54 protein-coding genes (2 of these 54 cut by a window edge) are annotated in these 54,900 nt (G+C 65.0%); 28 read left to right on the forward strand and 26 right to left on the reverse strand.

Annotated features, from left to right (window positions below; genetic code table 11):
• Nucleotides 1-170, forward strand: partial view of a DNA alkylation repair protein gene (locus AC1C2M_RS12555; RefSeq protein WP_495436805.1) — the end only. Its footprint begins 433 nt before the window's first position; 170 of the gene's 603 nt are visible here — the last part of the coding sequence; the start codon falls outside the window, past its left edge; the stop codon is at nt 168-170.
• Between the two features lie 162 nt (nt 171-332).
• Nucleotides 333-884: a type 1 glutamine amidotransferase domain-containing protein gene (locus AC1C2M_RS12560; RefSeq protein WP_495436807.1), complete on the forward strand. Its 552-nt coding sequence runs from the start codon at nt 333-335 to the stop codon at nt 882-884.
• A gap of 33 nt (nt 885-917) precedes the next feature.
• On the opposite strand, the gene AC1C2M_RS12565 is transcribed toward AC1C2M_RS12560, so the two are convergent.
• A complete protein-coding gene (locus AC1C2M_RS12565) occupies nt 918-1,310 on the reverse strand; it encodes a PPOX class F420-dependent oxidoreductase (protein ID WP_495433242.1) in 393 nt (130 codons plus the stop codon).
• 98 nt (nt 1,311-1,408) lie between these two features.
• Here AC1C2M_RS12565 and AC1C2M_RS12570 point away from each other — a divergent pair, with 98 nt between their 5' ends.
• Nucleotides 1,409-1,831 carry a hypothetical protein gene (locus AC1C2M_RS12570; protein WP_495436809.1) on the forward strand — a complete coding sequence of 141 codons (423 nt, stop codon included), beginning with the start codon at nt 1,409-1,411 and terminating at the stop codon, nt 1,829-1,831.
• Nucleotides 1,832-1,839: 8 nt separating this feature from the next.
• Here AC1C2M_RS12570 and AC1C2M_RS12575 read toward each other — a convergent pair whose 3' ends face one another.
• Nucleotides 1,840-2,616: a pyridoxamine 5'-phosphate oxidase family protein gene (locus AC1C2M_RS12575; protein WP_495436811.1), complete on the reverse strand. Its 777-nt coding sequence runs from the start codon at nt 2,614-2,616 to the stop codon at nt 1,840-1,842.
• A 138-nt stretch (nt 2,617-2,754) separates the two neighbouring features.
• On the opposite strand from AC1C2M_RS12575, the gene AC1C2M_RS12580 reads away from it, so the two are divergent.
• Nucleotides 2,755-4,194, forward strand: coding sequence for a lipase maturation factor family protein (locus AC1C2M_RS12580; protein ID WP_495436813.1), 1,440 nt, complete (start codon nt 2,755-2,757; stop codon nt 4,192-4,194).
• On the opposite strand, the gene AC1C2M_RS12585 is transcribed toward AC1C2M_RS12580, so the two are convergent.
• Nucleotides 4,191-4,643: a DNA glycosylase family protein gene (locus AC1C2M_RS12585; RefSeq protein ID WP_483406496.1), complete on the reverse strand. Its 453-nt coding sequence runs from the start codon at nt 4,641-4,643 to the stop codon at nt 4,191-4,193. The two genes, AC1C2M_RS12580 and AC1C2M_RS12585, sit on opposite strands and share 4 nt — an antisense overlap.
• Nucleotides 4,640-4,828: a hypothetical protein gene (locus AC1C2M_RS12590; RefSeq protein ID WP_495436815.1), complete on the reverse strand. Its 189-nt coding sequence runs from the start codon at nt 4,826-4,828 to the stop codon at nt 4,640-4,642. Before AC1C2M_RS12590 ends, AC1C2M_RS12585 begins: the two co-directional genes overlap by 4 nt.
• A gap of 206 nt (nt 4,829-5,034) precedes the next feature.
• Between AC1C2M_RS12590 and AC1C2M_RS12595 the strand changes: the two genes are divergently transcribed.
• A complete protein-coding gene (locus AC1C2M_RS12595; RefSeq protein WP_495436817.1) occupies nt 5,035-6,615 on the forward strand; it encodes a CYTH and CHAD domain-containing protein in 1,581 nt (526 codons plus the stop codon).
• Between the two features lie 74 nt (nt 6,616-6,689).
• On the opposite strand, the gene AC1C2M_RS12600 is transcribed toward AC1C2M_RS12595, so the two are convergent.
• Together AC1C2M_RS12600 and AC1C2M_RS12605 are read right to left on the reverse strand one after the other, a co-directional pair.
• The gene (locus AC1C2M_RS12600; RefSeq protein ID WP_495436819.1) at nt 6,690-7,001 is read right to left on the reverse strand and encodes a hypothetical protein; all 312 of its coding nucleotides are present in this window, start codon (nt 6,999-7,001) and stop codon (nt 6,690-6,692) included.
• Between the two features lie 255 nt (nt 7,002-7,256).
• Nucleotides 7,257-7,853 carry a PepSY domain-containing protein gene (locus tag AC1C2M_RS12605; RefSeq protein WP_495436821.1) on the reverse strand — a complete coding sequence of 199 codons (597 nt, stop codon included), beginning with the start codon at nt 7,851-7,853 and terminating at the stop codon, nt 7,257-7,259.
• A gap of 347 nt (nt 7,854-8,200) precedes the next feature.
• Here AC1C2M_RS12605 and AC1C2M_RS12610 point away from each other — a divergent pair, with 347 nt between their 5' ends.
• The gene (locus AC1C2M_RS12610; protein WP_495436823.1) at nt 8,201-10,000 is read left to right on the forward strand and encodes a thioester domain-containing protein; all 1,800 of its coding nucleotides are present in this window, start codon (nt 8,201-8,203) and stop codon (nt 9,998-10,000) included.
• 285 nt (nt 10,001-10,285) lie between these two features.
• The gene (locus AC1C2M_RS12615) at nt 10,286-14,524 is read left to right on the forward strand and encodes a DUF5979 domain-containing protein (protein WP_495436825.1); all 4,239 of its coding nucleotides are present in this window, start codon (nt 10,286-10,288) and stop codon (nt 14,522-14,524) included.
• Between the two features lie 95 nt (nt 14,525-14,619).
• Here AC1C2M_RS12615 and AC1C2M_RS12620 read toward each other — a convergent pair whose 3' ends face one another.
• Nucleotides 14,620-16,080 carry a sensor histidine kinase gene (locus tag AC1C2M_RS12620; protein WP_495436827.1) on the reverse strand — a complete coding sequence of 487 codons (1,461 nt, stop codon included), beginning with the start codon at nt 16,078-16,080 and terminating at the stop codon, nt 14,620-14,622.
• Complete coding sequence (locus tag AC1C2M_RS12625; RefSeq protein WP_495436829.1) at nt 16,073-16,750, reverse strand: response regulator transcription factor; 678 nt, start codon at nt 16,748-16,750, stop codon at nt 16,073-16,075. Before AC1C2M_RS12625 ends, AC1C2M_RS12620 begins: the two co-directional genes overlap by 8 nt.
• A gap of 596 nt (nt 16,751-17,346) precedes the next feature.
• On the opposite strand from AC1C2M_RS12625, the gene AC1C2M_RS12630 reads away from it, so the two are divergent.
• The 3 genes from AC1C2M_RS12630 to AC1C2M_RS12640 all read left to right on the forward strand — a co-directional run bounded on the left by AC1C2M_RS12630 (nt 17,347) and on the right by AC1C2M_RS12640 (nt 20,461).
• Nucleotides 17,347-18,270: a J domain-containing protein gene (locus AC1C2M_RS12630; RefSeq protein WP_483406487.1), complete on the forward strand. Its 924-nt coding sequence runs from the start codon at nt 17,347-17,349 to the stop codon at nt 18,268-18,270.
• A gap of 294 nt (nt 18,271-18,564) precedes the next feature.
• The gene (locus tag AC1C2M_RS12635; protein WP_495436832.1) at nt 18,565-18,888 is read left to right on the forward strand and encodes a nuclear transport factor 2 family protein; all 324 of its coding nucleotides are present in this window, start codon (nt 18,565-18,567) and stop codon (nt 18,886-18,888) included.
• A gap of 124 nt (nt 18,889-19,012) precedes the next feature.
• Nucleotides 19,013-20,461, forward strand: coding sequence for a flotillin family protein (locus tag AC1C2M_RS12640; protein WP_495436834.1), 1,449 nt, complete (start codon nt 19,013-19,015; stop codon nt 20,459-20,461).
• A gap of 188 nt (nt 20,462-20,649) precedes the next feature.
• On the opposite strand, the gene AC1C2M_RS12645 is transcribed toward AC1C2M_RS12640, so the two are convergent.
• Nucleotides 20,650-21,774, reverse strand: coding sequence for a hypothetical protein (locus AC1C2M_RS12645; RefSeq protein WP_495436836.1), 1,125 nt, complete (start codon nt 21,772-21,774; stop codon nt 20,650-20,652).
• A gap of 154 nt (nt 21,775-21,928) precedes the next feature.
• Between AC1C2M_RS12645 and AC1C2M_RS12650 the strand changes: the two genes are divergently transcribed.
• Entirely contained in the window at nt 21,929-22,882 is a 954-nt protein-coding gene (locus AC1C2M_RS12650) for an L-lactate dehydrogenase (RefSeq protein ID WP_483406483.1), read from the forward strand.
• A 362-nt stretch (nt 22,883-23,244) separates the two neighbouring features.
• On the opposite strand, the gene AC1C2M_RS12655 is transcribed toward AC1C2M_RS12650, so the two are convergent.
• Complete coding sequence (locus tag AC1C2M_RS12655; RefSeq protein ID WP_495436837.1) at nt 23,245-24,162, reverse strand: NADP-dependent oxidoreductase; 918 nt, start codon at nt 24,160-24,162, stop codon at nt 23,245-23,247.
• A 124-nt stretch (nt 24,163-24,286) separates the two neighbouring features.
• Here AC1C2M_RS12655 and AC1C2M_RS12660 point away from each other — a divergent pair, with 124 nt between their 5' ends.
• From AC1C2M_RS12660 to AC1C2M_RS12680, 5 genes are all read left to right on the forward strand, one after another.
• Complete coding sequence (locus AC1C2M_RS12660; RefSeq protein WP_495436839.1) at nt 24,287-25,576, forward strand: MFS transporter; 1,290 nt, start codon at nt 24,287-24,289, stop codon at nt 25,574-25,576.
• A 76-nt stretch (nt 25,577-25,652) separates the two neighbouring features.
• A complete protein-coding gene (locus tag AC1C2M_RS12665; protein WP_495433254.1) occupies nt 25,653-26,081 on the forward strand; it encodes a hypothetical protein in 429 nt (142 codons plus the stop codon).
• Entirely contained in the window at nt 26,075-26,317 is a 243-nt protein-coding gene (locus AC1C2M_RS12670) for a helix-turn-helix transcriptional regulator (protein ID WP_483406479.1), read from the forward strand. The genes AC1C2M_RS12665 and AC1C2M_RS12670 overlap by 7 nt, the downstream gene beginning before the upstream one ends.
• 2 nt (nt 26,318-26,319) lie before the next feature.
• On the forward strand, nt 26,320-27,294 hold the full coding sequence (locus AC1C2M_RS12675; protein WP_495436841.1) for an NAD(P)-dependent alcohol dehydrogenase: 975 nt from the start codon (nt 26,320-26,322) through the stop codon (nt 27,292-27,294).
• Between the two features lie 412 nt (nt 27,295-27,706).
• Complete coding sequence (locus tag AC1C2M_RS12680) at nt 27,707-28,183, forward strand: VOC family protein (RefSeq protein WP_495436843.1); 477 nt, start codon at nt 27,707-27,709, stop codon at nt 28,181-28,183.
• A gap of 84 nt (nt 28,184-28,267) precedes the next feature.
• Here the strand turns inward: AC1C2M_RS12680 and AC1C2M_RS12685 are convergent, their stop codons facing one another.
• The 5 genes from AC1C2M_RS12685 to AC1C2M_RS12705 form a co-directional block, all read right to left on the reverse strand.
• Nucleotides 28,268-29,101, reverse strand: coding sequence for an aldo/keto reductase (locus tag AC1C2M_RS12685; protein ID WP_495436845.1), 834 nt, complete (start codon nt 29,099-29,101; stop codon nt 28,268-28,270).
• A gap of 210 nt (nt 29,102-29,311) precedes the next feature.
• The gene (locus tag AC1C2M_RS12690) at nt 29,312-31,123 is read right to left on the reverse strand and encodes a YhgE/Pip family protein (protein ID WP_495436847.1); all 1,812 of its coding nucleotides are present in this window, start codon (nt 31,121-31,123) and stop codon (nt 29,312-29,314) included.
• Nucleotides 31,120-31,866, reverse strand: coding sequence for a P-loop NTPase family protein (locus tag AC1C2M_RS12695; protein ID WP_495436848.1), 747 nt, complete (start codon nt 31,864-31,866; stop codon nt 31,120-31,122). The genes AC1C2M_RS12690 and AC1C2M_RS12695 overlap by 4 nt, the downstream gene beginning before the upstream one ends.
• A 180-nt stretch (nt 31,867-32,046) precedes the next feature.
• Complete coding sequence (locus tag AC1C2M_RS12700; RefSeq protein ID WP_495436850.1) at nt 32,047-32,814, reverse strand: SDR family NAD(P)-dependent oxidoreductase; 768 nt, start codon at nt 32,812-32,814, stop codon at nt 32,047-32,049.
• Nucleotides 32,811-33,239, reverse strand: coding sequence for a nitroreductase/quinone reductase family protein (locus AC1C2M_RS12705; protein WP_495436852.1), 429 nt, complete (start codon nt 33,237-33,239; stop codon nt 32,811-32,813). The genes AC1C2M_RS12700 and AC1C2M_RS12705 overlap by 4 nt, the downstream gene beginning before the upstream one ends.
• Before the next feature lie 85 nt (nt 33,240-33,324).
• Between AC1C2M_RS12705 and AC1C2M_RS12710 the strand changes: the two genes are divergently transcribed.
• Nucleotides 33,325-33,867: a TetR/AcrR family transcriptional regulator gene (locus tag AC1C2M_RS12710; protein ID WP_495436854.1), complete on the forward strand. Its 543-nt coding sequence runs from the start codon at nt 33,325-33,327 to the stop codon at nt 33,865-33,867.
• Nucleotides 33,868-33,884: 17 nt separating this feature from the next.
• On the opposite strand, the gene AC1C2M_RS12715 is transcribed toward AC1C2M_RS12710, so the two are convergent.
• The gene (locus AC1C2M_RS12715; RefSeq protein ID WP_495433262.1) at nt 33,885-34,184 is read right to left on the reverse strand and encodes a hypothetical protein; all 300 of its coding nucleotides are present in this window, start codon (nt 34,182-34,184) and stop codon (nt 33,885-33,887) included.
• 222 nt (nt 34,185-34,406) lie between these two features.
• Nucleotides 34,407-35,444, reverse strand: a complete 1,038-nt coding sequence (locus tag AC1C2M_RS12720; protein WP_495436856.1) for an NAD(P)-dependent alcohol dehydrogenase — start codon at nt 35,442-35,444, stop codon at nt 34,407-34,409.
• Between the two features lie 94 nt (nt 35,445-35,538).
• On the opposite strand from AC1C2M_RS12720, the gene AC1C2M_RS12725 reads away from it, so the two are divergent.
• Nucleotides 35,539-36,144, forward strand: a complete 606-nt coding sequence (locus tag AC1C2M_RS12725) for a TetR/AcrR family transcriptional regulator (protein WP_495436857.1) — start codon at nt 35,539-35,541, stop codon at nt 36,142-36,144.
• A gap of 22 nt (nt 36,145-36,166) precedes the next feature.
• Here AC1C2M_RS12725 and AC1C2M_RS12730 read toward each other — a convergent pair whose 3' ends face one another.
• From AC1C2M_RS12730 to AC1C2M_RS12740, 3 genes are all read right to left on the reverse strand, one after another.
• Entirely contained in the window at nt 36,167-37,048 is an 882-nt protein-coding gene (locus AC1C2M_RS12730) for an HNH endonuclease (protein ID WP_495436859.1), read from the reverse strand.
• A 119-nt stretch (nt 37,049-37,167) separates the two neighbouring features.
• Nucleotides 37,168-39,312 (reverse strand): nuclease-related domain-containing DEAD/DEAH box helicase, encoded by a 2,145-nt coding sequence (locus AC1C2M_RS12735; protein ID WP_495436860.1) that lies wholly within the window; start codon nt 39,310-39,312, stop codon nt 37,168-37,170.
• Nucleotides 39,313-39,417: 105 nt separating this feature from the next.
• Nucleotides 39,418-40,359 carry a prenyltransferase/squalene oxidase repeat-containing protein gene (locus AC1C2M_RS12740; protein ID WP_495436862.1) on the reverse strand — a complete coding sequence of 314 codons (942 nt, stop codon included), beginning with the start codon at nt 40,357-40,359 and terminating at the stop codon, nt 39,418-39,420.
• 112 nt (nt 40,360-40,471) lie between these two features.
• Here AC1C2M_RS12740 and AC1C2M_RS12745 point away from each other — a divergent pair, with 112 nt between their 5' ends.
• Both AC1C2M_RS12745 and AC1C2M_RS12750 read left to right on the forward strand, forming a co-directional pair.
• Nucleotides 40,472-40,834, forward strand: coding sequence for a DUF805 domain-containing protein (locus AC1C2M_RS12745; RefSeq protein WP_495436863.1), 363 nt, complete (start codon nt 40,472-40,474; stop codon nt 40,832-40,834).
• Nucleotides 40,835-40,896: 62 nt separating this feature from the next.
• Entirely contained in the window at nt 40,897-41,514 is a 618-nt protein-coding gene (locus tag AC1C2M_RS12750; RefSeq protein WP_495436865.1) for a GyrI-like domain-containing protein, read from the forward strand.
• 1 nt (nt 41,515) lies between these two features.
• On the opposite strand, the gene AC1C2M_RS12755 is transcribed toward AC1C2M_RS12750, so the two are convergent.
• Together AC1C2M_RS12755 and AC1C2M_RS12760 are read right to left on the reverse strand one after the other, a co-directional pair.
• Complete coding sequence (locus AC1C2M_RS12755; RefSeq protein WP_495436867.1) at nt 41,516-41,935, reverse strand: type II toxin-antitoxin system VapC family toxin; 420 nt, start codon at nt 41,933-41,935, stop codon at nt 41,516-41,518.
• Entirely contained in the window at nt 41,932-42,189 is a 258-nt protein-coding gene (locus AC1C2M_RS12760) for a type II toxin-antitoxin system Phd/YefM family antitoxin (protein WP_495437555.1), read from the reverse strand. Before AC1C2M_RS12760 ends, AC1C2M_RS12755 begins: the two co-directional genes overlap by 4 nt.
• Before the next feature lie 300 nt (nt 42,190-42,489).
• On the opposite strand from AC1C2M_RS12760, the gene murQ reads away from it, so the two are divergent.
• Nucleotides 42,490-43,398, forward strand: coding sequence for an N-acetylmuramic acid 6-phosphate etherase (gene murQ / locus AC1C2M_RS12765; RefSeq protein ID WP_495436869.1), 909 nt, complete (start codon nt 42,490-42,492; stop codon nt 43,396-43,398).
• 57 nt (nt 43,399-43,455) lie between these two features.
• Here murQ and AC1C2M_RS12770 read toward each other — a convergent pair whose 3' ends face one another.
• Nucleotides 43,456-44,067 carry a bifunctional 4-hydroxy-2-oxoglutarate aldolase/2-dehydro-3-deoxy-phosphogluconate aldolase gene (locus AC1C2M_RS12770; protein WP_495436871.1) on the reverse strand — a complete coding sequence of 204 codons (612 nt, stop codon included), beginning with the start codon at nt 44,065-44,067 and terminating at the stop codon, nt 43,456-43,458.
• A 10-nt stretch (nt 44,068-44,077) separates the two neighbouring features.
• Nucleotides 44,078-44,989, reverse strand: coding sequence for a sugar kinase (locus AC1C2M_RS12775; protein ID WP_495436873.1), 912 nt, complete (start codon nt 44,987-44,989; stop codon nt 44,078-44,080).
• 312 nt (nt 44,990-45,301) lie between these two features.
• On the opposite strand from AC1C2M_RS12775, the gene AC1C2M_RS12780 reads away from it, so the two are divergent.
• The 3 genes from AC1C2M_RS12780 (at nt 45,302) to AC1C2M_RS12790 (ending at nt 47,731) form a co-directional block, all read left to right on the forward strand.
• A complete protein-coding gene (locus AC1C2M_RS12780; protein ID WP_495436874.1) occupies nt 45,302-45,733 on the forward strand; it encodes a YciI family protein in 432 nt (143 codons plus the stop codon).
• 11 nt (nt 45,734-45,744) lie between these two features.
• Nucleotides 45,745-46,989, forward strand: coding sequence for an RNA polymerase sigma factor (locus tag AC1C2M_RS12785; RefSeq protein ID WP_495436876.1), 1,245 nt, complete (start codon nt 45,745-45,747; stop codon nt 46,987-46,989).
• Between the two features lie 112 nt (nt 46,990-47,101).
• Nucleotides 47,102-47,731, forward strand: coding sequence for a TMEM175 family protein (locus AC1C2M_RS12790; protein WP_495436878.1), 630 nt, complete (start codon nt 47,102-47,104; stop codon nt 47,729-47,731).
• Between the two features lie 117 nt (nt 47,732-47,848).
• Here AC1C2M_RS12790 and AC1C2M_RS12795 read toward each other — a convergent pair whose 3' ends face one another.
• Nucleotides 47,849-48,280, reverse strand: coding sequence for a bleomycin resistance protein (locus AC1C2M_RS12795; protein WP_495436879.1), 432 nt, complete (start codon nt 48,278-48,280; stop codon nt 47,849-47,851).
• A gap of 69 nt (nt 48,281-48,349) precedes the next feature.
• Nucleotides 48,350-49,840, reverse strand: coding sequence for an HNH endonuclease signature motif containing protein (locus tag AC1C2M_RS12800; RefSeq protein WP_495436881.1), 1,491 nt, complete (start codon nt 49,838-49,840; stop codon nt 48,350-48,352).
• 142 nt (nt 49,841-49,982) lie between these two features.
• Here AC1C2M_RS12800 and AC1C2M_RS12805 point away from each other — a divergent pair, with 142 nt between their 5' ends.
• The 4 genes from AC1C2M_RS12805 to AC1C2M_RS12820 form a co-directional block, all read left to right on the forward strand.
• On the forward strand, nt 49,983-50,828 hold the full coding sequence (locus AC1C2M_RS12805; RefSeq protein ID WP_495436883.1) for a hypothetical protein: 846 nt from the start codon (nt 49,983-49,985) through the stop codon (nt 50,826-50,828).
• Nucleotides 50,829-51,024: 196 nt separating this feature from the next.
• On the forward strand, nt 51,025-52,572 hold the full coding sequence (locus AC1C2M_RS12810) for a deoxyguanosinetriphosphate triphosphohydrolase family protein (protein WP_495436884.1): 1,548 nt from the start codon (nt 51,025-51,027) through the stop codon (nt 52,570-52,572).
• A gap of 326 nt (nt 52,573-52,898) precedes the next feature.
• The gene (locus AC1C2M_RS12815) at nt 52,899-54,014 is read left to right on the forward strand and encodes an alkene reductase (RefSeq protein WP_495436886.1); all 1,116 of its coding nucleotides are present in this window, start codon (nt 52,899-52,901) and stop codon (nt 54,012-54,014) included.
• A gap of 358 nt (nt 54,015-54,372) precedes the next feature.
• On the forward strand, nt 54,373-54,900 hold the 5' portion of the coding sequence (locus AC1C2M_RS12820; protein WP_495436887.1) for a DarT ssDNA thymidine ADP-ribosyltransferase family protein. The gene runs 288 nt beyond the window's last position; the window shows 528 of its 816 coding nt (coding positions 1-528); the start codon lies at nt 54,373-54,375; its stop codon lies off the right edge, out of view.

Here is a 54,900-nt window from a genome sequence, read left to right on the forward strand (position 1 = left end):
ACGTGTGGCTCCGTCGCGCCGCGATCCTCGCCCCGCTCCGCGCGTTGCGCGCCGGGACGGGCGACCCGGACCGGTTTGCGCGCCAGGCCAGGGCAATTCTCGCCGAACCGTACGCCAGTGAGATCGTCAGCGAGGCAATCGACCTCGTGCTGGATGCCCTGGCGACATGAGGCCAGGCCCAGAGATACCGCGCGGGAGATCCCACCGGCGACGTGTCCGGTATCCGACGTGTCCGGCATCCGCCCCGCGGATAGTGGCTCGCGGAGCACCCGTCAAGGCCTGTGCCCACGCATGGCCCAGGGCGTAACGTGGCAGGCCCCGAAAGGAGCACGATGACTGAGAATATCTCTGGCAAGAAGGTCGCATTTCTGCTGACCGATGGTTTTGAAGACTCCGAGCTGACGAGCCCATGGCAGGCGGTGACGGATGCCGGTGGCGAGGCAGTTCTCGTCTCACCGAAGATCGGCACGATCGAGGGTAAGAACGGACACGAGCAGGACGTCGACGTGCGTTCGGCCGACGCGTCAGCCTCGAAGTTCGACGCGCTCATGCTGCCCGGCGGTGTCGTCAACGCCGATCACCTGCGCATGGACGAGGACTCGGTCGCCTTCGCCAAGAGCTTCTTCGAGGAGCACAAGCCGGTTGGCGTCATCTGCCACGGCGCGTGGATCCTGATCGAGGCCGGCGTCGTCCGCGGCCGCGAACTCACGAGCTACCCGAGCCTCAAGACCGACCTGATCAACGCCGGAGCGAACTGGGTCGACGAAGAAGTCGTCGTCGACAGCGGCTTCGTTTCGAGCAGAACACCCGATGACCTGCCGGCGTTCAACGCTAAGTTCGTCGAAGAGATCGCCGAGGGCGAGCACTCCGGGCAGACCGCGTAGTCTCTCCGGTCACCAGCAGAGGTGCCGCCGGATTCAGCGGCCGATCACCCGCGTGATTGTCATCACGAGGATCACCCGATCGGCGCTGTCTGGCGGCGCTTCTTGCGTGGCATTGCCGTAACGCTTGCCGAGCCGCACGTAGAACGCCCCGGTCGGGTCCGGGCGCACCTCGGCGAGCTCCCCGCGAAGCTCGATGTAGCTCAGCGGGTTCTCCGGATCGAAGATCGAGAACGCCATCGACGGGTTCTTCTGCAGGTTGCGGAACTTGGCCCGCTTGGTCGTGTGCGTGAACAGCAGGTTCTCACCGTCGAACTCGAACCACATCGGGTTGACCTGCGCTGTGCCGTCGGGTCGCACTGTGGCGAGGCTGCCGAAGTTTGCATCGGTCAGCAGGTGCCGGAGATGCTGCGGGATCTCAACTGTCATGTTCCCAAGTTACGCGTCGCGTTATCCACAGGCATCCGTTTGTCCACAGATTCCGGATGCCGTCGGCCGGGCGCAGCGCGCAGGTCGAGTATCGAGCCATGACAGACATCAGCGCCTCGACGGCGAATCAGCAACCGCTCGACACAGACGAGCTCATTGAACAACGGGTGAGCGCCCTCATCGGCCGCGCCTCCCGACGGCAGCTCTGGCTGCTCTTTCTCGACGACGACGATGTGCAGCTGCCCATGCTCGTCCCGATCGACGACTTTCCGGTGCAGCCCCGCCCCGCAGAGGCCCATGCGCTGGCGACCGGCGTGGCGACCATCATGGAGTCCGCGGGGGCGGTCCGGGTAATCCTTGTCTGGGAGCGATACGCGGGCGCTGACCTCACCCAGCTCGACCGGGCGTGGGCGCGGCAGTTGAATGCCGAATGCGCCGCGGCTGGCGTGCCGGTTCGAGCTCAATTGCTGAGCCACAAGCGCGGGGTGCGGTGGATCGCTCCTGACGACTACCTGGCTTGAGGGGCAGCCTAGAGGTCGACCGACTTGTTGTCGCCGATGTCGGGCTGGTTCCCGGTCACCACGGCTTTTGCGATCTTGAACATGGTCACAACGCCTGGTTCGTTCAACGCCCAGTACTCGGCCGACTGCGCGCTGACCTTGATCAGGGCGACCGTCGGGTCGTCCTTGCCGTCGGGGAACCAGGCCTCGAGAGCGGGGCTCCACAGTTCGTTGATCTTGTCGCGGTCGTGCACGAGCGTCGCCGAACCCGAGATCGAGAGGTAGCCCTTACCCGACTCGAAAGCGGCGTTGACTTGGTCGTTCGAGCGGATGTCTTCCACCTTCGAACTCGGATCCTGGGTGAAGAACCAGAGGTCACCGTCGAAGTCGGACTCCTGGGTCGCAAGCGGACGGCTGTGCAGCTGGCCGCTCGGCGTGACCGTGGTGAGCAGTGCAATCTTCGACGCCTTGACCAGCCTGGCGATCGTGACCATGTCGTCGTCTTCGGCGGCGTGGAATTCCGGCGAAGACGGATCGGTGGTTTCCTCGGCGGTGCTCGGCGCTGTCACCGCGTCACTGATGCCGGCGTCGATGAGCCCGTCGTCAGTGGTGGTTGTCACCTCAGCCGTGTCGTTGGGGTCCGGGATCGTGTCGGCGCCGTGCGCAGCATCGGTGCGGCCGTATGCCGTGTTGACGGTGTCTGCGCTGGTGCCAATGGGTTCACCGGCGGGGCCTGTCGTGCCCGGGGAGCCCGGCGTCCCTGAGTGTCCGGCACGGGTTGAATCGAATGGGTTGTTCAACGTCATCGCTCTGTCTCCCTCGTTGTGCGTGACGGCGCGCAGAATGCACGCGCCGGTCGATCCCTTGCGACGCTACGCTGGCGCGACAGCTGTTCTCAAGCGGTTGACAGCACCCCGGAGGCCGGGACTACCGTCGGCAGCATCATGGAGTGGTTTGCAGCGGGGGACTACGAGCTGGCGCGCCAGGTGCTTCAGCGCGGCATCGCTGCGCTCTACCTGATCGCCTTCATTTCTGCGGCCAACCAGGTTCCTGCCCTGCTCGGCGAACGTGGCCTGGCGCCGGCGCCGTGGTTTCTGAATCGGGTCACTTTTCGGCAGTCCCCGAGCCTGTTCCACTGGAAGTACAGCGATTCGTTTTTGCTCGGCATCGCCTCGGCCGGCGCGGGGTTATCGGCGACCCTGGTGGTCGGTTTGCCGCAGCAGGGGCCACCGTGGTTGCCCATGGTGGCCTTTCTGCTGCTCTGGGTCGGGTACCTGTCGATCGTCAACATCGGGCAGACGTTCTACGGCTTCGGCTGGGAGAGCCTGCTGTGCGAGGCCGGGTTCATCGTTGCGTTCCTCGGTTCTGACGAGGTCGCTCCGCCGCTCGTGGTGATCATCTTCCTTCGCTGGCTGGTTTTCCGGCTCGAATTCGGTGCCGGAATGATCAAGATGCGTGGCGGGTCCGAGTGGCGCGACCTCACCGCACTGACCTATCACCATGAGACCCAGCCGATGCCGAACCCGGTCAGCTGGTACGCACACCACCTGCCGCGGTGGTTCCACAAGGGGGAAGTGCTCGGCAGTCACTTCACCCAGCTCGTCGTCCCGTTCTTTCTGTTTGCGCCCCAGCCCGTGGCATCCGTCGCTGCGGGGATCATCATCCTGACCCAGCTGTGGCTGGTATTCACCGGCAACTTTGCCTGGCTCAACTGGATCACCATCGTGCTCGCATTCTCAGCGGTGAGTGATGACGCGGTGCAGACGGTAGTCCCCGCTCTCCTGCTCGACGCGGAGCAACCGGAGACGCCCCTCTGGTTCGTTGTGGTCGTGCTTGCGGTGACCGCGTTCCTGGTCGTTCTCAGCTGGTGGCCGCTCGTGAACCTGTTTGCGCGGCATCAGCTCATGAATGCGAGCTTCAACAGGTACCACCTGGTGAATGCGTACGGCGCTTTCGGCACGGTGACGAAGGTGCGGCTCGAGGTGATTGTCGAGGGCTGCGCTGACGAGCACCCCGGACCCGACTCGGAGTGGTTGCCTTACGAATTCAAGGGCAAGCCGGGCGATGTGACACGGATGCCGCCGCAGGTCGCTCCGTACCACCTCAGGCTGGATTGGCTGATGTGGTTTCTCGCGCTCGGGTCGCCCGACAATCGCTGGTTCCAGATGCTGATTGTGCGGCTGCTCGCCGGCGACTATCGCACGATACGGTTGCTCGGCGTCAATCCGTTTCCGGTGGCCCCACCGCGCTGGATCCGCGCGCGAGTATTCCGCTACAGGTATTCCACACCGGAAGAGAAGCGCCGGACCGGTGCGTGGTGGTCCCGCACGCTCGTCGGGACGCTCGTGGATCCGGTGACCCTTCACCCCCAGGGGCGGGACTAACCGCGCGCGTCCTCGCGTGCCGAGCCGTATACCGCTGCGGGTATCTGGTCGGTGAAGATCCGGGCGGTGACCGGCCCGATTCCCTTGAGCGCGGTGAGGCGCCGGGTCAGCTCGTTCTCGTCCTCAGCGGTGGCGACGAGCCGGTGCACTGACCCGTAGTCGCTGATGATCGAGCGCATCACAGCGTGGAGGGTGTCGGCCATCTGGTAATCGAGGCGAACGTATCCGCCCTGATCGAGGAGTCGCCTGAGTGGTTCCCTGCCGATCTCGCCGAACTTTTGCGGGCTCGTGAAGTCCCGCTTGATCAAAATCCGATAGGTCTCGGCCGCGACGGACTGCTGGATCGGACGCCCGAACAGCACGCTCGCCAGAAACCAGCGGTAGAGCTGCTGGGGTGAGCCGCTGGACGGATCGAGGTCGAGGTCAGCCGGCGAGAGATTGCCGCTCATTCGGAAGGGGTGTCCTCCGACGACTGTCCGGCGTTACCGTTGCCCTCGCCCAGTCCTGTGCCATCGCCGATTCCGTCGTCGGAGCCGAAAGCCGCGTCATCCGAGGGGTTTGCATCGCTGTCGAGCGGGTCGGTCGATGTGGGGCTGGATTCACGGGAGAACTCACCGGAGTCGTTGGTCGTCATGTGGTGAGCGTACGCCGGGTAAATCCCCGAGTCACAGGGGTTGACGATGGCATCCGTTCGTGGCATCCGTTCGTGGCATCCGTTCGTGGCATCCGTTGTCCATCGCTGGATTTTTGGCCAGGAAGGAGATGGCGCCCGGCCTCTGGTGACCCGCGTTTCTGCTGGCTCGGATGGAAGCATCGGTCCCGAGAGGGTAAACAGGACATATGACCAACTCTTCGGAACCGGGCCGCTCGCAGGTCGAGATCGAACGCAAGTATGACGTCGACCGTGATGTGCAGCTCCCTGAGCTGGTGGGGGTTGCAGGTATTGCATCGGTCGAAGTGAAGGATCCGGTCACCCTCGAGGCCGTCTACTACGACACGGCTGACCTCGATCTCGCGAGGCGTCGGATCATCATCCGGCGGCGCGAGGGCGGGTCAGACGCGGGCTGGCACATCAAGATGCCGGCGGCGGAGGGGCGTACAGAGTTGCACTGGCCCCTCGGGGAAGACACCGGTGCGGTTCCTGACGCTGTGCTCGAACCAGTGCGGGTGTGGGTGCGCGACCGAGAGGTCACGCCGCTCGCACGGATTTCGACGACGCGGACCGCGGTCCACCTCAAGGACGCGACCGGTGTCGGGGTGGTCGAGCTTGCCGATGACGAGGTCGAGGCAACCGACATCCGCCATGAAGCCCTCCGCAGGTGGCGAGAGTGGGAGGTCGAGTTGCTGAGCGGTGCTCCCGACACCGAAGAGGGCAGGACCGTGCTGTTGGACCAAATCGAACGGATGCTCGGAGCTGTCGGTGCGCACCCATCGTCGAGTGTCTCGAAACTGGCCCGCACGCTCGGGAGCGATTCGCTCACCGATGTCGTTCCCGCCCACGAGGTCGGTCTCCTCGAGGAGGAGCCGACGAAGGCCGAGCTGCCGGACGGGAGTGCGGCATCCGTTGTCGTCGAGGCTCTCTCCACGTTGGTTCTGACCCTCGAGCAGGCGGACCCTGCGGCGCGTGCCGACGAACCGGACGCTGTCCACCGGATGAGGACGACCATACGGCGGTTGCGGAGTGTGCTCGCCGCATATCGAAAGCTGTTCGACCGCCCAGCCACCGATGATCTGCGCGATCGCCTCAAGCGGTTCGGTGCCGCGCTGGGTGAGGTGCGAGACGCGGAGGTGCGTGGGATGCGTGCGATCGCATACCTCGACGGGTTGCCGCCGCAGGACGATGATGACGATGCCAGACTGCGGCTCATCGACGGTGCGAAAGTCGACTACCGGGATGCCCACGATCGCCTGCGCCGGCTGATGACGTCGACCGCGTACTTTCGGCTGCTCGATGCGCTCGACGAGTTCGTCGCTGACCCTCCGTTAATCGAGGCCGCGTTGAAGCCAGCGAAGAAGGTCGTGAGGAAGACGGTCCGTCGTGAGATCCGTCGGGTGACGAAACGTGCGGATGCCATCGGCAATGCGGGAACTGACCTTGAGGTGCAGCTGCATGCGGTGCGGCGGGCCGCACGGCGGTTGCGTTATGTCGCTGAGACCGTGGCAGGAAAGAAGGGCTTCGGCTCGAAGTACGAACGCGTCGCGAAGGCGGGTGAGCTCGTGCAGGACACGCTCGGTGAGCATCACGACAGTGTTCTGTTCGGTCAGCACCTGGTGCTCACGGCGAACCGTGCCGATGCCGAAGGGGAAAGGACCTTCGTTTACGGAGTTCTCGCCGGCATCAACGACCGGAACGGTGACACGGCACTCGCCGAGTCATCCGAAGCGATCGACGATGTGGAGAAGCTCGCCGATCGGTTCTAGCCCGGCGGCGTGAACTGCTCCCCCAGGTGCCCGCCTTGAGGCTCCTGGGGAGGCAGTGGGGCCGAGCCCCGACGTCACTCAGCGTGAGGCTTGCCGGCGTTCCCGCTCATATCGATCTCACCGGGGTCGACGTCGATGTCGCCGACATCGTCCGGTCCGCCCGTGCCGGGCAACAGGGTGACGTTGTCATCGTCTATGTCGGGATCGTCGAGGGCCGGTGAATCGCCGGCTGCGTTCTGCAATTCCTCGGTCTCGACCGCGCTGGACGGGCTGTACGACCGGTCCTTCGTGGTCTGCTCAACGTCGTTGAGGTCACCACTCGGCGTTTCTTCCACCGGGTCGCCACTCGGTACGCCCTGTCCTGGGTTCAGTGTCTCGTCACTCATGCGTCGAGGTTACGGGGGCAGGGCGAGACCGAGAACCCCCTTGCGCTCCGGGGCTGCTTCCGCTCAGGTCGACGCGCGCGAGAGCATCAGTTCCGGTCGAGAGCATCCGGCGCAACGGTTGCTTTCGACCGGAACGGATGCTTTCGGCCACCGCGGGCGCGTAACCTCACCGCGCAAATTTCCCGGCACACTTCCCGGCACGCACAAAAGGAGGGGCCGAGCGCCAGGCGCCCGGACCCCTCCTCGGGAAATCGATTAGTTGGTGCTGGCGGTGCCATCATCCGTGGTGTCCGCTGCGTCCTCGAGGACCCGTACAACCACGAATGCGTCATCGAGTTCGACGTCCGCCTGCGTGCCGTCCTCGCGGGTGATCTCGACCTCGAACGCGTGGTCGGCGTCGTCGCTGCGCTCGACGTCGGTGACGGTGCCCGGAACCTCGGCAAGCGCCGCAGCCTCAGCCTGTGCGCGCTCGTCGGCGGTCAGCGGAGTTTCAGTGGCGTCCGTTTCAGCGGCATTCGTCCCGGCATCACCGTTCACGGTGGCATCCGTCTCTGAATCCTCGTCACCCTCATCAACCCGAACAACGGCGAAAGACTCGTCCAGAACGACCTCCACTTCGGTTCCGTCGTCGCGGGTGACCTCAACCTCGTAACCCGAACCGTCGGCCTCCGAGTCGGTCACCTTTCCCTCGCCGACCTCATCGAGGGCCGCCTTCGATGCCTTCTCGAGCGACGAGCCGGTGAGCTGCTCATCGTTGTCGAACGGCTCGGTCACCGCGACGGCGACGCCGGTTCCTCCGAGCACGAGCACTGCTGCGAGTGCGGATCCGATCAACACTGTCTTCTTCTTCACGAGAGCCTCCTTGTGGCGTTTGCTGTGGCGTTTGTTCCACTGTGCCCGTCGCTCGCTGAAGCAGGCCTGAAGCCTCCTGAAGCCAATTTCAGGAAGGCGATACGGATGCCGCCGACATCCGCGGTAGGGACCATGCGCCCTGACGCCGGGCCGGGACAGGACGTTTGGCTCTATTCGCTGCCGCACCCGAAGGGATGATCGCGGGTAGTGTTTGCGGCTCTCCGACTCCGGCGGCACGCAGACACACGGCGGGGCCTGCAGTGAGGGGCCCAGGTCGGTCAATGCGACCAGTTCACAGGATGTTGGGGAAACCAATGAACGCTGCACCCATTTTTAGTCGTCGGTCGATGGGACGGTTCGGTGCGTATCGAGTCCTGTTCTCGTTCGCAGCGGCCATCGCCCTGTTCGCGATGGTCCTGACGCCATTGGGCAGTGCAGCGAGGGCGTCAGTGCCTGACCCTTTTCCCGTCTCCGACGCCGAGCCGGGTGCGAACACGGAAATCCGAGCCACCGCCCTGGGTGCTGCCCAGAGAGTCGCGGCGTTCGCGCCGCCAACATCGTCACCGCCCGATCCGGCTGAGCCGTATCCAACCGCCAATCCCACCGGGTATCAAGCGGTGGGCAGGTACGCGGGAACGATCATCACGAGTTCGGTCGACAACCCGGCCCTGACGGCTGAGGTGTACTGCATCGAGCTCGGGGTGGAGACACAGGTCGGTGTCGGCTACGAGAGTGCAACCTGGGACGAGGCCAACGTGGCCAACCTCGGATACGTGGCCTACATCGTCAATAACTACTACCCGAGCACCACCGAGCCCAGTGGGCTGACAGACAACCAGAGGGGCGCCGCCGTCCAGGCCGCGATTTGGTGGTTTACCGATGGCTACATCGTGAACACGTCTGAGCAGGTCGTGAGGGCGGCAACGGTGGCCATCGTCGAAGCAGCGCAGGCCGCGGGGCCCGCCACCCAGCCAGCCGCGCCCGATGTGTCGATTACCCCACCGGCGGGCGAAGCCCCTGTGGGTTCAGCTGCCGGGCCGTTTGTTGTCGCCGCTGAGGGTGCCGCCGAGTTGACGGTATCGGTGCCGACCGGATACTCGATGTTCGCCGATGCGGCAGCGACAACCCCGCTGGCGAACCCCAGCACTGTTGCCTCGGGCACCTCCATCTGGGTGACCAGTGAAACGACGACACCGAATGAAACGACGTTGAGCGCGCGCGCCGCGGTGACCGCGCAGGGCGGGCAGATCTATGTCTATGACGGCAACGATCCCAACCTGCCGGACGCGCAGAGTGTGATTCTCGCGCGGACCACCGAACTTGAGGCCGTGGCGCAGGCGACACCCGGCTTCTTCGCAGCCGGAATCTTGACCGTGACCAAGACCTTTGCTGGCGATGGGGTTGGACAGCAGGGCCCGATCCAGCTCCTGGTGGACTGCGGCGAAGGTTTCAGCTTTACGAGTGACATCCCCGCCAGTGCGACAGAGACGCAAACCTTCACGTACCCCGGAATTCCGATCGGAAATACCTGCACCGTCACCGAGCCGACGACAGGGTCGACGACCGCGGTCGAGGTGACGACCAACACGCCACAGGCGGCGACGATCGACGCTGATGGTGAAACGGTCACCGTCGATAACACGGTCACGCTTCGGCCAGGCGATCTCACCGTCACCAAAGTTGTGATCGGAGACGCCGCGGGGCTTCAGGGCGAGATTGTGCTCGACATCGACTGCGGCACGGCGCTCGCCGAGACCGTGACGATTCCCGCCGGCACCGTCGCTGGCTCCTATGTTCAGGCATACTTCGGCCTTCCCGCCGGCAGCGAGTGCACGATCTCGGAGACCAGTACCGGCGCCAGCGGCGCTGTGCTGGTCGACGCGACGGATGACGTCACGGTCGTCATTGTCCCTGGTCTGGTGGTTGACGCAACCATCACGAACACGGTCACAGAGGAAGCAACCCCGGTACCCCCGTCAACGCCGGAAACCGGCGGCCAGTCCGGGTACTTGCCCCCGACGGGCGCGAACCCGACTATGCCCCTGCTCCTGGCGGGAGGAGTACTCGCAGCTGGAACGCTCCTGGTGCTGCTTGCGGGAGCCGCGTCACGGCGCCGCCAGACCATTTTGGGCAGCGAGAAACGCTAGCGGAGATCCCGAGAGGCTGCGGCGGATGATTCCGGCGCGCCCTCTCGTTGGTTCTCTCTCAACAAACGGATGCCGCCGGCATCCGCAGTTCGAATCGAGAGCACGAGAGCACGGGACCCGGGCCCGCACGGGACATTCGCCTCTATTCGGTGCCGTAGCGACGTGGATGATCACCGTTAGTGTTCGGCGGCTCGCTGGCTCGGCTGGTCCCGGACACGATCGGCGGTTGTGATGAGGCCGTTCTGCCAGATGTGACCCGTTCACGTAACGAAGTTGAGGAAACCAATGAACGCCGCACCCATTTTCAGTCCTCGCTCGATCGGGCGGTTTGCGCCATATCGACTCGTGTTCTCGATCGCAGCCGTTCTCGCGATGCTCCTCATGCTCCTCATGCCCTTCGGCAACGCAGCCGGGGCCGCCGAACCTGATCCCCAGCCCGGTGGCAACTCGCCGCGAGCGTCAAACACAGAGATTCAAGTCCTCGGCCGTGGTACCGGCCAGACAGTCCAGGGGTTCCTTCCGACAACACCGACCACCCAGGACCCCACGGCGGCGTACCCCACCACTAATCCGACCACCGGCTATTCACCAGAAAACTCGTGGGCGGGAACCATCCGGACGGCATCGCTCTCCGACCCGACCCTGACGGCGGAGATGTACTGCATCAACATCCGGGTCCAGACGCAGAACGGGGTCGGATACGAAAGCGGCACCTGGGAAGAATCAACCATTCCCAACATCGGTTACGTGACCTACATCCTCAACAACTACTACCCGACCACGGACCGACCGACCGGCCTGACAAACACCCAGAAGGCCGCCGCGGTCCAGGCCGCGATCTGGTACTTCACTGATGGCTACGTGGTGGCTACCGCGCCGGGACCTTTGCGGAACGCAGTAGCGGCGATTGTCCAGGAGGCGCAGACCAACGGGCCCGTCGTGGAACCGCCCGCTCCCAACGTCACGATCACTCCGACGACAGCCGAGGCACCCGTCGGTGGAACGGGTGGTCCCTTCGTCGTCGAGGCAGAGAATGCCGCCGAGTTAACTGTTGCGGTGCCCGACGGGTACGCGCTTTTCGCCGATGAGGCGGCGACCATCCCTGTGGCCAACAACAGTACGGTGCCATCCGGCACCTCCCTCTGGGTCACGAGTACCGCAACGACGGCCAACGACACGACGCTAAGCGCCCGGGCCGCTGTGACCGTGCAGCGGGGGCAGGTGTACATCTATGACGGCAACGACCCCGACCTGACCGAGGCCCAGCACCTGATTCTGGCGCAGACCACGGAGCTCGAGGCAGTGGCGCAGGCGACACACACTTTCTTTGCTGTCGGAAACCTCACGGTCAATAAGACCTTCGCGGGCGATGCTGTTGGTCAACAGGGTCCGATTCAACTCCTCATCGACTGCGGTGAGGATTACACCTACACGGCGGATATCCCTGCCAACGCGACGACGACGCAAACCTTCACCTATCCGGGAATTCCGGAAGGGAACACCTGCACGGTCACCGAGCCGACGACAGGGTCGACAACGACCGTAGAGGTGACGAGCGACTCCCCCCAGGAGGCGACCGTTGATGCGGACGGCGAGACCGTCACCATCGCCAACACGGTGACAACCCGGCCGGGCGATCTTAACGTCACGAAGGTCGTCACCGGTGAGGCAGCGGGCGCGCAGGAGGACATCGTCCTCGCCATTGACTGCGGCGCAGCCCTCACAGACACCTTCACGATCCCTGCTGGATCTGCTGCGGGCTCCTACGTTCAGTCCTACACGGACCTTCCCGCAGGAACCCAGTGCACCATCACGGAGACCTCGACCGGTGAATCCTCCACGGTTGTGGTCGATCCAACCGAGGCCGTGACGGTCACCATCGCACCGGGCGCCACGTCCGACGCGACGATCACGAACACGGCTACCTTCCAGCCGGGCGGTCTTCGGGTGACGAAGGTTGTCACGGGTGAGGCCGCTGGCCAGCAGGGTGAGATTGTCCTCCAGGTGAGCTGCGGGGAAGCGCTGAGCGAGACGGTCACGATACCGGCGGGTGCGACGGCCGATTCCTATGTTCAGACCTTCACCAATATTCCGGCGAACACCGAGTGCACGGTCACGGAAACCGAAACCGGGACGACACAAACTGCCCTGGTTGTACCGACGGAGAATGTCACCGTAACCGTGACGCCGGGAACGATCGTCGACGCGACGATCACCAACACGGTGACCAATCAGCCGGGCAGCTTGAACGTGACGAAGGTGATCACGGGCGAGGCCGCGGGTTCGCAGGAGGACATCGTCCTGAGCATCGATTGTGGTGAGGCTCTGAGTGAGACCTTCACGATCCCTGCCGGGTCTGCCGCCGATTCTTACGTTCAGTCCTACGCGGATCTGCCAGCGGGTACCGAATGCACGATTACGGAGACCGAAACGGGTGAGTCGTCCACGGTCGTGGTTGACCCGACCGAGGACGTGACCGTCACGATCGAACCGGGTGCAACCGCCGAAGCGACGATCACCAACACGGTGACGTTCCGGCCAGGTGTGCTGAACGTGACGAAGGTGATCACGGGTGATGCTGCCGGGTCGCAGGAGGACATTGTCCTGAGCATTGATTGCGGTGAGGCTCTGAGCGAGACCTTTACGATCCCTGCAGGGTCAACCGCGGATTCCTACGCCCAGTCCTACGAGGACCTGCCGTCGGGTACCGAGTGCACGATCACGGAGACCGAAACGGGTGAGTCGTCCACGGTTGTGGTCGATCCCACGGAGGACGTGACCGTCACGATCCCGCCCGGTGAAGGGGCCGAGGCGACGATCACGAACACTGTGACGTTCCGGCCAGGTGTTCTGAACGTGACGAAGGTGATCACGGGTGAGGCTGCGGGTTCGCAGGAGGACATTGTCCTGACCATTGATTGTGGTGAGGCTCTGTCAGAGACCTTCACCATCCCTGCCGGTTCCACTGCGGATTCGTACGTGCAGTCCTACGCGGATCTGCCGGCGGGTACCGAGTGCACGGTGACGGAGACGGAAACGGGTGAGTCGTCCACGGTCCTGGTCGACCCCACGGAGAATGTGACCGTGACGATCGAGCCAGGTGCGACCGCGGACGCGACGATCACGAACACGGTGACGTTCCGGCCAGGTGGCTTGAACGTGACGAAGGTGATCACGGGTGAGGCTGCGGGTTCGCAGGAGGACATCGTCCTCACCATCGATTGTGGTGAGGCTCTGAGCGAGACCTTCACGATCCCTGCCGGATCCGCTGCGGATTCGTACGTTCAGTCCTACACGGATCTGCCTGCGGGAACAGAGTGCACGGTAACGGAAACGGAAACCGGGGAGTCGTCCACGGCTGTAGTCGACCCGACCGAGGACGTGACCGTCACGATCGAACCTGGTGCGACTGCTGAAGCGACAATCACGAACACGGTGACGTTCCAGCCGGGTGCTCTCCAGGTGAGGAAGGTTCTCACCGGTGAAGGTGCCGGATCCCAGGAGGACATCGTTCTCGACATCGACTGTGGTGAGGCTCTGACCGAAACCGTCACGATTCCTGCAGGGTCAACCGCGGGTTCCTACGTGCAGACGTTTACGGATCTGCCTGCGGGAACGGAGTGCACCGTCACGGAAACTGAAACCGGTGAATCATCCGCCGTTGTGGTTGATCCCACCGAAGACGTGACCGTCACGATCGAGCCGGGAGCAACCGCCGAAGCGATCATCACCAACACGGTGACGTTCCAGCCGGGCAGCCTGAGCGTGACCAAAGTGATCACAGGAGACGCGGCAGGACTACAGGGCGAGATCGTTCTCGAGATCGACTGCGGCGAGGCGCTCACCGACACCGTGACGATCCCCGCGGGTGCGACGGCCGATTCCTACGTTGAGACCTTCGACAACATTCCGGCGAACACGGAGTGCACGGTGACGGAAACCGAGACCGGTGCGACCGAAACTGTCGTGGTCGAACCGACCGATGACGTAACCGTGACCGTTGCGCCGGGAGCTACTGTCGACGCAACCATCACGAACACCGTCAGCTACCAGCCGGGTGGCCTGCGAGTGACAAAGGTGATCACCGGAGGAGCCTCCGGGCTCCAGGGCGAGATTGTTCTCGACATCGATTGCGGTGAGGCATTGACGGACACCTTCTCGATACCGGCTGGCTCGACGGCGGATTCCTACATCCAGATCTTCCAGGGCATCCCGGCAGGAACCGAGTGCACCGTCACGGAGTCAACGAATGGCGGGACCGCAGGAATCCAGGTAGCAGCGACGGATGATGTGACCGTCACCATCGCGACCGGTGCTTTCGTCGACGCAACGATCACCAACACCGTGACCAGGGAAGAAACCCCCAGTGGCGGCGGCGGTGGCTCAAGCTACCTCCCGATGACGGGTTCCAACCCGGGCATGTCCCTGCTGATTGCGGGCGGGGTGATCGCGGGCGGGCTGGCGATGATTCTGATCCGCGGCGCGGCGGTCCGGCGACGTGAATCCGCCCGCCGGAACAGCTAGAGGGTCAGCGGGCTAGTCCGGCTAGCCGTGACAACGGGGCTGTAGTGGGGAAACCCATTACAGCCCCGTTCTCGGCGTTGCCTGGAGTGTGCGTTTTACTCGGGCGAAACGGATGCCGCCGGCATCCGCAGTTCAAATCGCGCACCACCCAGCTCGCTCGCGGTGACAGCGACAGAACCGCCGTGTGCACCGGCGATCTCCCGCACGATCGACAGGCCGAGCCCGCTTCCGCCTGACTCCCGGGCGCGAGCATCGTCGAGTCGGACGAACCGCTCGAAGACCCGGGCCCGATCGGCCTCGGGGATGCCATCGCCGTCATCGGAGACCGCGAGGAGCACCCGCCCGTCCGATTCGCTGAGCTCGAACCGCACGGTGCTTGCGGCGTGACGAGCGGCATTGTCGGCGAGGTTCCGCACGGCCTGGCCGAGCAAGCCCACATCGCCGAGGACCCGGGCTGGTCCGACGGCGCTGGCGTCGATTCGAAGCGACGTCGTGTCCTTCAGCCGACGCACCTCGCCGAGAACGAGGTCGTCGAGGTCGACGGGCGTGCGGCTCGGGGTGAGTGACCGCTCATCGGCCTTCGCGAGGACGAGCATCCCTTGCACCAGCCGCTCGAGCCGGGCGCCCTCCTCGAGGACGACGTCAGACAGCTCGGGGCCGCTCACGCGATCGGGGTGTGCCCGGGCTACTTCGGCATACTGGCGCATCGACGCGAGCGGCGATCGCAACTCGTGCGAGGCATCCGAGATGAACCGTCGCTGGGTCTTCTGCGACGCGTCGAGCCGGTCGAGCATCCCGTTCATCGTTGTCGCGAGGCGACCGATCTCGTCGCGCGACCCCGGGTCGGCGATCCGCCGGTCGAGGTGGGCGCTCGTCACGTCGTCGACCTCGCGGCGCATCCGTTCGACCGGCTGCAAGGCGCGCCCGACGACGAACCACGTGGTCAGCGCAACAAATGCCAGGAGCACGGGCAGGGCAATTGCGAGCAGCTGGATCACGGTTTCGGTGGTCTCGTCGACGTCGCCGACGCTGCGCCCGGTCACAATCGTGAGGTGGTCCACCTCAGTTGCGACGGCGATAAACCGCTCAGAATCACCGGGCAGGGCCACTGTTTCGGCCTCGCCGCGCGACGGAACCGCAACGGCACCAATGTCGGCGGCGTTCTCACTCGCCGCCAGAACGTGGCCCGACGTGCTGATCACCTGGAAGAAAGCCTCATCGTCGTCGAATCCGGCGAGGAAGTCCTCGGTCGTCTGGGTCGCCGGGTCGTCGCTGCTGTCGGAGTCGTCATCGTCGTCGTCGGAATCGTCAGGTGACGGGGCATCCGGTGCCGAGGCATCCGTTGTCAGCGATTCAAGGCCGGATGCCTCCACCCGGTTGACGAGGTCGCTGAGGGTTTGCTCGGCCCTCGCCTGCACACCCTCGCGGAGTGACCCCTGCAACAAGGCGATGAACCCGGCGGCGCCGACCAGGAGCGCGACGGCGACAATGGCGGTCGCGGCGAGGACGATGCGGCTGCGGAGCGAGAGCCGTCGGCGCGCGGGCGAGTCAGCCACCGTTCGCCGCCAGCCGGTAGCCCGCACCGCGCAGGGTTTCGATGGCCTCGCGGCCAAACGGACGGTCGAGTTTGTTGCGGAGGTGCCGCACGTACACCTCGACGATGTTGGGGTCGCCCTCGAAGTCGAAGTCCCACACGTTGTCGAGTAACTCGCGCTTCGACACCACGGTGCCGAGATTGCGGATGAGGTACTCGAGCACGGCAAATTCGCGGCTGGTCAGGTCAATCGCGGCGTCACCGCGCCAGACCCGACGGGCGGCCGGATCCACCCGGATGTCGCCCGCCTCGAGCACGACGGGTCGCTCAGCGGCGCCCCGGCGCATCAGCGCGCGCACGCGGGCAAGCAGGATCGCGAAGGAGAACGGCTTGGTGAGGTAGTCGTCTGCACCGGTGTCGAGTGCTTCGACCTGGTCCCATTCCCCGTCCTTGGCGGTGAGCATGAGGATGGGCGTCCAGTTCTTGTCGGCGCGCAGGGTCTCGCAGACGCGGTAGCCGCTCATCCCGGGCAGCATGATGTCGAGGAGGATCACCGAGTACTGGTTTTCTCGCGCCAGCCAGAGCCCGTCGGTGCCGGTTTCGGCGACATCGACCGCGAAGCCCTCGGCCTCAAGCCCACGCCGGAGCCCGTCCGCGAGCCGTTTTTCGTCTTCGACCACGAGTATCCGCATGCCGATCACCTCCCCGGCCATTCTGCCGGAGCGGGGCTGAAGCGCCGCTGAAGCTGCCGCCGAAGCCGAGTGTGCCAGGCGGGCCCGTGGCTTCGGGAGGTAGAAGTCTGGGTCCGTCGACGTATGGGCCTCGGGTGGCCGGTTCTTCCTCCCGAAACACCGCGGAAGGCGCGTTTTGGCGCCCGACTGGCGAAGTTGGACCCAGCCCCTTCGCGTGGCCGAGCGGTTGGGGCGGCTGGTTTGGGGCGGTAGAAGTCTGGGTCCGCCGACGTGTGGGCCTTGGGTGGCCGGTTCTTCCTCCCGAAACACCCGCAGCGACCCGGCGGCGTTGCCACCAGGCGCGGTGACCCGGCGGTAATGGCGCCTAGCGCGCGCGGCGACCGGGCTGGGGCCGCTTCGCCGAGGGCGGTGGGTTTTGGGGAGGACGAAGGCTGGGCCCGTCGAGGTATGGGCCTTTCGGGGCCGGTTTTCCTCCCGAAGCACACCGGACCGCCGGGCGCTCCCGCCCTTTTCGCTCAGGGCGTGAACACGGTCGCCTCGCTCACAGATTTTCTCGGTATCGTGAGTCAGCAGATTTCCCGATTGAAAGCGAGCGGATGCCAGACAGCCCGATCTCGGCGACGCCATACGAGGTGCTCGGTGTGAGTCCGACCGCCGACCAGGATGAACTTCGGCGCGCGTACCGCAGGCTTATGCGGGAGACCCACCCCGACACCGGTGGCAGTGCTGCCCGGTTCACGGCGGTGCAGGTTGCCTGGGAGCGGATAGGGACGGCAGAGGGCCGTGCGGCCTATGACCGGGGACGCGGCAGCGGATCCTCGAACGGGGAGACCCATCCCACCTGGTCGGCATCGGCCGCGAAGCCCCAGCCAGACTCGCGCCCTCGGGCGCGTTCGTACGGGCACCCCGGCGGCTGGCGCAGGGAACGCTACCTCCGGCTCATGCGGGAATGGACCGGTCGTGGCGTCGAGGCGGACCCGTACGACCCGGCTCTCGTGCGCACCGCTCCGCGCGAGCTCAGGCATCTCCTCGCCGATGCGCTCGCCGAGGAAGCCACGGCCCGCAGCCTGGCCGACCTTGGCCTCGGTTTCACCGTCTGGCACGACGTCGCAACGGGCGCTCCCGACGAGAAGATCGACCACATAGTGCTCGGTCCGACGGGGCTCTTCGCTCTGCTGTCGGAGGACTTCGGCGGCCCGGTGAAGGTCAAGCGCGGCGAACTCATCGGTGAGGCCGTTGCCGGCGAACGTCCCATGCACGACCTGGCCGCTCGCGCCAAGGTCCTGTCCCGGTCGCTTCGGGCGCGTTTCACCGCGCTGGTGATAGTGCTCCCGGATGACGCGATCGAGGAGTCCGTCGTCGAACTCGGCTCGAGCCGCGGCGCGGTGACCCTCGCTGTGCGTTCGTCGTACCTGCCCGGACTGCTGCGCAATGGCCTGCCCGGCATGGATCGCGCCGGCGGAAACGAACTGTTTGACGTGCGAACGAGGCTGCAGAACGGCATCCGCTTCGTCGAATAGTCAGCGAGAAGCGCCTCGATCGCGATGCCCGACAGCTGCTAGAGGGGCACCTACCCCCTGCAGGTGCCCACTCGTCCAGCACGGCGGGCGTGAACGCTCCGCCTTCTCTTTCCCCCGAAAGAGACCGGATCCGACACTGCCGGAGGACGCAGTCTGCACATTCCCCGTTGCGCGGTCCGGTTTCAACATAACCGGGATGCGCAACGCCCGCAAACTGTATGACGGGCGGGCCAAACGGCTCTTTCGGGCCGTGAGGCGGTGGCACTACGGTTGCTGAAAGCGAAAGGACCGATCATGACGAGCTCACTGCCGGAACCGGTCGCGCGACTGATTGCCGCCGCGAACGCCGGGGATTCCGAGGCGTTTATCGAGACGTTCGCCGCCGACGCAACGGTCAATGATCGCGGCAGGGTCGTCACCGGTCGCGACGCGATTCGTGCCTGGGCGGAGTCCAATCTTCGCGGAGCCGGGGTGGCCGTCGACGTCACCGCCGAGATCACAACGCGTGAGCACGCCACGGTAACCGCAACGGTGGGCAGGGGCGGCGCCACGGCGCGAGTGCATTTGAGCTTTACTGTTGCGGATGAGCTCGTCAGCGACATGACGATCACTGTCTGAATCCCTGACCGTTTGGCGTCGGGCGGCCCGGGTCGTTGCGGAGCCCCTGACTGGTGTCTATCGCCGCGAAATAGCGCCCCGCTAGGCTGGGGTCGCCGCCCGACCGCCGGCGCCGAGGAGAGTCATGGAATTGCTAGGAATTGTTCTGAGCCCGATCATCGTGGCGGTCGTGGTGGGTGTCATCCTGCTGATCGTCATCATCATGTTCATCCAGGGCCGCTACAAGATCGCGCAGCCCGACGAGGCGATCATCGTCACCGGGCGTCGTGCCCGCAAATCGGTGGGCGCCGACGGCCGCACCATCACCGACCTCACCGGCCAGAAGGTGGTGCAGGGTGGCGGTGTCTTCGTCATCCCGTTCCTGCAGAAGCAGTTCTCGATGTCGCTGCGCTCGCGTGCCATCGGCATCCAGGTGGTCGCGCAGACCCGCAACGGTGTGACCATTCGCATCGAGGCTGTCGCGGTCGTCAAGGTCGGCGACAGCGACGGGGCCATCCGTTCCGCTGCCCAGCGCTTCCTCGGCCAGGACCAGCACATCGAACCGTTCACCCAGGAAGTGCTGTCGGGTTCGCTGCGCTCGTCGATCGGTAACCTCACCGTCGAGGAGATCATTCGGGACCGAGCCGGCCTCGCCGAGCAGGTCATCGAGGCCGCGCGCACCTCGCTCCTCAACCAGGGTCTCGACGTCGACACCTTCCAGATCAAGGAAATCGCCGACGACAAGGGCTACATCACCGACCTCGGTCGTCCGGAGCAGGCTCGTGTTCGCCAGGCCGCAGAGATCGCCGAGTCCGTGTCGGCCCGGGCATCCGAGCAGGCCCGCATCGAGGCAGCAGAGGCCATCGCCGACGCCAACCGCGAGCTGTCGCTGAAGAACGCGTCGATCAAGAGCGAGACCGATAAGGCGCTCGCCGAGGCAGAGGCAGCGAAGCCGCTCGCCGAGGCATTCGCGCAGCAGGGCATCCTGCAGCAGCGCGAGATCACCGCGCAGCGCGAGACCGCACTGCGGGAGCAGCAGCTCAACGCCGACGTGCGTAAGACAGCGGATGCCGAGTCATACCGCATCCGCCAGATCGCCGAAGCTCACGCAGCCCAGGTCGTCGCAGAGGCAAAGGCAGACCGCGACCGCCGTATCGCCGAGGCAGAAGCAACTCGCGCCGAGGGTGAGGCTGAAGCAGCCGCCATCTTCGCCAAGGGTGAGGCCGAAGCGCGAGCCACCGAGCTGCGGGTTGCCGCGCTCCGCGACGAGTCCGAGGCGCTTCTGCAGCAGCGCGCCATCGAGATCCTGCCCGAGATCGCGAAGCAGCTCGCCGCTCCGTATGGCGCGATCGACAATCTCACGGTTATCTCGACGGACGGTGCTTCGCACCTGTCGAAGCAGGTCGTCGGCAACGTTACCGAGGTCACCCAGCTGCTCAAGGACTCGACCGGCATCGACCTCGCGAGCCTGCTCAACGGCTACGTCGGCGGTCGCTCAGCGTCGGCCGCTGCCGCACCCAAGAAAGGTGTGACGGCCGAGGTGCCTGCGCCGGCTCACGCTGCTGCTCCCGCCGAAGCGGTCGCCGCCGAGTAGTACCGGTAAGCCGAGTAGTACCCCGGGCGTGCCCGCGCCCAGACCAGGAGAAAGGCCCCAGACAAGGACAGGAATTCACTTTCTATCCTTATCCGGGGCCTTTTTCCTTGCGCCGCCGCGACGGCATCCGTTGTGGTGCTGATAAGCCAGCTGTGCGGCATCCGTTTTCTCTGCCGGATGCAGGTGGTTCAGTCCGCGAGGAGCCAGGGCACCACGAAGCCAACAACGATGATGCCGAGACCAATCCAGAGATTGCCTCCACCCCGACGCAACCGACGGCCGTCGACCGCGACACCGGGCGGCCGCGACGGTGGTGGTGCACTCACGGGCGCAGCCGTGGCGGTGCCAGGTAGAGCCGGAGCTGGAACGGCAGCGGGTTCGAGCAACCGCTCGTCGCGCCAGTGCGTCCACTGATCGATCTTGGTCTGCAGCGCCGATACCGTGCCGAAGAGCCAGGCCCACATCTCAGGGTTCAGCGTCGAGATTCCGGGACCGGTGTAGAGAAAGAGGGTGTTGTCGACGATTTCGATGTCAAAGAGGGCGGCGTTGTCGACGAACCGCGCCATGATGTCTGGTGAGAAGAGGTAGAGCGCGTCGCGCTCGTACCCCTCGGGGCAGTACAGCTCGAAGTAACGATCGAAATCTCCCTCGAGCGAAAGTCGCTGTTGGACCCCAAACGAGGTCGGCAGGTTCGTGCCGAGAATGGAGTTGTTCGCGACGGCGTCGAGCACGATGTGTGGAAGCGCAGTGCCGAGTTCGATCGCGATGTAGCCCCAGCGGTATGTCGTCGACCTTTTGCCGCGGCGCACCGCGTACGTGTGGTGGCCGTATTCGACGTGGGGTGACCCAACGGTGCGAAGGACGTCGGTGGAGACGCGCCCGCTGCCGACCCAGAAGATCATTCCGGGATGCCTGGGGTCGGTGACACGGGGCTGGTACGTCATGCCGTTCGCGGCCGCGAATCGGTCAAGCCGGTAACGAGTCTCCTGTTCGCGGCGCCCCGCCGCAACGGCTCGCCGAACCATGAGCACAATGGCCGCCACGATGGCCGCGAGCACGAGTGGGACGAGGATCGGCCCTGCGGGGAGGAGGGCAAGGTCGATGAACAGAGGCACGACCGTAATGAGGCAGCACACAGCAGCGAAGGCGACAACGGCCCACACGATCACGATCCACACGAACCCGCCGACAGTGGTGGGTTTGCGGCTCGCTTCCTTCGCTTTGTGGTACTCCAGAACTCGTTGCGGGTCGACCGGTTCGATCAGCGGGGTCGGGTCAAAATCGAGGGAAGATTGAGGGGACGTCAGGCTCACGGTTACACGCTAGCGGTCGGTCGCTGTGCTTGTTTCCATCGGACGACGGCTTTCGCGACGTTGGGCCTGGACACCGTGCGGATGCTGTCAACCGGCCGACGGCATCCGCCCGCTGTTCTCTATCTATCGGCGGCTATCTCGCCATAATGGGGCTATGAGCCCAGTGCGAAACACCAAACTCTCGATCATCGGTGCGGGGAGTGTGGGATCGTCTCTCGCCTTTGCCGCACTCATTCGCGGCTCGGCGAGGGAGGTCGTGCTCTACGACCTCAACGCGTCGAGGGTAGACGCTGAGGTGCTCGACCTCGCACACGGCAGGCAGTTCATCGGGTCGAGCCGCATCACCGGTGGCGCGGACATCGAACTCGTCGCCGATTCCGACGTCGTAGTGATCACCGCCGGTGCCAAGCAGAAGCCAGGCCAGACGCGGCTCGATCTCGCGGCAACCAACGCTCGAATTCTCGAGGACCTCATGCCCCGGCTCGTCGAGCTCGCGCCGAACGCCGTGTTCGTGCTCGTGACGAACCCGTGTGATGTGCTCACCGTTGTCGCCGAGCGCGCGGTCGACCTTCCGGCCGGCCGCATCTTCTCCTCCGGTACCGTGCTCGACTCCGCGCGGCTGCGCTGGCTCCTGGCCGAGGCCGCCGATGTGGCGCCGCAGAGCGTCCACGCCCTCATCATGGGCGAGCACGGTGACAGCGAGTTTCCGATCTGGTCGGACGCCACGATCGGACAGACCCCGCTGCGCGATTGGACTGACGAGAGCGGCACGCGGCTGTTCCCGCGCGAGCGGCTCGAGTCGCTCACCTCGGATGTGGTGCACGCCGCCTACAAGATCATCGAGGGCAAGGGTGCGACCAACTACGCCATCGGCCTCTCGGGCGCGCGCATCGTTGAGGCCGTGCTGCAGAACGAGCGGGCAATCCTCCCGGTGTCGAGCCTCCTTACCGACTACCGCGGCATCAGCGGCGTCGCGCTCAGCGTGCCGTCGATCGTGGGTTCGCAGGGAGTGATTCGCACGCTCGATGTGCCGATCGACGAGGTCGAGGTGGACCTCCTGCACCGGTCGGCGGAGGAGCTTCGCGCCTCACTCGCCCACGTGCTGTAGTCGGGGGCGGCCCGCTCTCGGGGCTCCACTCTCGGTGTCCCGCTCTCGGTGTCCCGCTCTGGGTGCCGAGATAAGGACAACGGCGCCAGATAAGGACAGAACCGCCGGTTTGGTCCTTGTCTGGGCACTGTTTCCTTATCCCGGGCCGCTTCCTTATCCCGGGCCGACGGCATCCGTCCGTTGATGGTGCTGTGCCGAGCGGATGCCGCGGGCCAGGTCGTGTGGGAAGGCAGCGGATGCCGTCGGCCCCGTCCGCAGCGCAGGAGATCGCATGGTTATCAGGATGCTTTCGCGACTTTGGTCCTGATAAGCGTGCGATCTCCTGTTAAACGTGCGGGCGCGCGACCGCCACTCGGCGCCCCCTAGTCGGTGACGACGATGAGCTTGCCGCGCACGTGGCCGCGCTCGAGCTCCTCGTAGGATTCAGCCGCACGCTCGAGCGGGTAGATGCCGCTCACCGGGAACTCGAGTTCGCCCTTCGCGACGAGCTCGGCCACGCGGGCGAGGTCCTCGGTGCTGGCCTGGGCGCCGCCGATGTGGGACGCGCCGCGGTCGGCCGGGCCGTAGACGGCGATCGTGTTGATGCGCTCAATCGGGATGCCGAGCTCGAGTGCCGCGTCGATGGTGTCAGATCCGTGGTTGTCGAGCGCCGCCGTGTAGCCCTGCGGTGCTGCCTCACGCAGTCGCTCGACGAGCCCGTCGCCGTAGGCAACGGGAATCGCGCCCAGCGAACGCACGAACTCGTGGTTCGACTCGCTCGCTGTACCGACGACCGTCGCGCCCTTGCGCTTCGCGAGCTGAACGGCAAGCACACCGACACCACCCGCGGCGGCGCTGATGAGCACGGTGTCGGCATCCGTCAGTCCGAACGCCTCGACGGTGGCCCACGCGGTGCGCCCGACAACGGTGAGCCCGGCGGCCTGCTCGAAGCTCAGGTCAGCTGGCTTGTGCACAATGGTGGCGTCTTCGGTGGTGACCAGGAAGTCGGCCATCGCGTAGTTGCGGGCACCGCCGAACACCTCGTCGCCGACGGCGAAGCGGGTGACGCCCTCGCCGATCTGCTCGACGACGCCCGAGTAGTCGTTGGCGACGCCGGAGGGCAGCGTTGCCCCGTAGGTCTCGGCAGCCGGACCACGGAAAATCTTGAAGTCGACGGGGTTGAGACCGACGGCCTTCACCCGAACGACGATCTCGCCCGGCCCCGCGATCGGCTTGTCGACCGTGATGAGTTTCAGGACCTCTGGCCCGCCGAACTCGGTGTACTGGAGAAATCGAGGCATGCGTCCTGCTTCCTGTCGTGCACGGGCGGTTGTTGCCCGTCCCTGAGTCTTACGCGGCAGCTGTCCGAATTGTTCCCATTCGCGGCGGTTTGACACGGTGCATTCGGGTCATGAAGTGGGGAGAATGGATGCCGTGACCACAGCCACCGTCGACCTCATCGCCCTGCAAAAACGTACGGTGTGGGTGCTCGTCGCCGGCCAGATCCTCGGTGGTCTCGGCATCGGTGCGACCCTCTCCATCGGGTCGGTGCTCGCGACGGAGGTTGGCGGGTCAGAGGCCTGGGCCGGCACCGCCGCGACGTTGAGCACGCTCGGTGCTGCTGCCGCGGCGATCCCCCTCGGCCGGCTCACCCGTCGCTATGGCAGGCGAATTTCGCTCTCGATCGGCACCCTCACCGCCCTGTTCGGTGCGGTGGTCACCGTGCTCTCCGCCGCGATGGACTTCTTCCCGCTCATGCTGCTCGGCTTCGCCATGCTCGGCGCCGGCGCTGCTGTCGGGTTGCAGTCGCGGTTCGCGGCTACCGACGTCGCCGATCCGCGTCACCGTGGTCGCGACCTCTCGATCGTGGTGTGGTCGGCCACGATCGGCTCCGTCATCGGACCGAACCTGTTCGGCCCCGGCGAGGCGATTGCCGAGTGGTTCGGGATGCCACCACTCACCGGATCCTTCGTCATCGCGGTCGTCGCCCAGTTCGCCGCCGTGTGTGTCTACGCTTTCGCGCTGCGGCCAGACCCGTATCTCGTCAGCCAGGAACTCGCGGCGGCCCAGCCCACACAGGACTCCGCAGAAGCGGAAACAACCCCGGGCGGCATCGCACGCAACCGCTCTCTCGTGTTCATGACGATCGGCATCCTCGGCCTCAGCCACGCGATCATGGTCTCGGTGATGTCGATGACGCCGGTTCACCTCGTGCACCACGGAACCTCGCTGGCCGGCGTCGGCCTCACGCTGAGCCTGCACATCGGCGGCATGTTCGCCCTGTCGCCGGTGTTTGGCTGGCTCAGCGACCGGGTCGGCCGGTTCCCGATCATCTTGACCGGGCAGGCACTGTTCGTGATTGCGCTCGCAACCGTTGCGTTCGGTGACGACTCCACGACCCTGGTCACCGTCGGCCTCATCTTCCTCGGCCTGGGCTGGAGCGCGTCGACGGTCGCGGCATCCGCTCTGCTCGGTGACCTCGTGACCGGCGCGGCCCGGCCCGTCATTCAGGGCCGGAGCGACCTCGTCATGAACCTGGCGGGTGCAGCGGGCGCTGCCTCAGCGGGACCTGCTCTCGCGTTGGTCGGGTACCCCGGCCTCGCCGTGTCGGCGGGGGTGCTCGTTGCGGTGATCGTCGTTGCGGTCCTGGTGGTCGGGCTGCCGGCCGCGCGTGTGCGCGCCGAGCGCGTGACCTCCAGCGCCACTCCCAAGTAACTTTTCCTTGACACCACGTCAGGTTTTCTTTACATTGATCAATGTAAGGTTTTCTTGACATGGCGAAGGAGCCCGGATGTCCTCCGAAGAGAAGAGCGCGTGGGTCATGCTGGTCGTGTCGCTCGCGGGCTACGCGACGTACCTGGTGATCCTGGCCGTGCAGGCGGCATCCGTTTCACTGATGGATACCGCATGGGTGACGACGATGCTCTGGACCATCGGCGGCGGGATCGTCGCTGGAATCCTGCTCAACATTCTGTTCGGCATCTTCTCGCCGAAGGACGCTGGGAGAAAAGACCAGCGGGATCGCGACATCACCCACTTCGGTGACTCGGTTGGCCAGTCGTTCGTCATCATCGGTGCCGTTACAGCGCTGATTCTGGCGATGCTTGAGGCGCCATACTTCTGGATCGCCAACGCGATCTACCTGGCGTTCGTGCTGTCGGCCTTCCTTGGCTCCATTGCCCGCGTCATTGCCTACCGCCGGGGTCTGCCGACATGGTGAGGACGAAGGCAGCCACGCGCGTCACCAATGACATCCGCCGGCTGAGGTTTCTGAACGGCGAGATGACCCAGGCCGAACTGGCCGATCGCATCGGTGTTACGCGCCAGACCATCATCGCCATCGAGCAGGGGCGGTATTCGCCGTCGCTCGAGATGGCATTCGAAATCGCCGGTGTCTTCGGGGTGCCGCTCGACGATGTGTTCTCCTATTCGGCGCCCTCCGTCACTGAGGAGTGATCATGAAGGCTGTCGTTCAACACCGATATGGAACACCGGATGTACTACGGGTCGATCACGTCGATCCACCCACGGTGCGCGATACGGACGTGCTCGTGGCGGTTCGGGCCGCTGGCGTTGACGCCGGGGTCTGGCACACCACGGCCGGGAAGCCCTATCTGCTGAGACTGTTCGGGTTTGGTTTTCGGGGGCCGAAGCAGCCGATTCCCGGTCGGGATGTCGCCGGCGTGGTGTCAGAGGTCGGCTCTGCGGTCACCCGGTTCAGGGTGGGCGACGAGGTATTCGGCACGACGCTCGATGGCAGCTTCGCCGAGCTCACCCGCGCCGCCGAGGAGCGTCTCGTGCTCAAGCCCGCGAACGTGAGCTTCGAGCAGGCCGCAGCGGCACCCGTGTCGGGGTGCACGGCGCTGCACGCGGTGCGCGATGCCGGCGGGCTGATGCCCGGGCAGAAGGTGCTCGTGCTCGGCGCCGGTGGCGGGGTTGGCTCCTTCGCGGTGCAGATCGCCGTGGCGACGGGTGCGACGGTGACCGGGGTGTGCAGCGCGGGCAAGGTCGACTTCGTGGCGTCGCTCGGGGCAGACCGCGTGATCGACCGAACCGTCGAGGATGTGGCTGCGGGCGATGAACGATTCGACCTCATCATCGACACGGCGGGGCGCACGCCGCTGGGCCGCCTGCGTCGGGTGCTGACGAAACGAGGCACCCTCGTGATCGTCGGCGGCGAGGGTGGTGGGCCGCTGCTCGGTGGGTTCGGTCGCTCGATGTTTGCGCCGCTTCGGTCGCTCTTCTCGGGCCAGAAGTTCAAGGGACTCATGTCGAGTGAGGACCTGCCCACCCTCGAGGCACTGCGCGACTTGCTCGGGGCGGGCACGGTTGTGCCCGCCGTCGACCGGGTGTTCCCGCTCGAGCGGGCCGGCGACGCGATCGAGTACCTGCACGCGGGTCGGCCGCTCGGCAAGGTCGTCGTCGCGGTTTAGACGGCGGTCGGGGTGGCTCGGGCGGGTGCGTGACGCTGAGGCAAGGAAACAGCGCCCGCACAAGGACTCGAGTCGCGATTGCGTCCTTGTGCCGGCCCGTTTTCCTTGTCTCGCTGCGGGCGACGCCCCGGGGTGGTCGCGAACGCGGCTCAACGGCATCCGTTTATCAGGAGATCGCCGGTTTGACAGGTCAATTCTCGCGAAACCGTCCTGACAATCGTGCGATCACCTGACAAACCGGCGACGCGTTCGGTGACGGATGCCGTCGGCGGCTTCGCGCCCAAAGCGGGTGTACGGCGAGGACAGGTCTGAGTAGCATGGGCGCCGCATCCCGCAGGGCGTCAACGCGGCACCCGTACAGCCAACGCGGCATCCGTCCAGTCAACGCGGCACTCGTACAAAGGAGTACCCCATGCAACGCATCACACCGTGCCTGTGGTTCAACGACCAGGCCGAGGAAGCCGCTCGGTTTTACGTGTCGGTGTTTCCCAACTCCGAGATCGTGCACGTGTCGCGCTACGGCGAGGGCGCGCCGATGCCGGCGGGCACGGCGCTGGTCGTCCTGTTCCGGCTCGACGGTGTCGACTTCCAGGCGCTCAACGGCGGGCCGGCGTTCAGCTTCAGTGAGGCGGTTTCGTTCTACGTGAATGCCGACGACCAGGCTGAGATCGACCGGCTCTGGGATACGCTCATCGCCGACGGCGGTGCGCCCAGCCAGTGTGGCTGGCTCAAAGACAAGTACGGCCTCTCCTGGCAGATCGTGCCGCCTGTGCTCAACGAAATGCTCGAGGATCCCGACCTGGAGAAAGCCCGACGGGTGATGCAGTCCATGCTCGGCATGTCGAAGCTCGACATCGCCGAGTTGCAGGCCGCATACCGCGGCGAGTGACACTGGTTCCACCACGAACGGATGCCGCCGCAAACGCACGCGGTTAGCGTGCGTTTGCGACGGCATCCGTGTACGGGAACCTGCTTAGTTGATGTCCTCGGGGTGGCCGCCGACGCGCCGGTTCTCGTCGAGGGCATCGATCGCCGCCATCTCGTCGGCGCTGAGCTCGAAGCCGAAAATGTCGAAGTTCTCGGCCATGCGCTCACGGCGGGTTGACTTGGGGATGACGATGTTGCCGGTCTGGATGTGCCAGCGCAGCACGACCTGGGCCGGTGTGACGTCGTGGGCCGACGCGACCTCGGCGATGGCGGGCAGTGTGAAGAGCTCATACTTACCCTGGCCGAGTGGACCCCACGCCTCGGTGCGGATGCCGTGGCCGGCCTGGAACTCGCGGAGCTCCCGCTGCTGGAAGAGCGGGTGCAGCTCGACCTGGTTAACATCGGGCACGACGTCGGTTGCCGCGAGCAGCGTTTCGAGGTGCGGGATCAGGAAGTTGCTGACGCCGATGGAGCGGGCGCGCCCGTCGGACTTGAAGGTTTCGAACTGGCGCCAGGTCTCAACGAAGCGTTCGTTCTTCGGCATGGGCCAGTGGATGAGGTACAGGTCGAGGTAGTCGAGGCCCAGCATGTCGAGGCTGCGTGAGAACGCGCCGGCGACGTCGCCGGCCTTGTGGTCGTCGTTCAGCAACTTCGTCGTCACGAAGAGTTCTTCGCGCGGGATGCCCGACGCCTTGATCGCGGCGCCCACCTGCGTCTCGTTGTTGTAGCCGGTGGCTGTGTCGATGTGTCGGTATCCCACTTCGAGTGCGTCTTCGACGACACGCTGCGTGTCATCGGGGTCGACGAGGAAGACGCCGAATCCGAGCTGGGGAATGCTTCGGCCAGAGTTGAGTTCAATCTGCGGTACTGAATTCGTCATGGGGGCGACGGTAACCGAGGAGTGCGGCGTGCGTCCAACGGTTGACACGGCATGCGTGCGTACCCTCCGCAGGCCATCAGTGGGCCCGGCGGGCGCGTTCAGCGAAGGAAATAGCGGCCGCACAAGGAGAGAAACCGGCTTTCGGTCCTTACCTCGGCCCGTTTTCCTTATCCGGCCCGGGTGCTCGCCCGCTCGTGAGCGTGCCCGCGCTCACTGCAGGATGCTCGGCTGCAGGTCGGTCAGCGTGCGGTGGTGCGTCTGCCGCGTGACCCCGATCAGCGTGGCCACGATCCCGATCGAGAACCACAGCGCGAGCATGGACAGGTCCGCGCCGACACGACCGACGTCACCGCCGTACATGAGTTGTCGGAGCGCATCCACGACATAGCTCATCGGGAATATATGGTGAATCACCGCGAGCGGCCCCGGCAGAGTCTGCCACGGAAAGGTGCCGCCCGCCGTCACCAGCTGCAGCACCATCATGACGAGGCCGATGAATTGCCCCACCGCGCTCAGCCACACATTGAGCGCGAGGATGATGGCGGTGTAGGTGAGGGATGCCGCCACCAGGATTCCGAAGGTGGCGAGCGGGTTCGCGAACTGGAAGCGAAGCGCGAGGGACAGCACACCGAACAGGCCGAGCATCTGCACGGCGCCGAGCATGGCCGGGGTCGCCCAGCCGGCGAGGGTCACCCGGAACGGTGAATGGAGTGCGGTGACGGCGCGACGTGAGATCGGCTTGACAATGAGGAACAGCGCGTAGATGCCGATCCACGCGGCGAGTGCGGCGAAGAAGGGGGCAAGTCCGGCGCCGTAGTTCTGCGCGGGAGCGATCGCCTTGGTGTCGATCCACACCGGAGTGCCGAGGGTGGTGGCCTGAGCCTGACGGGTGTTCTCGTTATCGTCTGGCAGTTGCGCCACGCCGTTGTCGAGGCCGGTCTTCAGTTCGTTGGCGCCCGTGAGCAGCTCACCGAGGCCGCTGTTGAGCGTGGCTGTGCCGTCGCGCAACCGGACCGCCCCGGCGGCCGCCGTAGCGGCGCCCGAGGCGAGTTCGGCACTGCCAGATGCCACTTCCTGCGCGCCCGCGTTCAGCTGGTTGATCTCGGACACGGTGTTCTGCACCCGCCGGTCGATGGTGGTGAGACCGGTTCCGATCGGCTGGAGGCGCGCGAGCACGGCGTCGATCGTCGCCTGGTCGAGACCCTCAGCGGCGAGGACCTGGGCGATATCGGAGCGGACCGTTGGCAGTGCAGCGATCACGTCATTCGCCGCGGTGCCGACAAGTCGAGCGACGTCATCGATTTCCTGGGTGCCATTGGCGACCTCTCGCGCACCGGTCGCGAGGCTGGCCGACCCGCTGCGGAGCGTCTCGAGACCTGTCGTGAGTTCACTCGATCCGGAGACGAGTTCTCCCGCCCCGGTTTGCGCGGTGGCGAGTCCCGAGACGAGCTCTCCGGAGCCGGATGCTGCCTCGGTCAGCTGACTGCGGATGGTGCTCAGCGCGTTGAGCAGCGTCAGTCCGGCTTCGGCGACGACTTTCGCCGTCACCTCGGTCTGGATCTTCTCGATCGCCTGGTTGCCGATGGTGGTGGCGAGGTAGTTGTTGGCATCGTCGGTCCGCAGGATCAGCTCCGCCTTCTTCGGGTCGCTCGAGTTAATGGAGGCGACAGCTTCGGAGAACCCAGCCGGGATTTCGATGACGAAGTCATAGTCGCCGTTCTCGAGGCCGGACGTGGCGGCATCCGCTTCGACCTGCGAGAGGTCGAAGGTCTTCTCCTTCACGAGCGCGTCGGCGACCTCCGTGCCGAGGTTGCGTTCGGTGCCATTGATCTCGGCACCGGTGTCTTCGACCACGAGCGCGACCGGGATCTCCGAGAGTCGGCCGTACGGGTCCTGGTTGGCCCACAGGTACAGGCCGCCGTAGAGGATGGGCACGATCAGCAGGGCCATCAGTGCGAGCGCTTGCATCGGGGTCGAGACCAGTCGCCGCAGTTCGGCGAGAATCATCTGCGGGATCTTCATGACTGCCCCTCAATCGCTTTTCGTGATCGCCGGTCGTGCCCTTCCACCTCCGGCAATGGCGCACCGCCGCTCTGCGCCCAGGCGCCAGCGCGTTCCTCGAGCATTCCCAGGGCGCCGAGATCCCTCTCCGATTTCCCGATCTCTCTGATGTCGTGCTCGTGGCGGATCGTCCACTCGGATGCCCGACCAGCGATCACGAGGACGGCGAAGTCACGCGAGGCGAAATCCTGGGCGAGGCGCCACCACACCAGCGGGTGGCCGCCGTGGCGATCCGGTGAGACCAGCACAATGCCGGTGACTCCGGAGCGGAGAACCGCCAGTTCGCACAGGGCGCGGAGGCGGGCTTCGGGTGGCACGTCCGAGATCGGTGTGGTGGCGAGATCCTTCATGCCGAAACTGGCGAGCCAGCGCCTTGCCGCGATGGGGTTCGAGTGGTGCCCCGCGAACATGAGTTGCTCTGCGACGACGCCGGCGAACAACACGTTGGAGTCGGGGTCGGAGACGTCGGGTGCGTCGACGAGCGCGATGCGTCGCCGCATGAGCGCGCGGTTATCTTCACCGTCGATCGTGATTGTTCCGGCATCCGGTCGCATTCGTCCCGACGCCAGAAGGCCGAGCACCGTCGGCCGCTGCTCGGTTTCGGCGGCGGCGAGCACAGCCTCTCCGGTTTCGAAGGATAGTGAGGTTTCCGGCAGCGCCCTTCCCTTGCGACCCTTGGACACGTCCCGCAGCTCGACGCGCATCAGGCCTCCTGAGCGGGTGCCCGGGAGGAGGAGTGCTGCACCGGAGGTTGAGGGGTCACGCCCTCAGCGTAGGAAGCTGCCGGGCGATGTCAATTATCTTTGGTCCTGTGAGCGCCGGATGCTCGGCGCCTGGCTCTGCTCGCACGGACCCCGGTGTTCTGGCTGTCTGCCCGCACCGTTCTAGAGAAGGCTGCCGCCGGAAACCTCGATGCGTTCGGCCGTCATCCAGCGCATTTCGCTCGACGCGAGGGCTGTGATGGCATCCGCGATCTCGTCGGGCTGCCCGACGCGGCCGAGCGCGGTGTTGTCGGCCAGGTGGCTACGCAGGTCGTGGTCGTCGCGCATGGCGCCGCCATTGAAGTCGGTGGCGGTTGGCCCGGGGGCGATGCTGTTGACGCGGATGCCGCGGGGCCCGAGTTCCACAGCGAGGCTGCGGGTAATTGCCTCCACCGCCGTCTTCGAGGCGGCGTAGAGCGAGGTTCCCGGGCTGACGTGGCGGGTGAGCGAGGTGGATACGTTGATGATGCGACCGCCGTCGGCGATGTGGGGTGCCAGTGCCTGAATGAGGAAGAACGTGCCACGCAGGTTCGTTCCGATGACGGCGTCGAACTGGTCGACCGTGGCGTCTTCGAGCAGGCCGAACAGCCCGATCCCGGCATTGTTCACCAGCACGTCGATGGCGGAGCGCCCCCACCGCTCCTCTATGTCGCGACGCAACGAGTCCGTGAAGTCGACGAACGAGGCGACATCCGCCAGGTCGAGTCGCGTGGCGATGGCATCTCCGCCTGCGGCGCGGATCTCCTCCACGACGCGGGATGCCTCGGCGGCGTCACCGCGATAGGTGAGCACAACGGCGAAGTCCCGTTGGGCGAGGGCGAGGGCGGTCGCTCGGCCCAGACCCCGATTAGCCCCGGTGACGAGGGCAATTCGAGGGGTGTTCTCGGTCATTCGGCATCTCCTTCAGGGAACTCCACGCTGATGAGCGGACTTCCCTCCATCCATTCGTCGAGGGGCGCGACCGGCTGCGGGATGCCGGCCGGGTTCCATGGCTGATTGAGGTCGGCAATGATCGACGAAAACACGGCCTCCCGCTGAGCGCGGTCGAGCACCGGTGTGCCCACTGCCCGCAGATCGGCCCGCACTCCGTGCTTGAGATGGAAAGTGAACTCCGGGTTCGTCACGATATTCACGTACCAGCTGCGCTTCGCCGGGGTGGTCGAGAGATAGATGCGCCCGTCGACCCGGTAGAACCACACCTCGATGCGCCGAGCCCTGCCGGTGCGCCTGCCGGTGGTGGTGATGTCGATCGTGCGCTCCCGAGCGCGTGACGCAGGGGTGATAGCCAGGGCCCGTTCGATTCTCGCGTCCATCATGCTCCAAAGTAAGTATTCATTTACTTATAAACTAGACGCGGGATGAAGATCCTGTCAAGGACGACACTGAGAGAGCGGAGTGAGCATGGCGCAGCGAGACGCGGAGGCGACCAGAGCACGGATTCTCTCGGCAGCGGTGACGGAGTTTGCGGCGCACGGTTACTCGGGTGGCAGGGTTGACCGTATAGCGAAGGATGCCGAGAGCAATGTGCGCATGATCTATGCCTACTTCGGCAACAAGAGCGGCCTGTTCGATGCGGCGCTGACCGACGCAATCGTGCGAATGGCGGAAGAGGTACCCCCTCAGCCCTCCGATCTGCCGACCTGGGTCGGCGAGCTGTTCGACTTCCATCAGCGTCGGCCCGAGGTGCTGCGCATCTCCCTTTGGGCTCAACTCGAACGACCGGAGGCTGCCTCCGAGCCGCTCGAGACTTATCTGGCCAAAGTGGAATCGGTGCAGCAGCACGCGTCACCAGCCTTCAGCGCCGTCGATCTCCTCGTCATCATCTACGCCGTGGCCCAGGCCTGGCAGCTCGCGCCGATCGGCCTCCTGGCAGCCGACGCGAGGGCCAGCAGCGACACGAGGCGAGCGGCTGCGGTCGAAGCGGTCACCCGCATGCTCGCCTGACCTCAGGCCCAGTACATCTAGTTTCCGCGGATGATCTCCGCGCGTGCGGACGCGTGCTCATCAGCGCTGATGACGTTCCGGGCGTGCAGCTCATCGAGCTTCGCCAGCCGTTGTTCGGTGGACTCGGCCGGGCGCATGGCCTCGCTGTCCAAGGCGCGGTTGACGAGGTCAGCGTGCAGCGTCAACGGGTCGTGACCGGCATCCTTCACCTTGCGTGCATTCTTGACGCTCATCACGACGATGAGGATCGCGGCAATCACGATGATGGCGGCCACAATGCCGAAGATGATCGGGAAGAAATCGAACTGCGGACCCACGGTTGTCCTCTCGTTGACGAGTGTCCAGCTTGGCAATGGCGGCAGGTCGAGTCAACAGCAGGAGCACTGACCGGATGCAAAAGTACCGGTCAGAGGCAAACTCTGACCGGCACTATGACGTTGAATGACCGCGGGGGCGTTCCTGTGAGAGCGCCCCGCAGCATCCGTTTTCGTCAGTGTCGTCGGTAGGCCTGCCCCACAGGCCTGTCGCTGACCGCCGGGTTACGGAACCAGGATGGCCCGGCCGGGAACAATGCCGGCCTCGAGGTCGGTGAAGGCCTGGATGCCGTCTTCGAGCGAGTACTGCTTGGTTTCGACGGAGATCTTGCCGAGCTTGGCGAGTTCAATCACCTGGCGCTGGTCGGAGCGGGTGCCGCCGTAGGAGCGGCGCACGTCGACGCCCCACGGGAGGGTGCTCGTGAAGCCGTCTGCGGCGTAGGTGAAGGAGCCGCCGCCGAGTCCGACGAGGCGGAGTGCGCCGTCGGGGGCGATGATCTTCGTGGCCAGGTCGACCGTCGGCTGAACCCCGACAAAGTCGAAGACGGCGTCTGCTCCGTATCCGCCGGTGAGTGCGAGCACCTTGGCTGCGGTGTCGCCGTCGCTCAGGAAGGTCTCGTCTGCACCGTGTTCGCGGGCAATTTCGAGCTTCTGCTCGCTGGAGTCGATCGCGATGATGCGGGCACCGGTGGTGGCCTTGAGGATCTGCAGGCCCATGTGGCCGAGCCCGCCGACGCCGATGACGGCGACTGTTGAGCCTGGGGTGAGGCGGTGGCGTGCGCCGTTGATGGCGTGCATTGGGGTGACCCCGGCGTCGGCGAGGGGGCCAGCGACGGTCGGGTCGAGGTCACCGAGTGGTTCGAGGTAACGGGCCTTGACCTTGATGTATTCGGCCATTCCGCCGTCTGGGCCGAGGCCTGGGCAGGGTGGGGTGCCGAGGCGGCCTGCGGCGTTGACGCAGACGTTGTCGCGACCTTCGATACAGGGGCGGCAGACGCCACAGGCCCAGACGAGGCAGATCAGTACGGCGTCGCCGTCGGTGAGGCCGGTGACGTTGGCGCCGAGCTTGGCGACATGGCCGGCGGTCTCGTGGCCGAGGGTCATGGGGGGAAGGGGCCACTCGGGTGAGTGGAGGACGTGGACGTCGGAGTGGCAGAGGCCGGCTCCGGCGACCTTGACGAGGACTTCGTCGGCTTCGATTTCGGGAACTGGAACGTCCCGTACTTCGAGTACGCCGGCTGACACGATTTGCAAAGCTCGCATATTGATCTTTCTCTTCTGTACTGGCGGCCGTCTTTGGCCGTCACCCTCACAATAGGGCAGATGCCCCATAGATCGTGGGACATAGAATCGCTGGGTGACCGATGACGCTGTTGACCCACGCCAGCGTCGTACCCGTGCCCGGTTGCATGAGGTCATTCATGAGCTCGCGGCGTCGACACCGCTCGATGACATCACGATGTCTGACATTGCCCGGGCAGCCGGGGTGAAGCGCGACACCGTGTACCGGCACGCGGGTAGTGCTGTTGCCCTGCTGGTGCAGGCACTTGAGGCAGAGGTTGAGGAGCTGGTGCAGCACACCTCGCAGCTTCCGGCGGTGTCCGATACCGGTGAGAGTGTCTTCGCTGGCCCCGAGGTCTCGATGTTTGAGCATGTCGCCTCGCACGCGGATATCTACCGCAATGCCCTGTCGTCGCAGGTGAGCAGCCCGGTTCGGGACATGCTGATCCGGTCGAGTGCGCGGGCGTTGACGGCGCACCTGGAGCGGCATCCGGAGATTGCGCCGCTCGTCGCTGGGCGACCGGCCACAGACGCAGAGAAGCGGATGTTTGTGGCCTTTGCCGCGTCGGGCACCTTCGGTGCGGTGCGGGCCTGGCTGAACGAGGGCGACCTCAGCGACCTGAATGCTGCGGCGGCGGCGACCCTGGCGGCGGCGCCGGAGTGGTGGATGGGGCGGCGGTAGGCGTTTCCTCCACTCGTTCTCGCTAGGCCACAAACTCTTCCCAGCGGGCGGCGAGTCCATCCCGCGACGGGTGGTCCATTCGGCGCTTGGGTAGCACGAGTTGCTTCCCGTGCATTTCCTGGAGCCCGTGTCGAAGCATCGGGCCATCGACCTCGTTCAGAAGATCCCCGTTAATTCGAACTTCGTAGTCAGCCGTTATGCCCATGAAATTCCGGTCGTAAGCGGCGTGATGAATCTTGCAGAGCGCAATCCCATTGGTGATTGCGGCAACGCCCCCGTCTGCACCGTCTTCGATGATGTGTGCAGCATCCAATAGCTCGGCGTGCTTCAGATGACAGACCGCACAAGTACGGGCATACGCGTGCATGACCCGCGCGCGAAAGACCGGCTGGTGCAATCTCTGCTTGACGGTGCGCTGTGCATACCTGCGCTCGTCGCCAGTCATATGGAGGGGGTCACCAAAGAAGCGCATTGACTCATCAAGCGCTACAAGGAACGTCTTCTCTATATCGTTCTTGGCTACGGCGTAAACGGGATAGTACGGGACGAAAACCTTTGGGCGGATGCCGTGAAAGTAGACGAGAGGGACATCGAGTTCGAGGGCCCGGGCAAGTTTGAGATTGTCGCCTCCATCTCGCGCCTGGTACGAGTAATGGAGAAATCCGTCTGGGCTGATTGGGTCCTTATAGGTGCCCTTGACGCCCGTCATTATCGTGAGCGTGGCGTCGAAATCTTTCGGATTCCTGATCCCCCGAGCTGTGTCCAGAAGAGGAATGCGGACGCCTTTGTAATGGTACGACTCGAGTTCTTCTCGGCTAACCTCGGACGTCCCAAACTCCAGCTTTCCATCGAGCCACCGAAAAATGTCTTCCCGGATGGATTGTTGCTCTGCGCTGGAGTACATGGAACCTGTCTAGCAGTCCGTCGAAGCCGTATCTCATGGTGGACCTGAACTGGGGCCAAGGGTTGCTGGATGGCCATCCATTCGGGGCCACGGGCTCCGTTGACGATAGGAGCGGATTCCTAGGTCAACACGCCCACCCAAAGGCCGTCTCGCGCGCGAGTCATGGCGACATAGAGTTCACGCCGATCACGTTCGTCACGTTCGCGGATGATGTCGCTCGTCGAATCGTCTGTGTCTTGCGCTTCCCGGGCGTTGGAGTAGAGCTGTTCAGCCTTGAGCCGGGGGACGAGGACCTGCTTGAACTCAAGACCTTTTGCTCGCTTCACAGTTCCGATCTTGACCGCGTCAACGGGCGTCCCGTCGTACTTCTCGAGGTCGATTGTGGGAATGTTTGCAGCGCGACACGCGCGGGAGATGAGGTCCACGGTCGCTTTGGTCAGTGCCAGGACCCCGATGTCTCCGAACGATGTTCCGACCTCGCTGGCGATCTCGCGGATGTGGCTGACCATCGCCATGTCGTGAGCCTCCACCGTCCTGTGTCGCGAAATAACAGGAGCGTCGCCGTGTCGTGGAACAGCTTTGGTTGAGTCAGCCTGCTGACTCTTCCCCTCAATATCGGTGAATTGATCGCCCGCGATCATTGCGTCAGCGAAGGCGAGGATCTCGGCGGTGTTGCGATAATTCGTATCTACGACAACGCCGCGACCAGCCAGCGAAATACCGAGTTCGGCGAGGGTGTAGCCGCCGGGGTAAATGCTCTGCTGGCCGTCCCCGATCAGAGTGAATCCGTCTGCGCGATCGCCCACGAGTGAGTACAGCATTCCGACCATCGAGCTTGAGAGGTCCTGCGCTTCGTCCACGATGACGGCGGAATAGCCGGGCATGGGATCATCTCGGAGGGATTGCGCCGCCAGCAGTATTTGGTCCGCGAAATCATTGACACCTGCGCTGCGTAATCGGTCTTCATAAGAGCGGTAGAGCGCCCAGACTGCCCGTCGCTGGTCGGCCGTCAAACCGCGACGTCGACCGATTCGAGCGGAGTCCGCATAAGACTCGAATGAGGTCATGCCACGCCCTTTGATGACGTAGTCGATTTCTTCGCGCCAGTATCGATCCTTGGGCTCGATAGCCGCCAGTGCTCCCCGCGCTCCTATTTCTAGCCAAGCGGCACGAAATGCACTGTTTGCTTGCTTCATGTCGGTCTTGATGCGGATCCCGCGCTCGCTCAAGACCCGATGGGCGAACTGATGGACCCCCATGAACTCAACGTTTTCGAGGACCTCGGGCGCCATCCTCCCCATGAGGCTGGAGAGAACGGACGGAAGGGTGCGTACATATGTAGTTACGAGTACTTTGCCCGGGCGTGAGCGCGCGAGGTAGGCGGCGCGGTGCAAGCCGATAACTGTTTTCCCGGTTCCGGCGGCTCCCCGAATCCTTGACGGTCCGTTGAAGTTGCGGCGAATGAGTTTGGTTTGATCGGGGTGCAGGAAGGTCATCCAGTCCTCTACGGGCGATGCTAGAAGGCCTTCGAGGAGAGCGGAGTTCACTTCATCGGTTGAGAGTAGTTCGCTCTCGTCAATTTCTACTGCGGGAGCTTCTATCACCGGCTCCGGCAACGCAACGTTGATGGGTTGCGGGGCTCCGATGACCGGGAAATGGGCAAGGGCCGCGCGGAGTACGGTGTCGACCTGGAAGGATGTCAGCCGATTGCCTCGGGACGCGATGTGACGTAAGACATCGGCTTCACCGACAATGTCGACCGTGCCGACCGTTGCTTTGATGTCCCTGCGACCAGCCAGAACCACGATCGGTCGAACTTCGCCCGGGGCGAGACCTACGGCCCCCAACGCCCCTTCCGCCCCGTACGCCAGGTCCGCGAGATTATCGAACTCATCGGTGACGTCGTCCTGATCGCGGAATACGCGCCCGGCTGCGATTACAACGTCTTTCCACCATTTTGTGTCGACGATGAATACCCCACCCGGGCCCACCATGACCAGATCGACCTGAGCCGTGCGGCTACCCGGCCACTGACGGTCGGGTAGAAAGTGATATCCAGCGGCCGACAAAGGGGCAAGAACCCTCGCGACCTTCTTCTCGGACAACGATGCGGCGCGATATCGGCCCGCGGCTTCACGGGCATCCTTCGCCGCTCGTTCGTGCTGGACTGCCAACGCGAGTTGCCGGAGGGATTCGTGCCCCGCGGACGAGCCAGCCGACATCCGCACTCCCCCCTCGATGGTACGTATCGGCCATTCTGGCATTCGAAATGTGTTCGAACCGTCGCAGGCCGCAAGCTGCACCCGAAGTGGGGTCGAGTTTGTGTGTCTCTCGACAGTCGGGTATGAAGTCGACAAGGAGCGAGGGTCTTAGAGCGCACCAATCCCCGCCCACTCGAGTACGCGCAACGCACGCAGCGTCACCCACCGGCTGGGCTCGCCCCCCGATTCCAGCTCGAAGTGCACTTTGCCCGGATGCGGGTTCTCGAATGACCAGCGCCCGTCGGCACCGCGCTTGCTCTCGACCAGGTCGAGTGCCTCGTCCAGTCTCGGGTCCGGTGTTCCGCCGGTGCTCCGGAAGTAGTCGAGACCCCTCAGCACGTCATAGAACCAGCGGGTCGGGAATGAAAAGCGGGTGAAATCGAGGTCGGCGACCTCTCCCGTCGATAGGCGCCGGAGCATCCGTCGTTCGAGGAGGTACTCCTCCCCTCGTCGACGTGCCGCAGACACTTCGGTGGATGCGCCCCGCGACCGCTCGTGCTGCAACAAGCCCTCGAGCACACAGATCGTGGTGTGAAACGACGACCGGGTGGAGCCGCGCTCGGCGTCACAGTTCCAACCGCCGTCGTCGAGCTGTTCGTCGAGGAGCCGATCTACGAGAGGCTGCACGTATTCACCGAAGTAGTCACCAATCGCGATCACCAGGCCGTTGACGCACGGCTCGACCTCGCCGTCGAAGTATTTCTCGCCGTCGTGCTCCCACCTGCTGTTCTCCCGCACCAGCCCGATCGCACTGCGGGCCTCGGCGCTCGCCGGATCGAGGCCCAACTCACGGAGCAGAACGAGGGTGTGGTGGGTGGCGGTCCAGGGCTGACCTGGGGCGTCCGGATCGGTCGGTTCGGCCGGGTCGTAGGTGCCGCCATCCCATTGCCCGTCCGGAGACTGCAACGCGAGCAGCCGCGCACCCCACCCCTCGGTCGCGACGCGAGACCGCTCGGCTGCCACCGCCTCGGCCGACTCATTGAGAAGATCGCGCATCATCTGCCAGCGGATCGCGGGATCGGAATCGAGAAGCCAGTCCGTGACAGTCATGATCGGAAGCCTAAAACGCTCGGGGACCCGGTAAAAGGGTTGAGCGGGAACCCCCTTCCCCTAGCCGTAGCCGCTTCCTAGGATGAGGTCATTTCTCACACAGGGAGTGCTAATGACGTTTGGCACAGCAGTCCAAATCTGCTTTCGCAAATATGCCGACTTCACCGGCTTCGCGACCAGGTCCGAGTTCTGGTGGTGGATCCTTTTTCACGTCCTCGTGACCGCCGCCTTGAGTGTGTTCAACACGGTGCCGTTCGGCGAGAACTCGACCCTCGGAACGACCCTCGCCACCCTCTGGGCCATCGCCGTGTTGCTGCCGACCCTGGCTGTGTCGGTCCGTCGCCTGCGGGACGCCGGACACGGCTGGGTTGCACTGCTCTGGACGCTGGTTCCCGTTGTCGGCACCGTGATCGTCCTCGTGCTCTGTGCACAGCCTGGGAAGGTGACCGCGAGTGCCGCCGGTCCACGGCGGTAGCCCGCGACCTGTCGATTGAGGGTTGGGCCCGGAAGTGGGTTGTCTGGCGAACGGAGTGATGAGTGGAGAAATACGACGTGAAGGTGGCGCTCAAGGCGCTCTACTCCCCCTCGTCGAAAGACTTCTCGGTGGTTGATGTGCCACCGATGCAGTACCTCGTGATCGACGGACACGGCAACCCCAATACGTCACCCGACTATGCAGCCGCTATCGAAGCGCTTTACCCGGTGGCCTACGCGTTGAAATTCGCGAGCAAGAAAGAGCTCGGCCGTGACCTCGTGGTCGCTCCCCTCGAGGGGTTGTGGCGTGCCGTCGATCCGTCGGTGTTCACCCGCCGCAAGAAAGACGAGTGGGACTGGACCATGATGATCAGCCAGCCCGACTGGATTACCGCAGCGATGACGGATGCCGCGATCGCGTCGGTGGCAGCGAAGAAGGGCCTCGAGGCGGTGAAGCGGCTGCGCCTTCTTGAGCTCGATGAGGGGACTTCGGTACAGATCCTCCACATCGGATCGTATGACGATGAAGCGCCCACGCTCGCGAAGCTGCACGACGAGTTCATGCCCGCTCACGGCTTCACTTTCAACGGTGATCACCACGAGATCTACCTTGGTGACCCCCGTCGGGTGGCGCCGGAGAAGCTAAAGACGGTGTTGCGGCAGCCGGTGCGGCCGGAGTGAGTCACGCTCCGGAGCCTCGTCTCGGCTCCTCGTCGGAAAGCACGTTCACCGCTAAACCATGCGAAACCCCGGTGAGCCGGGCGTCGTTGGTCCAGAGCTCGTCACAGCCGGAGATTTGGGCCACGGCGAGGTGAAGTGCATCGGGCGTTCTGAGGTTGTGGCTAGCTCGCAATTCAGCAGCGCGAACGAACTCATGCTCGGTCAACGGGAGGAGACGGAATTGCTCAAGAAATGCGACGTACCGATCGCGGAGTTCAAGATCGTCGTTTCGGAGCGGTCCGACGAGGCATTCGAGAGTCACCAAGGGACTGACGGCGAACACCGAGTCGGAGTGGTCGGCGATTCGTCTCCGAACCGCCTGCCCGCGCAACGATGTATCCTCCATCGCGTAAATGAGAATGCACGTGTCGAGGTAGATCATTCCCAACCCTGGCGTTCGGCCGTGATCTGTTGGTCGAGTTCAGACGTGCTCCGGCGCAGCCGGTCGGGGAGGTGCTGTTCGCGCAACCACACCGTTATCGATCCCCCGGTGTGGATGTCGGCTCCGTTCTCGATCGCAGTAAGTCGTGCCACTGGCTTCCCACGCTTGGCGATGACTACGTCCTCGCCGCGTTCCGCAGCAGACACGAGCCGAGACAGGTTATTGCGGGCATCGAGGATGTTGACCGTCTCCATCGTGATCACCCCACCTTCCGTGTTCTGGCTAGGTTATATAGCCAGATTACCAGAGGGCGTCGGGCGCGGGAAGAATTCAACGGGAGCCAGACCGACGCGCCATCACCCGCAGTCCCGCCAATCGCCGCGCGTGGTCTGCTTCTTCTTCGACACCGGCATCCCCTCGTTGGCGAGCCCTCTCTTCCACGAGGGTGTACTTTGTGACCTACCCAGACCAACGATGCTCGCAGGCCGCTTTCGTAGCCGCGCCGCGGCATCCGTGCACCAAGGAGTTCCGATGCGTGAAGGCGCCGCCCGAAAATGAGCGAATCTACGGAGCAGCTGGCGTTACTGGCCACCGAGACGGTCGACTCCCGGTACAGCGACATCGACCGGATGTCCGTGGCCGAATTGGCCGCGACGATGAACGCCGCAGACGCCGAGGTGCCCGCCGCCGTTGCCCGCGCACTCCCCCAGATCGCACCCGCTATCGAAGCGGCAAGCGAGCGGATGTCGCGTGGCGGCCGCCTGCTCTACGTCGGCGCCGGAACGCCCGGACGCATCGGCATCCTCGACGCCTCTGAATGCCCACCCACATTTGGCACCCCGCCCTCGCTCGTGGTCGGAATCATTGCCGGTGGCCCGTCCGCGATTGTTCACCCCGCTGAGGGTGCTGAGGACGACGAGATCGCCGGAGCCGCAGCGATGGACGAGGCCGGTATCATCGCGAATGACACCGTCATCGGCATCGCGTCGAGCGGCCGGACTCCCTACGTCATCGCTGCCGTTCGTCGCGCTGGCGAGCGTGGCGCACTCACCGTGGGGCTGTCCTGCAACGTCGACACCCCGCTCAGTGCCGTTGCGGAGCACGCGATCGAGGTTGCTGTCGGTCCTGAGGTGCTCGCGGGATCCACCCGGCTCAAGGCGGGCACCGCACAAAAACTGGTTCTCAACATGTTTTCGACCATCGTGATGGTGCAGCAGGGCAAGACCTACGGCAACCTTATGGTCGACCTCAACCCGAGCAACCACAAGCTGCGGGAACGGGCAACCGGCATGGTCGCGGCGATCGCCGGGGTGGACCGGCCTGTCGCGGCGGCGACCCTCGAATCCGTTGACTTCAACGTCAAGATCGCTGCGGTGATGCTGCGGCTGGGAGTCGATCACCCCGCTGCCGAGCAGCGGTTGTCCGACGCGGGCGGTCGGCTCCGCACCGCGCTGGGCGAGTAGCCGCGAGCTGCCGGAAACCACCCCGTCAGCCAGCCAGCGCGTCAGCCCGTCAGCGCATCAGCCGCGGACGATCGCGCCGAGCTGGTCCAGCTGCGTCGGGTCGTCGAGAGCCGAGCCAACGGCAACGATGCTCGCCCCCGCATCGAGGAATTGCTGGGCGTTGGTCGCGTCCATGCCGCCAGTCGCGACGAACTTCACTTCGGGAAACGGCCCCTTCATCGCCGAAAACCAGCCGTATCCGAGTTCCGATGCCGGAAACGCCTTCACCCAGGTCAGTCCCGCAGCGACAGCGGCCTGCACCTCCGTCGGGGTCGCGACCCCGGGAAGTGTCGGCATTCCTGCCGCGATGGATGCCGTCACCACGTTGATATCGAAACCGGGGCTGACCGTGAACGCCGCCCCGGCATCCGCTGCCTGCTGAACATGCACGGTCGACAGAACGGTGCCGGCTCCCACAACCTTGCCGCGCTCGGCGCCCGCAGCGACCACAGCTCGCAGGGCATCGAGATCCGTCTGGGATTGGATGGGCACTTCGACGCAGTCGATGCCGAGGTCCCAGGCCCTGGTTGCAAGGGAGACACTGCGTTCGACCCCGAATCCGCGGAGGATGGCCATCAGGCGCTGCCCCTCGAAGAGTTGGGTGAGCGATCCGATCGAGTTTTCTGTCATGCCTGTCCTTTCAGGAGGGGGAGCGTTCGGCGGAGGCGGCGAGCGGAACATCGAGGGTGGACTGGAGGACGAGCACTGCGCGTTCGTGCCCGGCGCGGAGACGGTCGGAGGAGGATGCACCGGTGAGAAGCGCGCCGAGGTAGCCCGCAGCGAAGGCATCGCCAGCGCCGACGGCCTCGACGACCACGCTCGGGATCGCCTCGACAAAGACCGACCCGTCCCGGTCGTACTCCGTAGCGCCGACATCACCATCCTTCACGACCAGCGTCGGTGTCGAAATCAGTGACCGCACGTCGTCGGGAGTGGTCGCACCCCACAGGGTGTGGGCTTCGTCGAGACCGACAAAGACAAGGTCGGCTCGGCGTGCGATATCGAGCAGCAGGGGTGCGGCGGCGGCAACATCCCACAGGCCCGCACGAAAGTTGACGTCGAAGCTGACCTGGCCGTCGGCATCCCTCATCCGTTCCAGAACCGTGTCGACGAGGGCCGCGCAACTGTCCGAGAGTGCGGGGGTGATGCCCGAGAGGTGCACGATGGCCGCGTCTTCCAGGAGGACGCTGGCCACGGTGTCGGGCCCCATCCGCGATGCCGCGGATCCGCGACGAAAGTAGAGGACGCCGTTGCCCGGGTCTTTGAAGTAGACGCCGGTCGGAGCTGAGTCGTCGACGGTCACCCAGCGCGTGTCGACGTTGTGCTCACCGATTTGACGTGCCGCGCGGCGCCCCAGAGCATCGTTGCCGAACTGGCCGACCCATGCCGCGTGATGTCCGAGCGCTGCGAGATGCGACGCGACGTTTGACTCAGCACCGCCGACGTCGAGGTGGAAGACGGGTGCGGTTTCGAGCGACTCCGACTCGACAGGTGTCACGAGCACCATGGTTTCGCCGAGGGTGATCACGGTGGGCTGCGCGACGCTGTGCATGCCCCAACTATGTTCGATGCGGGCGGATGCTGCAAATGACGTGGAGGGCCGAAGCTCCGTTGGGCGTGTGGGGGCGGCGGCCATGACGGGGTTGTGTGCCCCGGTCGGCGGGGCCTTTTGCACGCACGCCGCACGCGGGATGATCGGATGGCGCGGGGATTCGAAATGGCGACCGGCGGCATCCGTTGCTCTTCGACGGCATCCGGCTTTCTTCGCCGGGTCAATTTTCCTGACCGTGTCGATCCGCTCGTAACTCATTCGACGTCTTGAGTAGAAGGCGCAACCGGCGCCGACAAGCGAAGGGAGAATCTGATGAAGTACATGCTGATCATGCGGTCGACCGACGAGGCGAAGAAGGCTTATCAGTCACGGCCGTTTGAGGAGATCCTCGCGGCGATGGGCGCATACAACGAGTCACTCATCAAGGCCGGGGTTCTGCTTGGCGGCGATGGGCTCGCCGACGACATGACCGATAACTTCGTGGTCGACTTCTCGACCGACACCCCGGTCGTCACCGACGGTCCCTACGGCGAAACCCATGAACTCTTCAACGGGTTCTGGATCATCCAGGTGGCTTCGAAGGAGGAGGCCGCCGAGTGGGCGAGTCGGGTTCCGCTCGGCCCGGGATCGAAGATCGAGGTTCGTCGGGTTACCGAGATGAGCGACTTCGCCGAGTACGCAGATACTCCCGTCATGAAGCAGGAAGCGTTGTGGCGGGCTGAACATGGCGAGCAGCTGGCCTGAGCGGGTGTGACATGACAGACGTGAAGCGCACCCTCGATGCACTCTGGCGCATCGAGGGTGCGAAGATCGTCGCAACGCTGGCCAGGGTCACGGGCGACCTCGGTCTGGCCGAGGATCTCGCGCAGGAGGCGATCGTTGACGCGCTCGCCTCGTGGCCCGAATCCGGTGGACCGCGGAACGGGGCGGCGTGGCTGACCGCCGTCGCGAAACGGAAAGCCATCGACGGCTGGCGTCGGCGTGAACGTCTGGATGAGCGCTACCGAGCGATGGCCCACGCCCTCGAGGAGTTCTCCGATGGTGAGGGAATGGCAGCGGATGCCTGGGAGCCGATCGATGACGACGTCTTGCGTCTGGTTTTCACCGCGTGCCATCCCGTACTCAGCCGTGAGGGGCAGATTGCGTTGACGCTGCGCATCGTGGGTGGTCTTACCACCGAGGAGATTGCGCGAATGTTCCTCGTGCCGGTCGCGACGATCCAGCAGAGGATCGTTCGGGCGAAGAAAACGCTCACGGCGGCGAACGTGCCGTTCGAGGTGCCCGATCCGAGTGAGTGGCGGGAACGACTGTCTGCGGTGCTCGGTGTTCTCTATCTGATCTTCACCGAGGGGTATGCGGCGACCTCGGGAGACCGGTGGCTGCGAGCAGACCTGGCGAACGAGGCGTTGCGGCTCGGACGAATCCTGGCCGGCCTGGTGCCGAAGGAGCCCGAAGTGCATGGGCTCGTTGCGTTGATGGAGTTCCAGGCGTCGCGGTTTGCGGCCCGGGTTGATCGGGAAGGAGCGCCAATCCTCCTGGCGGAACAGGATCGACGCCGGTGGGATCGAGCCCAGATCGCCCGTGGCAGCGCCGCGCTGGACCGTGCCGATGCGGCCGGTCGTGGGCGTGGACCCTATGCCCTTCAGGCCGCGATCGCCGAGTGCCATGCGACGGCAGCCAGCGTCGCTGACACGAACTGGGAGCGGATCGTGCTGCTCTACGAAGCTCTGGGCCGGATCGCACCCAATCCGGTCGTCGAGCTGAACCGGGCTGCGGCCGTCTCGATGGCGACCGGTCCGGCATCCGCTTTGATCATCGTTGATCAGCTTGCCGATGAGGGCGCGCTCCGTGGCTCATATCTGCTGCCGAGTGTGCGGGGCGAGTTGCTGGCTCAGCTGGGTCGGGTGCAGGAGGCGCGGTCGGAGTTCGCGACGGCGGCGGCGTTGACGACGAATTCGCGGCAGCGTGATGTGTTGCTGGCGAAGGCGGCGGCGCTGTGAGGGGGAATCCCCGGACGCAGAGGGTCAGCGCCGAGCGCCGCGGCTTGGGCGTCGCGGTTCCGATGTCGCAGACCCGTGGCGGGGCCATTCCCGCGTGGCTACCCTTGGTGCCATGCCGACAGGTGCCATGCCGACGTCGCGCGGGCTGGATCGACTCGTCTTCTTCACCGATGCGGTCGTGGCCATTGCGATTACGTTGCTGATCCTGCCGCTGGTGGATGCGGCATCCGAACCAGGAAATGCGGACAGGACCGCAGCCTGGTTTTTTGTCGAGGAAGGGCCGCAGATCGTTGCGTTTCTCATCAGTTTTGCGGTGATCGCGCGATTGTGGGTCGCGCACCACGCCCTGTTCGGGCACCTCGCTTCGTGCAACGGGCGGGTGATTCTGCTGAGTCTGCTGTGGGCTTTCACCATCGTTGTGCTGCCCCTGCCAACCGCGATGTCAGCCGAATTCGAGCGGGAGTGGCTGACGATCGGGTTCTATATCGGCACGATGTTCGTGAGCAGCCTCATTCTGACTGTGCTCGCGCTGACGATTCGTGCCGACGGTCGACTTGAGGCGCCGGACAACCCGATCGACGGAAAAACCGTCAGGGGTAGTGCGGTGATCACCGTGCTCTTTGCGGCGGCACTCCTGGCTGGGGTGCTGGTGCCGGGAGTGAACTATGGGGCGCTGTTGCTGCTCCTTCTTGCGTGGCCGATCGAGCGTGTTCTGGACCGTCGGAGGGTGTGGCGCGCGTAGCGTCTTCGCGCTGGGGTCAGTGGTGTGGGCCAGCGTTGCGCGTGATCAGCGTTGCGCGTGATTAGGGTGGCGGGCGATTAGCGTTGCGGGGCGATGAGGGTGGCGGGCTGATGGGCGTTACGGGAGCCGGCTCGTGAAGCGGAGCAGGTAGCCGTCCGGATCCTGCACGAGAAACTGCCTGACGCCGATTTCTCCGCCAGCTGTGCGGTACCACCGGCTTTCCGGAGCGAGGAAGAGTGGCCACTGTGCGCTGGCGCAGCGTTCCACGATGCCGTCGAGTGAGGGGACAGCGATCTCAAAGTTCACGCCACGACCCAGTGGATGCTCGAGGATTTCGGTGATCCAGTCGCGTCCGATGCCGATCTGGTCGAGCATGACGTGTGCCGACCCGAGCTGGAGGTACGCGAACCCCTCCTCCGGGCGGTCGTACCGAATCTCGAACCCGCACAGGTCGACCCAGAACGCGAGGCTGGTCACCAGATCCGTGATCAGGAGTTCGGGGACGAGGCTGGGTTGCGGTTCGTGCGGTTCGTGCGGTTCGTTGGGCATGCTCCCCAGTATGGGCGTGCTGGCTTGCGGCCTCCGCTCACATGCTGCGCTCATCAGAACGGAGGCTCATCAGAACGGAGGTACGTCACCCGCGGGTGGCGGCGGTGCGGGTGACGGCTGCGCTGGGGCACCGGCGGCGGTCGCTTCCGGATTCTGAGGGGCACCTGGTGGTGTCGGTGGTGGAGCCGGTGTCGCTTCTCCAGCGGGTGGCGGCTCACCGGGCGGAAACAGCACCGCAGGTTCGGTGACATAGGTGCGGTTGCCGGGCGAGATCCACTCAAGAACTCCCGAGCCGCTCTGCGACACCTTCCACACCGTCTGATGCTTCAACCGGTGGTGCTTTCGGCAGAGATGGGAAAGGTTGTCGCACACCGTGGGGCCGCCGAACTCTGCAGCTTTCGTGTGGTCAATATCGCAGTGCTTCGCGGCCCGATTGCACCCGGGAAAACGGCAGGTTCCGTCTCGATAGCGGAGGAACCGCTTCATCGCACCGCTCGGCCGATACGTCGTGCTGTCGAGACTGAGTGGAGTGCCCGTTGTGGGGTCGGTGAGCAGCCGGTACCAGGTGTTCGACTGGCCAGCGAGAGCGCGAGCGGTCTCCGCGTCGATGGGGCCATAGCCCTCGAGGTCTCCCGGCTCGTCGCTGACGCCGAGCAGTGTGAGCGCCGGTACAGTCACCGTCACGCTCGGTCGGATCCGCCGAAACGCGGCATCCGAATCGGCACTCGGGCTGTCGAGGTCTCGAACGTCGTCCCCGGGCGCGCCAGAAGTGCCGAGCTCACCAGCCAGGGCCGCAGAGAGGGCATCAGCACAGACATCGGCACTGAGCTGCGCCAGTGTGCGCGGATCGTTCGGGTTCTGCAACGCAAGCGCATGGTCGCGGACCGCGGTGAAAATCGACGTCGCCTCTGGCGCCGTCGTATAGAGGTTGAGCCACGCCATTCCGTCTTCGGCGGGGATGAACTCGACCCGCCGATCCTGTGCCGAACGCGCGACCCGCTCCGCAATCGAGTCGGGGTCAAGCCGTGCCCGCAGCACTTTCGCCTTCGCCCTCAGCTTCGAAACGGTGACGGTCGCGGCGAACGGCAGTGCATCGTTCTCCAGGAGCAGGGCTGCCTCCTCGGACAGCGTCGCCGCCTGATCGGCGATCACCTCGGCGTGCCGGTAGGAGATGTCGCCGGCTCGAAGCGCACTCATCGTCGCCGGCAGACGATGCATCAGCGCCTCGCTGGTCGTGAGCATTCCGTCGATGGTGACTTCTGGCATCCGTAGTGCACACGACAGTTCGGCGACCAGACTGCGTCGAACCATTTCGTAGCGCTGGATGGCTGACAGGGTCGAGTCCACGGTGATCAGGCCACGCTCTGTCACCTCGGCCAGTCGTCGCGCATCGTCGATGATCTCGACCTGCCATGCTCGCTGACGCGCAGCGGTGCGTTCGATCGACGCGACCTCATCGACCATCGAACTGCAGGCATCCGCCAACGATGCGGCATACGGACGCTCGGCGAATCCGCCGTCGTCATACGCCTCATCGGGTGGATCCTGCAGGTCTTCCATGAGTAAATTCTCCGAGCAACCACTGACATCGGAGGGTCGAAAACCCCCTAAAAGGGCTGATTGTGGATAGTTTCTTGAAAAGAATTTGTGTGGAGGAATGGCGGATGCCTGGCGCACGTTGGCGAAGGATTACGTTGGTGGAATGACACACCCACGCCTCGCGGCCTTCGCGGTAGTACTAGCGGGCGCCTGCATCACTACACCGCTTCTGACCGGATGCACGTCGACGAAGGAGCAGTTCGCGCAGTACCGGAGCCTTGCTGACCAGGTGGAAGAGCTCGCGTTCGTGAGCGATGTGCAATTGACGACCAGCGAATCGCTGCCTTTTGTGGTGAACGGCGAGATGAGGATCGAGCTTGAGCCCGAGACCGACCGCGAAGCGATCGACGAGTTGCGCGATCTGACCTGCTCGGTCGAGACGGGCGCGACGTACATCGTTCTGGTCCCCCGGCTTGCCAGTGGTGCAACGTTGACAGTTGATCACGTCACCCAGTGCTGGTCAGAGCGCCTCGAGTACGTCGAGGCGCTGCCCGCCCTCACGCTGCGCGAGGCGGAGCTCTCTCACATCAACTGGCAGGAACGCAGCAATGAGGAGACCGGCGATTGGCTCGAGATCAGCGTGCACCTGACCGAGGAGGCCGCGGCTGCGGGCGTCGGTCCATCCGCGGTGATCGCCAGCGAGATACTCACCGCACTCGATACGGATGCCGACAGGTTGGTGGGGATCGAGATCGGGGAGATCTCGATCCCGGCTACCACCCTCGCTGAAGCCACGGGTGTGGTCGCTGCCGTCGTGGACGTCGCGTCGCTTTATCCGCTCGCAAAAGTCAGCGAGGAGGCGGGCGGAATCACCATTGAGCTCTCAACGGATGATCTCGGCGTGGTTGACGAGGTGAGCGCATATCTCACGGGAAACCATCCGGAGCAGGGGATTAGCGTCGTCGCAGCCTCCAGCGAAACAGAGAACGGTGGCGGTTCCAAGCAGTAGGCCCCAAATAATGGTGACGTTCTCGCGCCTTGCAGGGTAAGCGGCATCCGTACCTCGTAGTACGCAGTCTTCGCGAGACGGGCATGAGGGAAGCGGAAATATAACGGATGCCGCAACGGCCCACCTTTACACCCAACCCGAGCGCAGGACCAACCGGCCTACCGGCCCAGCGCCGCGCGGCTAGGCTGGCGACACCATGCTGAGCTACCCAAAGTCCCACACCGGAGGCGGCCGCGACCGCACGATCGCCGAGCCGCACACCGACATCGAGGATGAATTCCGCGTCGACGTCGAACGCATCAGGTTCTCTCCGTACTTCTCACGGCTTTCGGCAGTGACCCAGGTGATTCCTCAGGCCGGTTCGGGCACCGTCGTCCACAACCGGCTCACCCACTCGCTCAAGGTGTCGGCCGTTGCGCGATCGATCGCCGTGGGATTCCGGGAAGTTCCCGACCACGTCCGCGACACCATCGAGGATCTCGGAGGTTGTGACCCGGTCGTCGTCCAGGCCGCCGCCGCAGCGCATGACCTCGGGCACCCGCCATTTGGGCACCTCGGTGAACAGGTCCTCGACCGCATTGCCCGCAAGAAACTCGGCCTGCCCGACGGATTCGAGGGCAACGCCCAAACCTTCCGCATCCTTACTGCTCTCGACAGCTGCGACGCCACCCCCCGCGGCCTCAACCTCACCAAAGCAGTGCGCGCGGCCGTGCTGAAGTATCCGTGGACACGCAACGAATGGCGCAGCATCCGCCCCCGCCCCGCCGAAGACCTTCCCCGCGGCGTCGGCTCGGACATGGCCAACGGCGCCCTCAAGTTCTCCGCCTACTCGGTCGACGCCCGCGAAATGGCCGAGGTTCTCGACGTCTTCCCCGCCATTGCCCAGCACCAGCAGACCCTCGAATGCTCGGTCATGGATGTCGCAGACGACATCGCGTACTCGGTGCACGACCTCGACGACTTCTATCGCGCCGGAGTGCTGCAGTACACCTCAGTGTCGGCCGAACTCAGCGGCTGGCTTGCCTCCCAGTCGGCACTTGCGGCGCTGGATGCCTCGGAGCTTGCGGTTCGGCGCATCCCCGGTCACTCGCTCGAAGCTGCGTGGCGACAGGTGCAGGCGAAGGATGCCTGGATCGCCGATGCGGATGCCTTCCGCAACGCGGTTGATCGCGTCACGAGCGATCTCGTCGAGGGGCTCCTCACCATTCCATACGATGGCGGACTCGAGGCCGATCGCGCGGTTTCCGCCTTCACCCGACGCTGGATCGACAGGCTCAAGAGTTCGATTCGGGTTGAGCGTGAGCCGAACATCCGCAGTGGACACGTGCGATTGAGCCGTCAGGCCTGGCACGACGTCGTCGTGCTCAAGTTCGTCCACACCCGGTTTGTGCTCGATCGGCCCGACCTCGCCGTGTTCCAGCGCGGCCAGTCCCGCGTGATCGAGGCCCTCGTCGACGGCTTCCACGGCTGGCTCAACGATCCGGCCGACGCCGCCAGGGCCCCGCGCAGGCTGCTCGACTCGGTCGAAGCGGCAACCGAGGAGTACCGCCAGTTGCGGGATGCCTCACCCGAGTTCTTCACCTCGGCAGGCGTACTGACGGGAGTGGCGGAAGTCGCCAGACTCGGCCAGGCGCGTGCGGTCATCGACTACGTCGCGTCGCTCACCGACGCCCAGGCGATCTCGGTGGCGACGCTCATCAGTGGCACCTCCGACAACCTGTGGGAGTCCGGCCGCGGGCTGTAGCGCGCAGTGCGCCTCCGGGCCGGATGCCATGCGCTCGGTGGCCGCAAATGCACGGTTTCGGCGGTTGAACGGTGCATTTGCGTCAGTTGAACGGGTGCTGTGCGCCCGGCCCGCCGCTTCCGCCGCCGCCGGGGCTTCAGTGGTCGCAAATGCACGGTTTCGGCCGTCGAGGGGTGCATTTGCGTCGGTTGAACGGATGCCGCGTGCCCGGCCGTCATCCAGCATCGACACGCCCGACTCCCCCGCCGCAGGAATAGGCGCCGCCGGGACCCCGTTGGCCCTAGAAGGCCTCGCACCGGCGGGCCACAACGAAAGGCTCTCACTCTATGGACTTGTTCTCGCCCGTTTCGCTCGGAGATCTCCACCTCGCCAACCGCATTGTGATGGCACCACTGACCCGGGTTCGATCCGGCGAAGACGGTGTCCCTGGTGACCTGGTCGTCGAACACTACGCGCAGAGAGCCACCCTCGGCCTCATCATCTCCGAGGGCGTTTATACGAGCGAAGAGTCACGCGCATTCTGGGGCCAGCCGGGCATCGTCACCGACGCCCAGGTCGCCGCCTGGCGCACGGTGACCGACGCTGTCCACGCCGAGGGCGGACGCATGGTCATGCAGCTCATGCACGGTGGACGCGTCAGCCACACCGCGATCACCCGCACCGATCGCATCGTCGCCCCGAGCGCCATCGCGATCAACGGCGAGGTGCGCACCCCTCAGGGCAAAGCCCCGTTCCCTGTCCCCCACGCGTTGACCGCCGACGAGCTCACCACCGTCCGCGACGAGTTTGTCGCCGCCGCAGTTCGCGCGATCGAGGCCGGCTTCGACGGTGTCGAGGTGCACTCCGCCAACGGATACCTCCTCCACGAGTTCCTCTCCCCCGCCTCCAACCAGCGCGACGACGCATTCGGCGGATCCCCCGAGAACCGCGCCGCCTTCGTTCTCGAAGTGACCACAGCGGTAGCGGATGCCGTCGGCGCAGGCCGCGTAGGCATCCGTATCTCTCCGTCGCACAACATCCAGGACGCACTCGAGACCGACCAGGCAGACGTTGCCGCGACCTACGGCGCGCTCATGGACGGCCTCAAGCCACTCGGGCTCGCGTACCTCAGCGTGCTGCACAACGAACCGACGGGCGAGCTCGTGCAGGGCCTTCGCACCCGTTTCGGCGGCAAGCTCATCGCAAACAGCGGCTTCGGCACGGTGACGACACGCGATGAGGCGATTGCGCTCATCGATTCGTCACACGCGGATGCCGTCGCCATCGGCCGCATGGCCATCGCGAACCCGGACCTCGTCGCCCGCTGGCAGGGAGAGCACCCGGAGAACCAGCCCAACCCGGGCACGTTCTACGGCGAGGGTGCTCTCGGGTACACCGACTACCCGCGCCTCGGTGACGCTCAGGGCGAAGACGCACAGGAATCGGCACTCGCCGGCGCCTAAGTCCCGCCAGGGGGCCGAGGGTGCAGCCCGCCAACCAGCCAAACCGGCAGTGCGCCGAGCCTGAGCGCTGGCTGAGTGGCAGCTGAGCTGCGCCGCTCCCTCCTCGCCGAGAACACCCGTTCCGGTCGAAAACATCCGTTGTACCGGGTGATCTCGACCGGAACGGGTGTTTTCGCGTGGCAGCGGTATCCGTCCGCCGCCTGATCGCGCGACCCGACCCGCGGCCGATCCCGCCCCACCCACCCCCGAGTTCAGCGTCGGGTTCGATTGCCCAGCTAAACCCCGTAACGTAGAGAGGTGGCACCGAGTCCCCCGCTCTGGCGCTCTGCGCAGGCCACGTTTTCCTGAAAGGTTTGCCTTGAGCAACGAATGTAAGCACGGCTTCGAAAACGGAGCATGTGCCACCTGCTTCCCCAAAGCCCCACCAGCACCCAAGGTCGTCGCCCCTCCGAAGCGCGCACCACGACCACGCACCACCAGCCTGCGTACCGCCCCAACGGCCGGCTCCAAGGCCGCAGCGGTCTCCGCGATCGACATCGAAGAGCTGCGCATCTATCACGTGACGCACATCTCCAACCTCGAGAAGATGCTGGCCGCCGGCGTTCTGCTCGCCGACTCAGTCTCGGCAGACCCCCGCGTCGACATCTCGTCGGCCGAGAACCGCGAGAAGCGCCGCGCAACCCTGGTTTCGCGGGGCGGCACCGCGACCGTCGCCGATTACGTCCCGTTCTTCCTGAGCCCGAACGCCAGCCTGTGGGAAAGCCTCCGATCGGATGCCGCCGACCCGCGCCTGTCGAGCGAAGCCCGCGGTTCCGCCGTCAACGACTTCGTCGTCCTCGTGAGCTCGATCAAGAAGGTCCGCGACGTTAGCGAACCCGGATACTCC

Source organism: Mycetocola sp. Y444 (assembly GCF_059445295.1).

What these genes read in the sequence shown, in the direction of transcription:
- AC1C2M_RS12560 (WP_495436807.1), top strand. Translation starts at nt 333, where the DNA reads ATGACTGAGAATATCTCTGGCAAGAAGGTCGCATTTCTGCTGACCGAT.
- AC1C2M_RS12565 (WP_495433242.1), bottom strand. Translation starts at nt 1,310, where the DNA reads ATGACAGTTGAGATCCCGCAGCATCTCCGGCACCTGCTGACCGATGCA.
- AC1C2M_RS12570 (WP_495436809.1), top strand. Translation starts at nt 1,409, where the DNA reads ATGACAGACATCAGCGCCTCGACGGCGAATCAGCAACCGCTCGACACA.
- AC1C2M_RS12575 (WP_495436811.1), bottom strand. Translation starts at nt 2,616, where the DNA reads ATGACGTTGAACAACCCATTCGATTCAACCCGTGCCGGACACTCAGGG.
- AC1C2M_RS12580 (WP_495436813.1), top strand. Translation starts at nt 2,755, where the DNA reads ATGGAGTGGTTTGCAGCGGGGGACTACGAGCTGGCGCGCCAGGTGCTT.
- AC1C2M_RS12585 (WP_483406496.1), bottom strand. Translation starts at nt 4,643, where the DNA reads ATGAGCGGCAATCTCTCGCCGGCTGACCTCGACCTCGATCCGTCCAGC.
- AC1C2M_RS12590 (WP_495436815.1), bottom strand. Translation starts at nt 4,828, where the DNA reads ATGACGACCAACGACTCCGGTGAGTTCTCCCGTGAATCCAGCCCCACA.
- AC1C2M_RS12595 (WP_495436817.1), top strand. Translation starts at nt 5,035, where the DNA reads ATGACCAACTCTTCGGAACCGGGCCGCTCGCAGGTCGAGATCGAACGC.
- AC1C2M_RS12600 (WP_495436819.1), bottom strand. Translation starts at nt 7,001, where the DNA reads ATGAGTGACGAGACACTGAACCCAGGACAGGGCGTACCGAGTGGCGAC.
- AC1C2M_RS12610 (WP_495436823.1), top strand. Translation starts at nt 8,201, where the DNA reads ATGGGACGGTTCGGTGCGTATCGAGTCCTGTTCTCGTTCGCAGCGGCC.
- AC1C2M_RS12615 (WP_495436825.1), top strand. Translation starts at nt 10,286, where the DNA reads ATGAACGCCGCACCCATTTTCAGTCCTCGCTCGATCGGGCGGTTTGCG.
- AC1C2M_RS12625 (WP_495436829.1), bottom strand. Translation starts at nt 16,750, where the DNA reads ATGCGGATACTCGTGGTCGAAGACGAAAAACGGCTCGCGGACGGGCTC.
- AC1C2M_RS12630 (WP_483406487.1), top strand. Translation starts at nt 17,347, where the DNA reads ATGCCAGACAGCCCGATCTCGGCGACGCCATACGAGGTGCTCGGTGTG.
- AC1C2M_RS12635 (WP_495436832.1), top strand. Translation starts at nt 18,565, where the DNA reads ATGACGAGCTCACTGCCGGAACCGGTCGCGCGACTGATTGCCGCCGCG.
- AC1C2M_RS12640 (WP_495436834.1), top strand. Translation starts at nt 19,013, where the DNA reads ATGGAATTGCTAGGAATTGTTCTGAGCCCGATCATCGTGGCGGTCGTG.
- AC1C2M_RS12650 (WP_483406483.1), top strand. Translation starts at nt 21,929, where the DNA reads ATGAGCCCAGTGCGAAACACCAAACTCTCGATCATCGGTGCGGGGAGT.
- AC1C2M_RS12655 (WP_495436837.1), bottom strand. Translation starts at nt 24,162, where the DNA reads ATGCCTCGATTTCTCCAGTACACCGAGTTCGGCGGGCCAGAGGTCCTG.
- AC1C2M_RS12660 (WP_495436839.1), top strand. Translation starts at nt 24,287, where the DNA reads ATGGATGCCGTGACCACAGCCACCGTCGACCTCATCGCCCTGCAAAAA.
- AC1C2M_RS12665 (WP_495433254.1), top strand. Translation starts at nt 25,653, where the DNA reads ATGTCCTCCGAAGAGAAGAGCGCGTGGGTCATGCTGGTCGTGTCGCTC.
- AC1C2M_RS12670 (WP_483406479.1), top strand. Translation starts at nt 26,075, where the DNA reads ATGGTGAGGACGAAGGCAGCCACGCGCGTCACCAATGACATCCGCCGG.
- AC1C2M_RS12675 (WP_495436841.1), top strand. Translation starts at nt 26,320, where the DNA reads ATGAAGGCTGTCGTTCAACACCGATATGGAACACCGGATGTACTACGG.
- AC1C2M_RS12680 (WP_495436843.1), top strand. Translation starts at nt 27,707, where the DNA reads ATGCAACGCATCACACCGTGCCTGTGGTTCAACGACCAGGCCGAGGAA.
- AC1C2M_RS12685 (WP_495436845.1), bottom strand. Translation starts at nt 29,101, where the DNA reads ATGACGAATTCAGTACCGCAGATTGAACTCAACTCTGGCCGAAGCATT.
- AC1C2M_RS12690 (WP_495436847.1), bottom strand. Translation starts at nt 31,123, where the DNA reads ATGAAGATCCCGCAGATGATTCTCGCCGAACTGCGGCGACTGGTCTCG.
- AC1C2M_RS12695 (WP_495436848.1), bottom strand. Translation starts at nt 31,866, where the DNA reads ATGCGCGTCGAGCTGCGGGACGTGTCCAAGGGTCGCAAGGGAAGGGCG.
- AC1C2M_RS12700 (WP_495436850.1), bottom strand. Translation starts at nt 32,814, where the DNA reads ATGACCGAGAACACCCCTCGAATTGCCCTCGTCACCGGGGCTAATCGG.
- AC1C2M_RS12705 (WP_495436852.1), bottom strand. Translation starts at nt 33,239, where the DNA reads ATGATGGACGCGAGAATCGAACGGGCCCTGGCTATCACCCCTGCGTCA.
- AC1C2M_RS12710 (WP_495436854.1), top strand. Translation starts at nt 33,325, where the DNA reads ATGGCGCAGCGAGACGCGGAGGCGACCAGAGCACGGATTCTCTCGGCA.
- AC1C2M_RS12720 (WP_495436856.1), bottom strand. Translation starts at nt 35,444, where the DNA reads ATGCGAGCTTTGCAAATCGTGTCAGCCGGCGTACTCGAAGTACGGGAC.
- AC1C2M_RS12730 (WP_495436859.1), bottom strand. Translation starts at nt 37,048, where the DNA reads ATGTACTCCAGCGCAGAGCAACAATCCATCCGGGAAGACATTTTTCGG.
- AC1C2M_RS12735 (WP_495436860.1), bottom strand. Translation starts at nt 39,312, where the DNA reads ATGCCAGAATGGCCGATACGTACCATCGAGGGGGGAGTGCGGATGTCG.
- AC1C2M_RS12740 (WP_495436862.1), bottom strand. Translation starts at nt 40,359, where the DNA reads ATGACTGTCACGGACTGGCTTCTCGATTCCGATCCCGCGATCCGCTGG.
- AC1C2M_RS12745 (WP_495436863.1), top strand. Translation starts at nt 40,472, where the DNA reads ATGACGTTTGGCACAGCAGTCCAAATCTGCTTTCGCAAATATGCCGAC.
- AC1C2M_RS12755 (WP_495436867.1), bottom strand. Translation starts at nt 41,935, where the DNA reads ATGATCTACCTCGACACGTGCATTCTCATTTACGCGATGGAGGATACA.
- AC1C2M_RS12760 (WP_495437555.1), bottom strand. Translation starts at nt 42,189, where the DNA reads ATGGAGACGGTCAACATCCTCGATGCCCGCAATAACCTGTCTCGGCTC.
- murQ (WP_495436869.1), top strand. Translation starts at nt 42,490, where the DNA reads ATGAGCGAATCTACGGAGCAGCTGGCGTTACTGGCCACCGAGACGGTC.
- AC1C2M_RS12770 (WP_495436871.1), bottom strand. Translation starts at nt 44,067, where the DNA reads ATGACAGAAAACTCGATCGGATCGCTCACCCAACTCTTCGAGGGGCAG.
- AC1C2M_RS12775 (WP_495436873.1), bottom strand. Translation starts at nt 44,989, where the DNA reads ATGCACAGCGTCGCGCAGCCCACCGTGATCACCCTCGGCGAAACCATG.
- AC1C2M_RS12780 (WP_495436874.1), top strand. Translation starts at nt 45,302, where the DNA reads ATGAAGTACATGCTGATCATGCGGTCGACCGACGAGGCGAAGAAGGCT.
- AC1C2M_RS12785 (WP_495436876.1), top strand. Translation starts at nt 45,745, where the DNA reads ATGACAGACGTGAAGCGCACCCTCGATGCACTCTGGCGCATCGAGGGT.
- AC1C2M_RS12790 (WP_495436878.1), top strand. Translation starts at nt 47,102, where the DNA reads ATGCCGACAGGTGCCATGCCGACGTCGCGCGGGCTGGATCGACTCGTC.
- AC1C2M_RS12795 (WP_495436879.1), bottom strand. Translation starts at nt 48,280, where the DNA reads ATGCCCAACGAACCGCACGAACCGCACGAACCGCAACCCAGCCTCGTC.
- AC1C2M_RS12800 (WP_495436881.1), bottom strand. Translation starts at nt 49,840, where the DNA reads ATGGAAGACCTGCAGGATCCACCCGATGAGGCGTATGACGACGGCGGA.
- AC1C2M_RS12805 (WP_495436883.1), top strand. Translation starts at nt 49,983, where the DNA reads ATGACACACCCACGCCTCGCGGCCTTCGCGGTAGTACTAGCGGGCGCC.
- AC1C2M_RS12810 (WP_495436884.1), top strand. Translation starts at nt 51,025, where the DNA reads ATGCTGAGCTACCCAAAGTCCCACACCGGAGGCGGCCGCGACCGCACG.
- AC1C2M_RS12815 (WP_495436886.1), top strand. Translation starts at nt 52,899, where the DNA reads ATGGACTTGTTCTCGCCCGTTTCGCTCGGAGATCTCCACCTCGCCAAC.